We start from the raw sequence: 56713 nt of genomic DNA, 5'->3' as shown, positions 1-56713 counted from the left end.
ACGGCCGGGGATGTCGATCGCGACGAGGTCGCCGTCCTCGACGAGGGCGATGGTGCCGCCCTCGGCCGCTTCGGGGGAGGCATGGCCGATGGACAGCCCGCTCGTGCCGCCGGAGAAGCGGCCGTCGGTGACCAGCGCGCAGTCCTTGCCCAGCCCCTTGCCCTTGAGGAACGAGGTGGGGTAGAGCATCTCCTGCATGCCGGGCCCGCCCTTCGGCCCCTCGTAGCGGATCACCACGACGTCGCCGGCCTTGACCTTGTTGTTGAGGATGCCCTCGACCGCGTCGTCCTGCGACTCGAAGACCACGGCCGGGCCCTCGAACCTCCAGATCGACTCGTCGACCCCGGCGGTCTTGACGATGCAGCCCTCGGTGGCGATGTTGCCGTACAGGACGGCCAGGCCGCCGTCGCGGGTGTAGGCGTGCTCGGCGTCGCGCACGCAGCCCTCGGAGCGGTCGAGGTCCAGCTCCTCCCAGCGGGCGCCCTGGGAGAAGGGCTTGACGGTGCGGACGTTGCCGGGGGCCGCGTGCCACAGCTCCAGCGCCTCGGGCAGCACCTGCGGCGACCGGGGGTCCCAGCCGTCGAGGTAGTCGCCCAGGGTGCCGCCGTTGACGGTGTACGCGTCGCGGTGGAGCAGGCCCGCCCGGTCGAGCTCGCCGAGGATCGCCGGGATGCCGCCCGCGCGGTGCACGTCCTCGACGTGGTACTTCGCCGTGGCGGGGGCGACCTTGCACAGGCAGGGCACCCGCAGCGAGATCTCGTTGATCTCCTTCAGCCCGAAGTCGACCTGGGCCTCGCGGGCCGCGGCCAGGATGTGCAGGATTGTGTTGGTCGAGCCGCCCATCGCCACGTCCAGCGCCATGGCGTTCTCGAACGCGTCCTTGGTCGCGATGGCGCGCGGCAGGACCGTCTCGTCGTCCTGCTCGTAGTGGCGGCGGGTGATCTCCACCAGCTGGCGGCCGGCGTCCTCGAACAGCTTCCTGCGCGCCTTGTGGGTGGCCAGGATCGTGCCGTTGCCCGGCAGTGCGAGGCCGATGGCCTCGGCGAGGCAGTTCATCGAGTTGGCGGTGAACATCCCGCTGCACGAACCGCAGGTCGGGCAGGCGTTCTCCTCCATCTCCAGCAGCTCGGCGTCGGAGACGGCGTCGTTGGCGGCGGCGATCATCGGGTCGATCAGGTCGAGCTTGCCGTTGGGGGTCTTGCCCGCCTCCATCGGCCCGCCGGAGACGAAGACCGTGGGGATGTTGAGCCTGAAGGCGGCGAGCAGCATGCCCGGGGTGATCTTGTCACAGTTGGAGATGCAGATCAGGGCGTCGGCGCAGTGCGCGTTGACCATGTACTCGACCGCGTCCGCGATCAGCTCCCGGCTGGGCAGCGAGTAGAGCATGCCGCCGTGGCCCATCGCGATGCCGTCGTCGACCGCGATCGTGTTGAACTCGCGCGGGATCGCGCCCGCCTCGCGGATCGCGCCGGCGACGACGTCGCCGACCTCGCGGAGGTGGACGTGCCCGGGGACGAACTGGGTGAAGCTGTTGGCCACGGCGATGATCGGTTTCCCGAAGTCCTCGCCGGCTACGCCCGTCGCCCGGAGCAGGGCCCGGGCCCCGGCCATGTTCCTGCCGTGAGTGACCGTACGAGACCTGAGGGCGGGCATAAGGCTTCTCCCATCATCGAAACCGTGTCTACAAATGGTACGGCTATCGCCCGGTGCGTGAGACGCCTGTCCACGCCGCGAGACGTCCGGCCGGTGACCACATGCTCCGTCGACACCGCACGAGCATGATCGACGCACGAGACGGGGTGGACGGGGCCGGGGGCGGCGAGGCGCCGCGCCGGTGTCCGGGACGGTTCCGGAACGCCGACGGGGCACGGGGTGGGCACCGGGGCGGCGGCCGGTGGGCCCGACAGGCCCAGGGTGTTCCCCGACACTACCGAAGGTCTCCGCGCCCGGCGAACCCGGGACGAGCGGCGCCCGCGCCGAAGGGGCCTCGGTCACCCGCCACACGCCACGACGTCCGCGCAGGAAGGGCCTCGGTCACCCGTCACACGCCGCGACGCTTATGAGGGAAGGCCTCCGATCGCCCGCCGCGACGCCCGCGCGGGGAGGGGCCGGGCTCCCGGCGCGCCCGTGGGCACGGGAAGCACGCGAGGGCGCCGGAAGGAGGGGAGACGGGAGTCGCCTGGCCGGAGCGCCGTGGCGGGGCGGACTCCCGTCGGTCCCGACGGGGGAGGCGGTCGGTCGAGAACGGGCTCGCGGGACGGCCGGGATCAGTTCTCCGGGTAGCGCGCGGGCAGAACCTGCTCGGCGGCCTCGAAGATCCTGTCGATCTCGGCGTCGGTGAGTGAGCGTTCCCGCTTGGTGATCCATTTACGGACACGACTGCCGTCGAACACGTCGACCTCGCGGACGTTGAGGACCTTCCAGGGGATGGCCGGGCCGTAGATCGCCAGGGACGGCACGATCGTGACCTCGCGGCCCAGTTCGGCGCCGATCAGCTCTCCGGCCTGGGAGGCCTCCCAGCGGGCCTCGTCGAGGCGGGGCTTCTGGCTGAACGGGCCATGGAACAGCTTGCGGTGCGACTGGACGCGGACCGGCAGGCGCTTGTCCCACTTCTCGGAGTCGACCGCGTAGACGCCGGTGGGGCCCACGACCAGATGGTCGATCTGGGCCTCGCTGCCGGGGATCGCGCGGGCGTGCAGGGTGCGGTAACCCCCGCGCTCCAGCCGTTTCAGCTGCATCTCCGTGCGCCGCTCCGCGACCGAGGCGCGCCGCCAGGCGGGCACCGACGAGTTGGAGCGGGCGCGGAGCACCGTGTCGACGATCGCGGCCACCACGGCGGCGCTGAGGCCCAGCGGCCAGCTGGCCAGCAGGACGCCCGCGAGCACGCCCACGCCGACCGAGATGATCACGCGTCGGCGCAGGTGGCGGTACTTCGGGTGGTCGAGCAGGCTGCGCAGCGAGGCGCGCTCGACAGGTGCGTACGTAGACGCTGGCGCGGCGGGTCGAGACGTCGGCCGGTCCTCGGCCTGTCGGTCGCTGACCCAAATCGGTGACGTAGTGTTACCGTCTTCTGGTACCTGACCGGAATCCACGTAACTCACGGTAGCTGACGTCCTCGGGGGTGCCTAGTATTGCGTATCTCATACTTTTGTGACCGCCGTCACCCGCTTGGCACTGCTATGAACCGGGTACCTTAGGAACTTTTCGCTCCGGATGACCGCGTGCTCCGGGCCTGCCGCGCGGGGCGTGACCCACGTTCATGATCTTAACCCCCCGGAGCGGGCGGCGGCGGCCGCGCGGCGCGGGGAGATCTCACCCGGCGACACGCCGATCTCCGTGTCGTCGCAGATCGAGGCCGCCCGCGGGGGTTTACGGAGCGAGCGCGGACCCGCCGTCCGGTAGCTCTCGACGGGGGGTCGGCGCCGGGTTACTTTTGAGGTGTGGACAGTGCGATCGAGGTCTTCGGCTTTCTCGTCGGAGTCTCCGGCGGCCTGTTCCTGCTCATCGCCCTGCTCGTGACGATGCCCGGCAGGCTGCGTGACAAGGCCGCGAGGAGCACCTCGGCGGGTGCGGTCTGGCTGGGTGGCCCGCTCGGCAGCGAACGGGGGATCACCGGCTCCGTCCTCGTGCTGACCGGGCGGCGACCCACCGGGTCCCTGGAGCCGGAGGCCGACTGGGTCGCGCTCGCGGAGACCTCCGAGCCCGGACGGCACACCGGAGGGGCGTCGGCGGCCTGGTGAACCGGCCGACCGGCGAATCACCGGACCGGTGAAGGCACTGGTGAAGGCGAGGTGGCGGAGATGCTCACTCTGACCCCGACACAGGGGGACGACGTCCGCGGGGCCCTGCGCACCGCGGAGCGGAACACCGGGCTGCGTTTCGCCGCCTACCTCGGGCCGGCGATCGGGCCGCGCCGCCACTTCTCCGAGCGGCTGCACGCCGCGCTGGGCGCCGACGCCGACAGGGCCGTGCTCGTCTTCGTGGACCAGCGGGGGAGGGCACTGGAGATCGTCACGGGTTCGCTGGCCAGGGAGTGGCTGCCCGACGCCGAGTGCCGGGTGGCCGCGACGTCGATGGCCGCGGTGCTCGGCCTGGGCGATCTGGTGGGCGGGCTGGTCACCGGCGTTCTGCTGCTCGCCGACCAGGCGTCGCGGCGCAGGTGATCCCGTAGTCCCGCCAAGTGAATGATCTTCAGGACGGTCCGTCCGGGCGGAACGAGGATGATTTTCCCGGATAATCGGCTCGTGCTGAGGATCGTGTGGGACGCGCTGCCGGGTCGCTCTCGCAGGAGGTCCGCGGCGGAACGGGAGCCGGACAGGATTCTCGACTACGTCCAGGCGACCCTCGCGGACGCCCGCAGGAAGGTCCGCAGGGAGGATGAGACGGCGGCCATCCTGCTGTTCGCGACGGGGGCCGCCGCCGGTGCCGTCGCCGTCGGGCTGCTGAACGGCCACTGGAGGCCAGGCGAGCTGTCCAGCAAGATCGAGTGGCTCTGGTGGACGAGCATGTTCTTCTGGCTGATGGGAATGCTCGTGCTCGCCGGAGCCCTCTACCGCCGTACGGCCGGGCTCGCGGGCAGGGCCCTGGAGCGGCGCCGCTTCTACCCCGGGGGGTTCGCCGACGACCCGCCGCCGGCACCGGACCCCCGCCTGGGGTACCGGGTGGCACCGCCCGCGGGCGGCCTCGACGGCGAGGCCAGGGTCGACCTCGCCGTCCTGGAGATCAGGAGGCTCAACGCCGTCGGGGACGCCAAACAGCGCTACATCCGCCGGAGCGTCCTGCTCATGACGTTCTCCATCGCCTGTTGCGCGCTGTCACTGCTCATCGACAGCGCGCTCTGAGTCTCCGAACCTCGGGGCCGGGCCCGGCCGATCAGGACTGGAGCAGCTTCACCAGGTACGTGCTGATGTCCGTCAGCAGCGTCGAGGGCGTCACCGGGACGCCCGCCACGGCGGAGAACAGGGCGGGCAACCCCGGCAGCGGGAAGCCGTCGTCCTCGGACGCCTCGCCGCCCACGCCGTTCTTGGCCAGCGCGGTCCGGCTGCGCTCCCACGCCTCGGTGACCTCCTCGGGGGAGGGCACGCCGAACCCGTGGCCCACCGGGGCCGCGTGGCGCAACCGCACCAGCGGGGTGTCGGCGAAGGCCAGGGCCACCCGGGAACGCAGCGTGAGGTCGTCGCGGCGCTCCGGGTCCACCCAGTCCATCGCGGTGCAGGGGTTGCGGCAGTCGGCGACGCAGGTGGCCAGCGCCCCGGCCACCTGGCTGTGCTGGCGGTCGAAGTAGGCGCGCCACCCCTCGGCCGGCTCCCCGGCCACCCGCAGGGTCCGGTTCACGGCCGACTGCTCGGCCCTCGTGTGGTCGCAGTCGCGGTCGCCGATCACCCCGAACCTGCTGTCCGGCGCGGTGAGGCCCTCCGGCCAGCGCGCCGGGTCTCCGGCGCTGCCGAGCACCGGCTCGAAGGCGAGCAGCGGGAGGTACTCGCTGGCGATGTGCAGGGCGGCGACCATGGGACTCAGCTCGCGGCGGTGCCACCTGACCGCGATGACCTCCAGCAGCAGCCCGTACGCGGGCCGCAGCGACTCCAGCGCGCCGCGCGGCTGCTCGCGGGGCGTCTGCGGCATCGTGCAGGCCCGCGCCCGCCGCCGTAGATCGCTCGGCACGGCCCGTGCCTCGGCGGCGAAGTCCTCCGCGTCGAGCGAGAGCAGCCGCTGGCCGAACTCGCACGCCGCCTCGATGTTGCCGGCGTCCTTCACGACGCCCGAGGCGAGGGCCCCGACGTCACCGAAGGCGTATCTGCGGGCCAGGGAGACGAGCAGGTCACGCGCCGATTCCACGTGATTACCCTCTCACGACCCACGAACGACAGAGATGTTGTCTATGCAAAATGCCCCGCAGGGCACTTCCCCTGCTTGGTGATTATTTCTACCAGTATTTTCCGGGGGCCGGCCAAGGCTTCGCCCCGGGCCCCCGCGAGACCGGTCCGGCTTCTTCGCGACCGGGACCGGCCTCGCGGGGCGCGCCGGCCTCAGGCCGCCGAGGCGTCCTTGGCCTGGGCGCGCAGGGCACGGCCGATGCTGTCGGCCCCTTCGAGCAGCAGGCGCTTGAGCGCGTGCGGCGGCTGGGTGGACGAGATGAGGTCCTGGGTCCTGGCGACCGTCTCGGGGGAGATGTTCAGCGCCGGGTAGCAGCCGTTCGCGAAGTTCTGGGCGCTGTCGGAGCTCCAGGACGACCAGATCCTGCCGATCTCCTCGAAGTACTTCGCCCCGTACGGCTCCAGCAGGTCCGGGTGGCGCGGATCCATGAAACCGGCGATCGTCGAGCGGAGCAGCGCGCCGCTCAGCCTGCCCTCGGTGATCGCGGCCCAGGCGTTCGCCTTGCCCTGGGCCGTGGGGATCCCGGCGCGGCAGAGCGCGGCGGAGCGCTCGCCCGTCGCGGTGGCGTCGCGCAGCAGCTCCTGGGCGACGTCCTCCTCGCCGAGCAGGCCGCCGGAGACCAGGGCGCCGGTCAGCGTCCAGCGCAGGTCGGCGTCGACGGTGAGACCTTCGAGCACCGTCTCGCCGTCCAGCAGCCCCTTCAGGAACGCCAGGTCCTCGGTGGAGGCGGCCACGGCCGCCAGCGCGTTCAGGTAGGCGAGCTGGTGGTCGGAGCCGGGCGCGGCCGCGGTGACCAGGCCGCGCAGCGCGGAGGCCAGCCGGGCCAGGCCCTGGGCACGCCAGGCGGGGTCGGCGTACTGCTGGACGGCCAGCCGGGCCTGGCGGAGCACGGTCTGGGCGACCGTGATGTCGGTGACCGACTCGATGTTGGAGACGACCAGGGTGAGGTAGTCGCGGGTGGACATCTCGGCGTCGCGGGTCATGTCCCAGGCGGCCGACCAGCACAGCGCGCGGGGCAGGGACTCGGTGAAGGCGCCGATGCCGCCCTCCGTCACGGTCCGCAACGACCGCTCGTCGAGCCTGACCTTGGCGTACGTCAGGTCGTCGTCGTTGATCAGGACCAGGTCCGGCTGGACCTCGCCGACCAGCTCGGAAACCGCGGTGCGCGCGCCGACGACGTCCAGCTCGACCCGCTTGACGCGGACCAGCTCGCCGTCGCGCAGGGAGTACAGGCCGATGGCGACGCGGTGTGAGCGCAGCGTCGGGTAGTCGGCCGGGGCCTCCTGGAGCACGTCGAACTCCAGGAAACGGCCCTCGGAGTCGACGGTGAACGACGGGCGCAGCGTGTTGACCCAGGAGGTCTCCAGCCACTCCTTCGACCAGGACGACAGGTCGCGTCCCGAGGTGCGCTCCAGCGCGCCGAGCAGGTCCGCGAGCGTGGTGTTGCCCCAGGCGTGCTCGTTGAAGTAGTCGCGGACCCCGGCCAGGAAGTTGTCCAGCCCCACGTAGGCGACGAGCTGCTTGAGGACCGAGGCGCCCTTGGCGTACGTGATCCCGTCGAAGTTGACCTCGACCGCGTGCATGTCGACGATGTCGGCGGCGATCGGGTGGGTCGAGGGCAGCTGGTCCTGGCGGTAGGCCCAGGCCTTCTCGACGTTGGCGAAGGTCGTCCACGCGCCCTGGCCCCAGCGGGTGGCCTCGGCCTGGCAGAGCACCGAGGCGTAGGTGGCGAACGACTCGTTCAGCCACAGGTCGTCCCACCAGCGCATGGTGACCAGGTCGCCGAACCACATGTGCGCCATCTCGTGCAGGATCGTCTCGGCGCGGCGCTCGATCACCGCGTCCGTGACGCGCGAGCGGAAGACGTAGTCCTCCAGGAAGGTCACGCAGCCCGCGTTCTCCATCGCCCCGGCGTTGAACTCGGGCACGAAGAGCTGGTCGTACTTCCCGAACGGGTAGCGGACGCCGAAGACCTTGTGGAAGAAGTCGAAGCCCTGCCTGGTCACCTCGAAGAGGTTGTCCGCGTCGAGGTGCTCGGCGAGCGAGGCCCGGCAGTACAGGCCCAGCGGGATGCCGTCGTGCTCGGAGGTCACCTTGTGGTACGGCCCGGCGCACAGCGCGGTGATGTAGGTCGACATCACCGGGGAGGGCGGGAAGTGCCAGCGCTTGGCCGCCTGGAGCGCGCCGTGCTTGCCGCGGTGCTCCGGCAGCTCCTCGGCCGCGTCGGGCGCCGCGTTGGAGACGACCTCCCAGTGGGACGGCGCGAGCACCGTCAGCTCGAAGGAGGCCTTGAGGTCGGGCTGGTCGAAGCACGCGTACATCCGGTGCGCGTCGGCCGTCTCGAACTGGCTGTGCAGGTAGACGCTCTTGTCGACCGGATCGACGAAGCGGTGCAGGCCCTCGCCGGTGCGGCTGTAGGAGCAGTCGGCGTCCACCTGCAGCTCGTTGGTCTCGGCCAGGCCCGGCAGCGGCAGCCGCCCGGCCTCCGGGTCGTAGCCGCTCACGTCCAGCTCGACGCCGTTGAGGACGGCCTTGCGCACCTTGGCGCCGGCCAGATCGACGAACGTCTCCGCACCCGGCCGGGTGCTGGTGAAGCGGACCGTGGTGACGCTCTCGAAGCGCTCCTCACCCTCGGTCAGGTCGAGCTCCACCGCATAGGACTGCACGCTGAGCAGCCGTGCGCGCTCGCGCGCCTCGTCACGGGTCAGATTGCCTGCCACTACCGCTCCCTCTTCACAACTTCCCCCGCTCCATTGCTAAGGGGTGACTGAATCCTGCCATGTAAGGGCGCGGACCGCCGCTTCGCATCAGCCTGCGGACTGATACCCGGATTCGAGAATAAAGAGGCATGTCAAGGTATTAATAAGCCTGTGGAATAGGGGACTCCACCGTCCGGGTTGTCGCTACCGAAGCACCCTCACGACCAGGAAGCCGAAGAAAATGACTGAGCGCACCCCCGTGGATCTCTGGTTCGACCCCTTCTGCCCGTTCGCGTGGATGACCTCCCGCTGGTTGCTGGAGGTGGAGAAGGTGCGGTCGATCGAGCCGCGCTGGCACATCATGAGCCTCAACGTGCTGAACGAGGACAAGGACGTCCCCGACAGCTACCGCGAGATGATCGCCAGGGCCATCGGGCCGGTCCGGGTGGTCGCCGCCGTGCAGGAGAAGTACGACTCCGAGACGGTCGGCCGCCTTTACACCGAGCTCGGCACCCGTTTCCACAACCAGGGCAGGCTCCAGGAGCTCGACACGCTCCGCGAGACCGTCGAGGAGGCCCTGGAGGCCGCGGGGCTGGACCGCGCGTTCGCCGACGCGATGGACTCCACGGAGTTCGACGAGGTGGTGCGCGCCTCGCACAACGACGGCATCGACCGGGTCGGCCAGGAGGTCGGCACCCCCGTGATCTCCGTCGACGGTGTCGCCTTCTTCGGCCCGGTCATCTCGCCGGCCCCCAAGGGCGAGGAGGCGGGCAGGCTCTGGGACGGCGTGCGCCTGGTGGCGGGCACCGACGGTTTCTTCGAGCTCAAGCGCTCCAGGACTCGGCAGCCGATCTTCGACTGATCCGGTCCACTCGCCGCCCCCGCCCGCCCGTCCCGCGCGACCGCGGCCGGCGGCCCGGCCGGGCCGGCCGAGCCCCCGTACGACCCCGCTGTGCTCCCGTACAAAGATCATCGTTGTACGGGAGCCGCGCCCGGCTCGCTCTCGCATAACAACGGCACGCACGCCAGGATGAGGGACATGCGTCACCTTTATCTGAACGGAGCCTGGCAGTCGTCCGCGTCGGCCGAGAGCATCGACGTGATCAATCCCGCGACCGAGGAGCTGATCGACAGGGTTCCCGCGGGAGCGCCCGCCGACGTCGAGGCCGCCGTGGCCGCCGCGCGCGCGGCCTTCCCCTCCTGGGCGGCGACGGCCCCCGCCGAGCGAGGCGCGATCCTCGCCGCGGCCGCGGACCTGATACGAGAACGCTCCGACCAGATAGCCAGGATCATCGCCACGGACATGGGCGCCCCGTACGGCCTGGCGATGAGGGTGCAGACGCTGATGCCGGCCGGGGTGCTGGCCTCGTACGCCCAGCTGGCCGAGACCTACGACTTCGAGGGCGGGCAGGTCGGCAACTCCCGCGTCTTCAGGGAGCCGGTCGGGGTGGTCGCCGCCATCACCCCCTGGAACTACCCGCTCCACCAGGTCGTCTGCAAGGTGGGCGCCGCGCTCGCCGCGGGCTGCACGGTCGTGCTGAAGCCCAGCGAGGTGGCGCCGCTGGCCGCCTTCGCGCTCGCCGGGATCTTCGACGAGGTCGGGCTGCCCGCCGGGGTGTTCAACATGGTCAGCGGCTACGGCCCGGTGGTGGGCGAGGCCCTGGCCACCCATCCCGAGGTGGACATGGTGTCGTTCACCGGCTCCACCCGGGCCGGGCGCCGGGTGGCCGCGCTCGCGGCCGAGACGATCAAGCGGGTGGCCCTGGAACTCGGCGGCAAGTCCGCCAGCCTGGTCCTGCCGGACGCCGACCTGGAGACGGCCGTCAAGGCGACGGTGGCCAACGCCTTCATCAACTCCGGCCAGACCTGTTCGGCATGGACCCGCATGATCGTTCATCGCGACCGGTACGACGAGGCCGTCCGCCTCGCCGTCGAGGCCGCGGGGAGATACACCGTCGGCGACCCCTTCGACGAGGGGACCAGGCTCGGCCCTCTCGTGTCCGCGGCCCAGCGCGACCGGGTCGTCCGCTACATCAACCGGGGCCAGGAGGAAGGCGCCCGGCTGGTCGCCGGAGGCACCGACCGGCCCCTGCCGCGCGGCTTCTACGTCGAGCCCACGGTGTTCGCCGGGGTGGAGCCGGGGATGGTGATCGAGCAGGAGGAGATCTTCGGCCCGGTCCTCACGATCATCCCCTACCTCCGCGGTGAGGACGAGGCGGTCGCCATCGCCAACGGCACGCCGTACGGCCTGGCGGGCGCGGTGTGGGCGGGCAGCGAGCAGCGCGCGGTCGCGGTGGCCCGGCGGCTGCGCACCGGCCAGGTGGCGGTCAACGGCGGCCAGTTCAACCCGCGGGCGCCCTTCGGCGGCTACAAGCAGTCGGGCCTCGGCCGCGAGCTGGGCGAGTTCGGGCTCGAGGAGTATCTGGAGATCAAAGCCGTCCAGCTCTGACGACCACCGCGGGGGCCGCTCCGGCGGCCACCGGGATCAGGGGGCCTGGAGCAGGACCTTCCTGGCGGCGTCCCTGGCCAGCCTGTCCACGTAGAGCCTGCCGTCGAGGTGGTCGGTCTCGTGCTGGAAGCAGCGCGCCAGCATGCCGCGGGCCCTGATCCGGATCGGCCGTCCCAGCCGGTCCAGGCCGCTCACGGTGACCCCCGCGGCCCGGGGCGTCCTGGTGTAGATCGGGGCGCCGGTCCCGCGGTTGGGGACGGACAGGCAGCCCTCCTCGTCGAGGACCTCGGTGTCGTCGTCCACGGTCAGCTCCGGGTTGATCACGTGGCCCTTGCGGTTGCTGCAGTCGTAGACGAAGATCCGCTTCGACACGCCGATCTGCGGACCGGCCAGGCCGACGCCCTGCGCGGCGTACATCACGGCGAACATCTCGTCGATCATGCGCCGCAGGTCGCGGTCGAAGTCGATGATCGGCTCGGCGGGCGTGCGCAGGACAGGGTCACCGACCACTCGGATGTCACGCATGCGGGGGCTCTCTCTGTAAGGGTTCCATGAGCGTTATGGCTATTACTCTAGCCGGGGGCCGGGTGGAGTCGCCCGCGTACACCTGCGAAACTGTGCGGGTGCGCGTCTACATCGGTGCCGACCATGCCGGCTATGAGCTCAAGAACCACGTCGTCTCCTGGCTGAAGGAGCACGGCCACGAGGTCGAGGACTGCGGTCCCTTCGTCTACGACGCGGAGGACGACTACCCGCCGTTTGTGCTGCGCGCGGCCGAGGGCGTCGTGGGGGACCCGGGCAGCCTGGGCGTCGTCATCGGCGGCTCGGGCAACGGCGAGCAGATCGCGGCCAACAAGGTGCGCGGCGTCCGCGCCGCCCTGGCCTGGAGCGAGGAGACCGCCAGGCTCGCCCGCGAGCACAACAACGCCAACGTCGTCAGCGTCGGCTCGCGGATGCACGAGCCGGAGGAGGCGATCCGGTTCGTCGAGATCTTCCTCGGCACCTCCTACTCCGGGGCCGAGCGGCACAACCGCAGGATCGCGCAGCTCACCTCGTACGAGACCATCGGCCAGCTCCCGCCGCTGCCGTAGCCCTCAGTAGCCCTCAGTAGCCCTCGGTTGTCCGCAGGGCCCTCCCCGGGGCCCTCCGCCGTGGCCCTTCCTCAGCGGTGGCGCTCGCGGGGCGGAATCTCCCCGCGCGGCGGCTCCCTGCGTGCCCCGTTGCGCGCCGGCTCCTTGCGGGGCGTCTCGTCGCGCAGGGGGCGGCGGTCCGCGGCCTCCTGCTGCTCCCGTGACGGGCGTGAGACGTCTCGCGCCCGCATCGCGGTGATCGCGTTGATCTGCAAGCTCTGCAGTGCCATGCCGGCCACCATAACCCGCTCCGGCCCGCCCCGTCCCGAACGGCTCCGGACCGGCTCCGGCTGTCCGGAGCGGCCGGGGCCGTCGCCGTCGCCGGAAGACGTCCGAGGACCGGAAGAGCCGTCAGAAGACCAGCCCGCCCCAGGGGGCGGGGCCCCACGACATGGCGGTGGACAGCTCTCGCAGGGCCCCCGCGCGCGACTCGCGTACCACCCCCGCCGCCAGCAGCGCCGCCAGCGGCTGCCCTCCCAGGTAGGCGGCGCCCAGCACGGAGACGGGCAGGGTCAGGTCGGCGGGGTCGTCGGAGGGCGCGCAACGGGCGCCGGAGGTGTCGGCCGTCAGCCGCCAGCGGCGCGCGTTCCACGGGCACACGGTGTCCTCGACCTCCATCACCACGTCCACCGGCGCGCTGTAGCGGCGGGCGGGAAGGGCCCGCTCGACGTCCACCACGCGGACCCACAGGTCGTCCAGCCAGAGCGCGTGGAGCTGGCGCGGCTCGGCGAGCAAATGGATCAGCGGGTCGTCCGAGGGCCTGCTCTGGGCGAGGACGTGCGAGACCAGGTCGCGGTCCAGGACGTGCCGCCAGAGCAGCGCGTAGGCGGCGGGGTCGAGACCGAACAGCTCCTTGAGCCGCAGCTCGCCGGCGGGAAGGTCGTGGTCGTCGAAGGAGCCCTTGATCCGGAAGAGCGCGTAACCGCGCGGGCCGCCGTCGTCCTCGGCGACCACGGCGCGCAGCGGACCGGCGCCGCCCTGGTCGGACTCCTGGTCGGTCAGCACCGTGTCCCAGCGGGCGGGCGTGCGGGCGTACAGTCCCGGACGCTGCTCGAACGCCGACTCGTAGATCTTCTCGAAGGTGGACCTGGCCTCCGCGGGCCTGACGACGCGCAGCCGCAGGGCGGGATCGGCCGGGGCGTGCCTGGTGAAGGCCGCGCTCGCCGTGGGGATCCGGAAGACCATGCAGTCCGAGGCCCTGCCGTAGCCGTAGCGACCGTAGATCGCGGCCTCGGCCGCGTAGAGCGCGGCGACGGCCTCGCCCCGCTCGTGAAGGTCGGACAGCTGGCGGGTCATCAGCGAGGAGAGGATGCCCCGGCGGCGGTGCGAGGGCAGCACGCCGACCGCGGTGACGCCGCCGACCGGGATCGGCCCGCCGGGCACGGTCATGCTGAAGCTGTACACCGCGGTGGTGCCCACGAGCAGGTCGCCGTCGAACACGCCGAGCGAGCGGTCGAACTCGAGGTTGCGCTTGAAGATCTCCTGCCGGTGCTCCGGGGTGGCGGCGCCGAACGCCTCCTCGTCCACGGTGTTCCAAGCGGACCATTCGGCTTCGCTGATCGGACGTAGGCTGAGAGTCATCTTCCGAACGGTAGTAGGGGACAAACGGTTCCGGCCATCTAATATCCCTGCTTAATGATCAAGGCGTTGGTCAAGTGGGCTGCCCAAAGGGAGGGCGGCCAGATACAGTCGAGCGCATCATGAGTTCCCGTCCGGTGCCGCTGCTCCCTCCGGCGCTCCGCGCGTTCCTGGTCCGCGTCCCTCTTCTTGTTCCCGTCGTGCGCTTCCTGCGGCGCGGCCCCCTGGCGCGCGACCGGAACCTGCTCATCACCCTGATCCTGCTGACCCTGCTGATCGGCGGGCTGGCCGCCAGGGTGTCCATGGAGTGGTTCTCCCCGGCGCTGATGATCCCGGTCACCCTCGTGGCGGGGCTCCAGCTGAGGCTGAACAGTCTCGCCAAGCTGCTGTTCGCGGTCGCGGTCTCCCTGGTCTACGTGGCCGTGGTGCGCGGGGTGGGGCACATCGGTCCCGGCCTGCTGGTCACCTTCGGCTTCACCGCGGTGCTGGCCGCGCTGATGGCCCGCACCCGGGGCAAGCTCGGTGTGCAGGGTCTGCGCGGCGACGTGATGCTGCTGGAGTTGCGCGACCGTCTCAAGAGCCAGAGCGACCTGCCCCCGCTGCCCAAGGGGTGGGGCTCGAAGGTGGTTCTCAAGCAGGCCGGAGGCTCCTCCTTCGGCGGCGACTTCCTGGTCTCCATGCGCGAGGACGACACGCTGGAGCTCGCCCTGGTCGACGTGTCGGGCAAGGGCGTCGACGCGGGCACCCGGGCGCTGCTGCTGTCGGGCACCTTCGGCGGGCTGCTCGGCTCGGTCACCGACTTCCTGCCCGCCTGCAACACCTACCTGCACCGCCAGCGCGAGGCCGAGGGCTTCGTCACGGCGGTCCATCTCCGGCTCAACCTCGTGACGGGCGAGTACGTCATCACCTCGGCCGGTCACCCCCCGGTGGTCAAGTTCGAGTCGGGCACCGGGACGTGGCGGGTCTCCGCGGCCAAGGGGGTCGTCCTCGGTGTCGTGCCCGACCTGCACTGCGAGGCCGACCAGGGGATGCTGCGCAAGGGCGACGCCCTCATGCTCTACACCGACGGCCTGATCGAGCAGCCGGGGCGCGACATCGACGCCGGTCTCGACCGCCTGCTGGGAGAGGCCGAGCGCCTGGTGCCCTCGGGGTTCCGTGACGGTGCCCGCAACCTGGTGGCCTCCATGTCGTCGGGCCACAACGACGACTGCGCCCTCATCCTCATCTGGCGCCCCTGAGAAGGCGCCGGGAAAAGGGCCGGGGGCAAGCGCCGGGGAAGGCACGTCTCCCTGGGAGGCTCTCGGGAACGAGGGACGAGGGACGAGGGCGGGCTCAGAGCCACCCGGAGTCGCCGGCGATGCGTACGGCGTCGAGACGGTTGCGCGCCTGGGTCTTGCACATGATCCGCGACAGGTGGTTGCGGACCGTTCCCACGGAGAGGAACAGCTGGTCGGCGATCTCGCCGGACCTGGCCCCCTGCGCGACCAGCCGGAGCACGTCGAGCTCCCTGCGGGTCAGCGGGTTCTCCGCCGACCTCAGGGCCGCCACCGCGAGCTCGGAGTCGACCGCCCGCCGGCCGGCCGCCACCTGGCGGACGCCGTGAGCCAGCTGCTCGGGGCCGACCTCCAGGCTCATGAACCCGAGCGCGTGGGCGGCGAAGGCCTGGCGGACCTGGCCGGGGCTGGGGTCGCGCGACAGCAGGAGAACCCGGCAGCCGGGAGCCTCCTCGTGCAGCCGGAGGGCGGTGGTGAGACCGCCGACGTCCGGCAGGTCGAGATCGATGACCGCCGTCTCCGGCGCGTGCCGCAGCACGGCGGGAAGCACGTCCTCCCCGGCGGCCACGTCGGCCACCACCTTCATGTCGTTCTCGTTCTGCAGCGTCGCCACCAGCCCGCGCCGGACCAGGGGAAGATGCTCGGCAACCAGGATCCCGATCAAAACGCTCCTCTCTCCCGCCCTCACCCTCATCAAAGAGTGTTCGTGCGATCGCTGAATGTCAACGGAGTGTGTCCAATCGGCAAAGGGCACCGAACGGCCCGGCCGGGAGAGCGGCCGGGAACGCCGCTTTTCGCGGCGGCGTGGGGGCCGGATACTTGGGCTAACCTCTTATGGGGCATTGTCGGTGAAACCGCGATGGGGGTATGAACCTGTGAGCTGGCTCTCCGTGGTCGGGGTCATCGTCTTTCTCGTGGGACTGATGGTGTCGATCGGGCTGCACGAGATCGGCCACCTGGTGCCGGCCAAGCTGTTCGGTGTCAAGGTCACCCAGTACATGGTCGGGTTCGGCCCGACGATGTGGTCGCGCCGCAAGGGCGACACCGAGTACGGCATCAAGTGGCTCCCGCTCGGCGGCTACATCCGCATGATCGGCATGCTGCCGCCCCGGCCCACCGACGCCCCCGGCAAGGTGCGCTCGGTCTCCACCGGTCCCTGGCAGGGCCTGATCGAGAACGCCCGCGACGTCGCCCTGGAGGAGGTGCGGCCGGGCGACGAGAACCGGGTGTTCTACCGCAAGCCCTGGTGGCAGAAGGTCATCATCATGTCCGGCGGTCCGGCGATGAACTTCGTGCTGGCGTTCATCCTGTTCGGCGTTGTGCTCATGGGCTTCGGCATCCCCACGCAGAAGACCGAGATCGCCTCGATCCCGCAGTGCGTGAAGACCGCCGCCGAATACGAGAAGAACCCCGAGTGCACCGCGGCCGACAAGCCCAGCCCGGCCAGCGCGGCGGGGCTGAGGCCGGGAGACGTCATCGTGTCCGTGGCGGGCAAGCCCGCCACGAGCTGGGACGCCGCGACGCGGGCCATCCGTGACCACGGCGCGGGCCCGATCGCGATCGGCGTCAGGCGGGCCGGTCAGGATCTGACCGTCAACGCCAGCCTCATCGCCCAGGACCGCGAGTCGCTGGACGAGCCCGGAAAGATCGAAAAAGGTGTCGGATACCTCGGGGTGAGCCCGAAGATCGTCATCGAGCAGCAGAGCTTCGGCGCCGTGGCCGCGCACATGGGGGACCTCACCTCGGCCACCGCCGCCTCGCTGCTCAGGTTCCCCGAGAAGATGGTGGGCGTCTGGCACGCAGCCTTCTCCGGGGACGAGCGCGACAGGAACGGCCCGATCGGTGTCATCGGCGTCAGCCGCATCGGCGGTGAGATCGCCGCCGCCGCGATCCCGCTGGAAAACAAGATCGTCGTTTTCATCAACCTGCTGGCGGGCTTCAACCTGGCGATCGGCCTGTTCAACCTGATCCCGCTGCTTCCCCTGGACGGCGGCCACATCGCGGGCGGTCTGTGGGAGGGGCTCAAGCGCGGTTTCGCCCGCGTGGCCCGCCGCCCCACGCCCGGCCACGTCGACATCGCCAAGGCGCTTCCGCTCACCTACGCGATCGCCTTCCTGATGATCATCATGGCGGGCCTGCTGATGTACGCCGACCTGGTCAACCCGGTCCGCCTGTCCGGCTGATCCGGCTGACCGTTCCCCCATCCCCGCCCCGGTGTCCCGTACGGGCCGTCGTGCCGTACACGCCGATCTGCCCGCCACGGGTCCACGGGTGGCGGCCTCCGACGTGGCGCGGCCCGTGGGCCGGGGGCGGGGAGACACGGCACATCCGCCCGCAGAGGTTAGGGTGACGCCGTGAACGAGGGAACGCCTGGAGCGGTGATCGACGTGGCCCTGTTCCGGCTGCGCCGGATCTGGTCGCGGCCACTGCGCGCGCGCAGGGCCGGGGAGCCGCAGCGAGCGGTGCACATGTCGAACGTGATGGTCGTGCACGCCGTGCACAAGCTGAGCCTGGACGTACCGGAGGTGACCGTGGGCGCCGTCGCCGAGCAACTGGGCGTCGACCCCTCCACGGCCAGCAGGCTGGTCAACGACGCGGTCGGCGCGGGGTTCGTGGAGCGCGAGGAGTCGGCCGTGGACGCCAGGCGAGCCCGGCTCGTGCTGAGCGAGCGGGGCCGTCGCGTGCTGGAGGTGGTGATCCGCTACCGGCGCACCTACCTTGACGGCCTGATGGCCGACTGGGACGAGCCGGACCGCGAGGTCTTCGCCCGGCTTCTCGACCGTTTCGCCGAGGCCGCCGTCGCCCGCCCGGCGAACCTGGCCAACCTCGACCGGATGATCGCCGAAACGCTCGTGGAGACCTCCGCCCCGGGCTGATCCGGCCGTTGCCTCGACCGGCCCGTTCTCTGCGGGATCCGCCCGCTCTTCGTGCCCGTTCACGCGGGTGGGGGCGTACCTCGCCCGTCCGCTCCGGTGGAGGCGTGCGTCCCGCGGGTCGGCGCTACTCCCCGGCGACCCCGTCGATCCGCTGGCGGATGATGTCGGCGTGGCCGTTGTGCCGGGCGTACTCCTCGATCATGTGGACGAGGATCCAGCGCAGGGAGACGTCATGGTCATGGCGTCGCGTCTTTCCCACGGTGTCCATGGGAAGCCAGGCGGACAGCTCGCGCGCGTGCGCGATCTCGCCCCGCCAGCGGGCGAACGCCTGCTCCGCCGTGCTCGTCTCCAGGGTGTCGAAGTCGCCGTCGGGATCGTCGTCGGAATAGTAGAACGGGGCGACGCCCTCGCCGTTGAGGATGTTGCGGAACCAGTTACGCTCCACCTCGGCCATGTGGCGGACCAGACCCAGCAGGGAGAGCGTGGACGGCTCGGCGGAACGCAGGCGAAGCTGCTCGTCCGAGAGCCCGGCGCACTTCACGGCCAGGGTCTCCCGGTGCCAGTCCAGCCAGGAGTGCAGCATGGTGCTCTCGTCGGCGATGAAGGCGGGGTCAACGCGTGTGTCGGTCATGGCGCCCCATCCTGTCGGCACGCGGGCCCGCTGTCATACCTTTTTCCTCCCGGCTGATCACGAGGCGTCCGCGCGTCGCTGCGTGCCGGAGGACACCTGCGCACCGGTATACGCCAGTACCATCCGGCGTTCAGCCACCACGTTCTACAACAAGTGAGACTCGGCCGTCCACCTGCCCTCAACAATCCCACCGAGGGCATATAGGCGAGTCCGCAGAGCAAAGTAGGCAATTCAGCCCGCCATGACCCCGGCCGGCCCACCCTGGCGACCCGGGCTCGACTAAGGAGGTGTCAATATTCGCCCGGGTCGATCGGTGGATTGGTGATGAAAATCCGGCACGCGGCCAAAAATTTGTCATCGGAGGATTCAGGGCGAGTGCGGCTTTTCCCCGTTCAATCCAGATTGTTTCCTCGGTCGGTAATGGTTTCCCATCGGCCCGCGGCCGATCCTCTCCCGTTTCGTGTTCACCGCCATTCCGGGATTCACCGGCGCCCCCATTTACTGTGGAGGGGTTTCGGTGTTCGTCGTGACGGCCTCCCGCGGTCGGTCGCGCCGGAAAGTGATCGAGCTGGATGGATCCGGAAAGAAGGCGTTCCCAGGTGCGCGCGAATTCAGAGAAGATACTTGTCGTCGGGGCCGGGGTAAGCGGGTTGACCACTGCGTTGTGCCTGGCCAGGGAAGGGTTTCGCGTCACCGTCGTCGCGGAGAGATTCGCGCCCGACATCGTCTCGGTCGTCGCGGGCGCGCTGTGGGAGTGGCCACCGGCGGTGTGCGGTTACCACCACGACCAGATCTCCCTCGCTCGCTCCAAGAACTGGTGCGTCACCTCGTACGAGATGTTCGAGAAGCTGGCCCGGGCCAAGGTTCCCGGGGTGGCCATGCGAAGGTCCAACTTCTATTTCAAGCACCCCGTCGAGGAGAGTCCGCACGACCTCCACAAGATGCAGGAACTCGCGGGGAAGGTGCGCGGCTTCGTCCGCGACCGGTCGCTCGCCGAACGCAACGGCGTCAGTCCCGACTACGGCGTGGTCGACGCGTACTCGCACATGGCGCCCATGATCGACACCGATCAGTACATGGCGTGGCTGATGCGGCAGGTCAAGATCCACGGTGTGCGGGTCGAGCGGTACCGGGTCGAGGGGCTGCTGGCCGAGCGCAGGGCCGAGCTCCTCGACCGCTTCGGCGCCGAGGTGATCGTCTGCTGCGCCGGGCTCGGCACCGCCGGGCTCCGCGGCATCGGCATGTATCCGCTGCGCGGCGCGCTGGTGCGGGTCCGCAACGACGGGCTTCGCGGGCGCCGGATCCGCGAGGCCCACTGCGTCTCCCACGACGAGGAGAACAAGGACGAGCAGGACATCGTCTTCATCGTGCCGCGCAATCCGAGACTCCTCGTCCTCGGGGGACTGGCGGAAAAGGACGAGTGGGACACCGGGATCAACCTGGAGAACCACGGGCCCGTACGGGAGATGTACGAGCGGTGCCTGGCCTTCATGCCCGCGCTGCGACACGCCAGGCTGGATCCCGACGAGCCGGTACGGGCGGGGCTGCGGCCGTTCCGGAACGAGAACGTCTGTCTTGAGTGGGACGACGAGGAACAGGTCGTCTACAACTTCGCGCACGGCGGAGCAGGATTCAGTTTCTCCTGGGGCTGCGCCCAGGAAGCCGTCGGTCTGGTGCGTGCGGCGATAGAGGACCGCAAGTACTCGTATTCCTTCTAACGGATCTCGCCCGAGAGTGGATAGGCGTTTAAAAAATGCGGAGAACCATCACGTGCCTCCTGATCGCGAACTCGACCCTCGTGCTCACCGCGTGCCTGCCATTCGGTGTGGCGAACACCGGTGTTGTGTCGTCACGGCATTCCGGCGCGCCCATTCCCCATGAGCGCCCTCCCGTGCCTCGTGCCGAGCACACCCCGCTGTCACGGTTTCCCCTCCTTCGCCCCGGCGACAGGGGGACTCAGGTCCAGGAGGTCCACCGGCGCCTCGACCGGCTGGGATTCGGGCCGGGAGAGGCCGGCGACGAGTACCGTCCCGCGCTGCGCGCGGCCGTGTGGGCCTTCCAGAAGGCGAACGGGCTGCCTCCCACCGACGAGATCGACCCGCGGACCTGGCGGGCGCTCTCCCGCCCGGCGCGCCTCAAACCGCTGGTGTCGTACGGGGAGCCCACGAGGGTGGAGATCGACCTGCGCCGCCAGCTGCTCACCGCGTGGCAGGACGGCAAGCCCGCGCTGGTCTCCCACATCTCGACCGGCAACGGCGAGCACTACTGCAAGAAGGGCCACTGCGGGGTCGCCGTCACGCCCACCGGAGACTTCCGTGCCTGGTACCGGACGCCCGGATGGACCAGCGGGCCGCTGGGCGACCAGTTCTACACCATCTATTTCAACCAGGGCATCGGCTTCCACGGCTCGGAGCGGGTCCCGCGGCATCCCGCGTCCCACGGGTGCATCCGGGTGCCGCTCCACAACGCCAAGGCGCTCTACGACATGACCCCGACGGGAACCCCGGTCTACGTCCGCCGTCCCGCGGCTCCCGAGCCTCGGGACCGGGCCACGTCTCCCGACCGGGCCACTTCTCCCGAGCGCCCGAAGTCCTCCGGGCGGCCCGCGTCCCCCGCGTCCCCTGAGACTCAGGGGCTCCCCGGACAGGACGCTGACCGGCCGAAGGAGCGCTGAGCCCGGCGCCGACCGGCCGGCCGCCGACCGACCGGTCACCGGCGAACCCCGAGGTCGGCGCGGACAGGACGAGTGCAGGAGTCGCGGACGGGCGCGCGCGGGAATCGTGAAGGACGCCCGTCGACGCCGGCGCGGGTGAAGAACTTTCCGAATCCCCTTCCTGGAGTGGCGCGGGTCATCGACCCGCGCGGACGACGGGGCCACGCGCCGCCGTCGTTGTTCGTCATGCCCGCCGCCATCCTGGTGATCGCGGGTGGCTCGCAGCGGCCCGTGTACGCCGCCGTGGGATTCCTCGCGAAGGCCGCTGGCCCCCCGAGCTCCGCCGCCCGCACCTTGAGAGCGTCGCGGAGCACCGCACGGACACGGCGCGGCCTCCGGTGACGGCGACGCTCCTTCCCTCGCCCGTGATCCGGCCGGATCGCCGGAAAAAGATCGAAGCCCCGTTCACCAGGCAAGACAATCGTATTCAAGAACTGTCAGGGACGCCGTGACACCGGCGCGAAACCGACGCGAAACTGAACTCCGAAAAGCTGACTCCGGCAGCAAGGAACAACCCCAAAAGGAGGTGTTTCAGATGCGGAGTGAGGTCTACGCCCCGAGCGAGGTCTACGCGCCCAGCGAGGTCTACGCGCCGAGCGAGGTTTACGCGCCGAGCGAGGTCTACTAAGTCGGTGGATTAAACGCCGATATCTGGCGGGAGAGGATTCCAGAAGTCTTCTCCCGCCTTTTTGGCCAGGCAGTCGGCTTATCCAGAAAAGAGTGTGGCATTGGCGGGCTTGCATACCTATACGCGCGCGGACGATGTCGCGTGGGGGGATCTGGAATTCCCGCCCGTGGTCGAGTTGGACACCGTCGGGCTGCAGCGCAACTGGAGCGCCTGGTTCACGCTGACTCCCACGGTGGGCGGGCCGCTCTGCGCCGAGAGCACGCCGCTGCTGCTCGCCCTGCTGCGCGACGAGAACCAGGACGAACTGCTTCCGCACTGCTCCCTGATCCTGCAGGGAGACTCACGGTCCTGGCTGGCGAGGCAGGTCAGGCAGGACGTGTTCCTGGGGGATTCGCCGGCGGCCGTGGCGGCGAACACCGGACTGGAACCGTGGCTGTTCCTCAGCCGCCAGATCGCCGAATGGCCGCACCAGTCCGTTCCACGGCGTGCGGTGCTCGTCAGGATCCTCACGCAGCTCGGGTTCTACCGGCTCGCGGCGGAGCTGACCGCGGGCGATGCCGAAGACGCGATCGGCTCCCACGCCGCCGGCGACTACCTCGCGTACGAGACCGCCCGGGCGCTGCGCCAGCATCTGCGCGACTCCGCGGTGACGGATGCCTTCGCCAGGCTGGCCACCGAGGGAAAACTGCCGACACTGCGTGTGCTCTCGTGCACCCAGCTGATCTCGATCCTGCTGCGGGACCGGGGCGGCGAGCGCGGGAGCGACTACTGGATGGCGTACGGCCAAGAGCTGTTGCCCGCGCTGAGCGAGGTCGAACCCTGGTTGCGCGCGCTCACGGTGAGCAGGTTCTGGCGCGCCGCGGCCTTCCACCGGATCACGGAGAAGGACGCGGACGGGGCCCGGGCGGCCATGGACACGGCGTACGAGGCGGGCGCCGAGGCCGAGAGCCTCGCCGCCGATTCGCAGCAGTGGCACAGCGCCCGGGAGAACACCAGGCTGCTCCTCGACGTGACCGTGAAGGCGGGCACCATGCTCCACCCCGTCGACCACGTGGAACAGGCGGTCGAGCAGCTGCTGCGGGTGGACGGGAACGAGCCTTCCGCGCGCTATTTCGCGGGGGCCTGGTTCCGGGGCAACGGTGACGTCAAGCGGGCGGCCGTGGAGTTCGAGCGGGGTGCCCAGGCGGGTGCCCTCAGGGGCGCGGGCGCGGCGTACAAGGCGGTGCTCTGCCAGCGGGAGCTCGGAGACGCGGACGGAGTCGCGCGCACCACCCGCCTGCTCTTCGAACTCGATCCCGCCGCGCTGCTCCCCGAGGAGTCCACCCCGGAGGGCGGGGGGGCATGACGACGAGGGAGGCTCCGGGCGACGGGGGCCTGCGGACCACGGTGGAGCCGGAGGGCTCCGGCGCGCCGCCGGGTGGGCGGGGAGGGCGGCGCCTGGGCGCGAGGATCTCCAGCGGCCTCGGGCGCAACTTCTGGCTGCTCTGGGGAGGCTGGTCGGTTTCGAGCGTGGGAAACGGCCTGACCGTCACCGCGTTGCCGCTGCTGGCCGCCGACCTCACCAGTGATCCGGCGACGCTGTCCCTCGTCGGGATGGCGGACAAGCTTCCCTGGCTGCTGCTCGCCCTGATGGGGGGCGCGCTCGCCGACCGCTGGGATCGGCGCCGGGCGATGTGGGTGTCGGACGCCGTCCGGTGCGCGATCCTCGTCGTCCTGTTCGTCGCGGTTCTCGGTGGCTGGGCGTCGATCCCGCTCCTCATGGTGATCGCTTTCAGCATCACGTCGATCGAGACGGTCTACGACAGCTCGCGCTCGGCGATCCTCCCGATGGCGGTCTCGCAGGACCGGGAGGCTCTGGAGCGGGCCAACAGCAGGCTGATGACCGCCAACACGGTCGCCCTGAAGTTCCTTGGACCGGCGCTCGGCGGTGTGCTCTACACCGTGGGCAGGGCCGTACCGGTGGGCGTGGACGCCATCAGCTTCGCCGTGAGCTCCGTCTTCTCGTTCCTCATGCGCGGTGATTTCCGCGCCGACGGCGCTCGGGCGGCGACGGTTCCCGGGGCGAAACCCCGGCGCGCGATGCGCAAGGAGATCGGCGAAGGCGTGCGCTGGCTGGCCCGCCATCGCGTGCTGCGCGTGTTCACGCTGGTCGCGGGCCTCACCAACATGTGCACGGTCGGCCAGCTGGCGATGCTGGTGCTGTATGCCCGGCAGGTCATGGAGATCAGCGACGTGGCGTACGGCCTGCTGCTCGCCTCGGTCGCGGTCGGCAGCGTGACCGCGGGCTTCACCTGCCGGATGTTCACCCACCGGTTGGGACCGGCGAGGTCCGCGCTCGGCGGAGTGATGCTGGGCGCGCTGGGCTTCACGATCCTGGGGTTCACCAGCGAGGTCGCCTTCGTCGCCCTTGGCCTCGCCGTCACCGGCTACACGGCCATGACCTGGAACGTCACGACCGTGTCGATCCGGCAGGCCATCGTCCCGAAGGAGCTGACCGGACGGGTCAGCAGCGTGAACAGGCTGGTGGCCTTCGGGCTGATGCCGGTCGGCATACTTCTGGCCGGCCAGATCGCGACCCACGTCAGCCTGGAGGCCGTGTACCGGGTGGGCGGCCTGTTCGGGGCGGCCGTGTCACTCATCGGACTACTGACGCTTTCCAACGCCGCAGTCGAGAGGGCCCTGCACGAGGCGGGGGCCAAGTAGGCGATCGACCGGTGTACCGCTGACCCCGTGCCCTCGTCGGCGCGGATCCCAAGAATGGAGAACGGTGTCATGGCACTCGAAACATCGACGGCACGCGAGATCAAGGTGAGCCGGGACCGCGTCTGGCAGGCCTGGACCGACCCGAAGGAGGTCCGCGCCTGGCTCAACCTGCACGACGCGAGCATCCCGGTCGAGCCGGGCGACCCGCTTCGCTGGCACTTCAACCGGGGAGGGCGGGTCGACCTCGTCTTCTCGGCGACGCTGCGCGAGGTCGATCCCGGCGTTTCGTGCTCCTACGACTGGGACGTGCCGGGGAACGACGAGCCCACCCTCGTGGAGGTGGAGTTCGTCCAGGTCAACGAGGACAGCACCGAGGTGAAGGTGCGCCACTCGGGTTTCGGTGACTCGGTCCGCTCCCGGGTGGAGTTCGACGCGTACGACCACCACTGGTGGCACTACCTGGAGCGGCTCGCGGCCTACCTGGAGCACCGGCCGTTCCAGTTCCACAAGACGCTGACGCCGCCCAAGACGGGCATCATCCCCCTGGGGGTCACCCCGGAGACCGGGATGGTCGTGCAGGACGTGGCGATCAACTCTGCCGCCGAGTTCGTCGGCATCCAGCCCGGCGACGAGATCCACGCCATCGACGGCGTCACGCTGAAGGAGATGGAGGACTTCCACCGCTGGCTCGACGACGCGGTGCCCGGCCAGAAGGCGACGTTCACCCTTCAGGACCGCACGGTCGAACTGGTGCTGCGGCCGTTCACGGCATGACGTCCCGGTGATGATCACCGTGGACGGCTTCCGGGCCGCGCTCGCCCGGTTTCCCAGCGGCGTCACGGTCGTCACGGCACGAGGGGAGCGGGAAGGCTCGCACGGGCTGACCGTGAGTGCCTTCTGCTCCGTCTCCGCCGAACCTCCGCTGATCCTGGTGTGCCTCGCGCGGTCCGCGCGCACGCTGCCCGCCGTACACGAGTCGGGACGCTTCGCGGTGAGCATGCTCCGCCAGCACCACGACGTCGTGGCGCGCCTGTTCGCGACGACGGCCCTGGACAAGTTCCAGGGCACGTGGGGGGCACTCACCCCGGACGGCCCGCCGGTCGTCCCGGACGCGCTCTTCTCGCTGGAGTGCACCGTGCACAGCGTGCTTCCCGCGGGAGACCACGAGGTCGTCATCGGCGCGGTACAGGCGTACAGCGTGCGCGACGGTGCTCCGCTGATCTACTACCAGAGGGCCTTCCACCCGCTCGCCACCGCCTTCTCCGGAGGTCGTCCAGGCGATTCGCCTCTCCCTCGGGAGGATGCGCGCCCAGGCGAGGCGGGCGAGCACACGAACGGGAAGTCGCGCCGGAGCCGCGTGTCCTGACGTGCCGGTGGACCGGCGCCCGCGCGACCGATCCGCCTTGACGCCGCGTGCAGACCAGTATCGTGACCTTCATCGTGAAAGGAGGATCGGGAAAACGGGCTCCTCGAAGGAGAGCGCCGCATCCTGACTACCAATGGAACATCGCCACCTCGGGCAGAGCGGCCTGATGATCAGTGAAGTCACCTTCGGAAACTGGCTCACCCACGGCGAGCTGGTGGAACGGGACCAGGCCGTCGCGTGCATCCGGGCGGCACTCGACGCCGGCATCACCACCTTCGACACCGCCGACGTCTACGCGCAGGGGGCGGCCGAGGAGGTGCTGGGCGCCGCACTCGCCGGGGTGAGGCGGTCGTCACTGGTCCTCGCCTCGAAGGTCTGCCTGCCCACCGGCGACGGCCCGAACGACCGCGGCCTGAGCCGCAAGCACATCGCGGAGTCCTGCGAGGCGTCCCTGCGCCGGCTGCGTACCGACTACCTCGATCTCTACCAGGCGCACCGTTTCGACGAGACCACCCCTCTGGAAGAGACCCTGATCGCCTTCGACGACCTGGTGCGCCAGGGCAAGGTGCTCTATCTCGGTGTCTCCGAGTGGACGGCCCCGCAGATCGCGTCGGCGCTGGCCATCGCCCGCGACCTCGGGTTGCGCAGCCGCATCGTCTCCAACCAGCCGCAGTACAACATGTTGTGGCGGGTCGTCGAACCGGAGATCGTCCCGCTGTGCCTGCGCGAGGGCATCGGTCAGCTCGCCTTCCAGCCGCTCGCCCAGGGGGTGCTGACCGGCAAATACCGTCCCGGCCAGGAGCCGCCGGACGGATCGCGGGGAACGGCCGGCGGGCGGGCTCCCACGTTCATCCGCAGGGTGCTGGGTACGCCGCTGCTCGAACGTGTGCAGGAGCTGCGCCCCGTCGCCGAGGAGTGCGGTCTCTCGGCCGCTCAGCTCGCGATCGCCTGGGTGCTCCGGCAGCCGGGGGTCTCCTCGGTGGTCGCCGGTGCCACCAGGCCCGAGCAGGTGACCGAGAACGCCGCGGCGTCCGGCAGGACGATCGACGAGGCCGTCCTGAAGCGGGTGGACGAGGTGCTCGGGGATCTCGTCGACCGGGATCCCGCCAAGACCGCGCAGATGATGGCGGTCAAGCCGAGCTGGATGAAAACCGCACCGGCAAACGGTTAGCCGGGGGCCGGCACCCGTCCGCGGGGACGTCCCGGGGGCGGGTGCCCGTCCGCGGGGACGTCGCAAGGGGCTTCGCGCGGGTACCGGCCCACGCGGGGCCGGTACCCGTGAGCAGGACGGGTGCCCGCCGCCTGCCGGCCGGTGGGGAACCCGGTCGGCACACGGCCGAACCCGCCTTTGGCGCGGATGCCGGAACCGCCCTCTGGAACGGCCTGACGCGCGCCGGGACGTCCGGTGGCCGTCGGCCGGTCCCGCGCCCTGTCGAGGGTTCAGCTCATGGCGAAGCATTCGTGTCCTCGCCGGCTGTCACCGTGTGGCCGCGATCGTCCGCGTCCCGCCGTCCGATACCCGCTTACCGCGATTCACCTGCTCAGCGCGATTTTCCGTGGCGGTCCGCCATGCCGGGAATCCGTGCCCCGGCGCGATGCTCGCCGGGAGGCACCGTAACAGCATGACGTTATAAAGGTATACGGTCTGTTCCTAATTCGCTCAGCCATGTATTCGGTGTAAACCCAACTTTTTGGGTTGGGGTAAAACGAAGATCGAGACCGACGTTTACGTATAATGGCCGGAAGCAGACAAGAGGTATGGGGGCTACCGGATGGCTGTGCGTTTTCGTGTTCTCAAACAGATCGAAATTACCGCAGATAGGCACATGGCTGGCTTAGAGCGCCGCCGGTGCGAACTGCTCGTGTCAATGCCGCGGCGCGTCAACGAAGGAGACGCGGAAGGGCGATCGTACGGGATCGGGCCGGGGGGCCGCCGTGCCAAAGCCGGTCACGTCCCGCTCGTACGACCCCGGGCTGGAAGTCCGGCTCCGGAGCCGGCTCTCCACTGAACCGGCTCTGACAGGATCGCACTCGCCGGAGTGACGTCGCCTGAGCCGTGGCCGTCCCGCAGCCCGGTCACGGCGGTCCCACCGGGATCACAGGCGCCGTCGGTGCGCTCGCGGCGAGTTCTCGTCCGTCGTCCGCGACGCGGAGACGGGCGCCACCCCTTTGGCGGCATCGTCTTCCTCGGGTGCGTGGCCGGTGAGGTCCACCGGCTCCCGTTTCTGATCGAGTCGCAGGCCGCCCGTTCCGAGCGCGGTGGCACGACCCTGCCCTGATCGTGACAGGGCGCTTCGCCGAGCCGTCGTACGCGTCCGTCATCGGCCGGCGCGAGCGCGGCACCCGACGATCCCGGCTCGTGCAAGACCGCCGTTCCGTGACGGCCTACCACGGCGGAGGGAACGACCTTCACATGAAGAGGCTGACGTCCCTTTCTCATCCGCGAAGGACAACGCATGTCGCCTAACACCCTCCTGGAGGGCGAGGTACAGTTCCACGTTCTCGGGGATCTGGCGGTTATCGTGAACGGCGTCGAGGTGCCGGTACCGGCCCAGAAGCCGAGGAAGCTGTTGAGCATCCTGCTCAGCAGAGCGGGGCAGTCGGTACCCGTCGCCCTGCTGTCGGATATTTTGTGGACCGAACAGCCCAAGAATCCGCGGAAGGCGATGCAGGTCTATGTGTTCCGCCTACGGCACGTTCTCGGCTACGACCGGATCCAGCAGCGGGGTGAGGGCTACGCGGTGGTCACCTATCCCGACGAACTCGACGTCCACAGGTTCGAGGCGCTCGCCAAGCAGGCGCTGAACGCCAAGCACCGCCGTGACATGAAGGACCTGGCGCGCTATTCCGCGGAGGCGCTCGACATGTGGCGCGGCAGGCCGTACGTGGACCTGGCCGAGAGCGCCGTCGCGGCCCATGAGGTCAGCCGCCTGGAAGAGCTGCGAACCTCACTCCTGGAGCTTCGCATCGGCGCGGACATAGGTCTCGGAAACCACTTCGAGACCATACCCGAGCTGCGAAGCCTGATCATGCGTTTCCCGTTCCACGAACGCTTCCGCACCCTGTTGATGCTCGCCCTCTACCGGACCGGTCGCCAGGGGGAGGCGCTGGAGGTGTTCCGGGAGACCGTCGTGCTGCTCGACCGGGAACTGGGAATCCTGCCGGGCCAGGAAATGAGCACCATGCACACTCGGATCCTGCAGTCGGATCCGTTCCCGATGTCCGCCGACGCCGTACTGGAATGCCTGGGGGAGGCCCACCAGGCCGCTCATCGGTGAACCCGGTGTGAGAGCCCGCGCCGTCCACCGCGCACGGGGCGTGCCGGAAATCCCGGACGCGCCCCGGCGAGGTGGACACCCTGGAAGCCGCGGGCCGGCGCGGTGTGCCGGCATGGCCACCGCGCCGCGCCCCCGGTTCGGAGATCTTCGAGCCTTCGGCGATGAGATACCCACCTTCGCGATAGTTGCGCGTCGTCCTTCGCCCCGTATCGTCCCCACCAGTGATCCCGGCGGCGCGGGGAAGGATCGGCATGACCGACGACGCGGTGCGACGCGTTTTCCAGGCGGTCGACTCGTTCGACGCCGACGAGTTCGTACGGTTGCTGGCCGAGGACGCCACGCTGGTGTTCGGTAACGCCGAGCCGATGGCGGGACGTGAGGCCATCGCCGCCGGGTTGCGGGCGTTCTTCTCCACCATCGGCGGCCTGCGGCACCGGATCGTCAGGAACTGGCAGGTGGACGCCGACATCATCGCCGAGACCGAGGTGACCTACCGGCGGCTCGACGGCAAGGACGCCGGCGTCGTGGCCGTGTCGATCTGGCGCACCCGCGACGACGGCCTGATCTCGGACTACCGCATATTCGTCGACCTCGCACCCGTCTACGCGGTCTGAGGCTCCGGCGAGACCGTATCCGCGGCCAGCGCCCAGGCGCACTCCTGCGGGCCACGCCCGGCCGACAGGAGCAGGTGGACGCTCACGACCGGCCTCGCTTGCGGCGCTGGTCCCGCTGGGGCGTGGACCCGAGGTCGGGCGTCTTGTAGGTGACCAGAGGGACCGTGGTGGCCACGGGCGTGGCCAGCTCGTGGTCGACGAGGTCGGAGATCACCTGCTCGATGCGCTTGTAGGCCGTCGGCGCCTCCTCGAAGAGCAGCTGGCGGTCTCCGCACACCACCAGTGACCCCACCGGCGTGCGGCGCAACTCCTCGACCGTGTGCTTGGCCCTGCCCCGGCGCAGGGCGTCCGCACGCGACATCTTGCGGCCCGCGCCGTGCGCGACGGAATGGCCGGCGTCCGGTCCGGCGTGGGCGGCCACGAGGTAGGAAGGGGTGCCTCGCGTACCGGCGATGAGCACGTCGCGGCCGTCGCCCGGCGCCGCCCCCTTGCGGTGCAGGTAGGCCCCGTCGCGGATCTCGACCAGGTTGTGGCACTGGTCGACGAGCGGCTCGGCGGGCTCGGCCCCCAGGGCATGGGCGACCCGGGCGGCCATCAGCCGCCGGTTGAGCGATCCCCAGCGTACGGCGTCGTCGTGCATCGCCAGGTAGGCGCCGGGATCGGGGGCGGGGCCCGCTCCGTGGATTTCGGTGTGCGCCCGCAGGATCCGTTCGCCCAGCCCTCGGGAACCACTGTGGACGATGAGAACGAGGTCGCCGTCGGTGAGTCCGAGACGGCTCGCGTGGTCCGGCTCGAAGACGGTCCCGATCCGCGCCAGCTCGACGAAGTGATTGCCCCGGCCGACCGTCCCGAGGCCCTCGACGTGACCGGCGGGGATGTCGCCCTTCACCACGGCCCAGGCGGGGTCGTCGGCATCCCGCTCGGGATCCAGCGCGCGATCGAGGTCGGGGAAGCGGGCGGCGAGCTTCTCGGGTACGGCGCGCTTGAGCTTCATGGGGAACACGGCGATGCCGCACCCGATGTCGGAGCCCACCAGGAACGGGTACAGCACGGTCGAAGCCATGGCGGCGCCGATGGGGGCGCCCTTGCCGGGGTGCAGGTCCGGCATGGCGGCGACGTGCGTCATGCCGTCGAGGGCGGCCACCTGGTGGCACTGCGCGAGGGCGTCGGACTCGATCCAGCTCGTGGAGGAGGCGAACACGGTGACGGTGGCCGGACCCACGGCCGCGGTGGACGGCGGCGGAGACTCCTGCCGGGAGTGTCGCTGGGACAAGAAGGCTCTCTCAAAAGGGTATGGGCTGACAGCATTACGAAAAGCGTCGGCGCCGTGGCATCTCGAAGTAACGGGGTGCTGTCCGTCAGAGCGTCATGAACACCACGTTCCCCGAGCCCCACCCCCGAGGCAAGCGGTTTTCGGCCGTACGGACCCGTGTGCCTGCACTCACTGCCATCTCACGGCGTGTGCGTCGCCGCGGCCCTCATCTTCCGTCGCGCCCGCCGAAGATCGGCGAACGGGAAACCCGCCAGGTGCCCTGGATATGCCCTCGACACAGCATCACCGCAGGCCGGAGGCCCGGCTGCTCAGAACATCGAGATGTGCGGATGGTCGAAGTGGTTGGCCGTGATGCCGCCGCGATTCGACATGAAGCGCCAGCCGGAGCCGTGGTTGATGCGCTGGCGCCAGATCACGTACTTCACGCCGAGCTTGGTCCTGTTCTTGAGGGCCCAGGCGGCGATCTCGTCGCCCAGCGCGAGGTTGGCGGCCGAGGGCATCGTGCCGCCGGTGCTCATCATGAAGTCGCAGGCGCGGCCCAGGGGGTGCTCGCCGCCGTCGTTGGCGGCCCGGTAGCAGCCGACGGAGTACGGGAGGCTGAAGCGCCGCATGACGGCGTCGCGCATGATCCGGGTGCGGTCGGTGATGTTGTCGGCACCGGTGGGCAGCTGCGGGGCCCAGCTGCCGTCGGAGCGGCGGCCGGAACCGGTGGGGGCGAGCCGGTCGAGCTTGTCCTTGACGTCGCGGATCACGTCCTCGGCCTCCTCGCGCCGGCCCTCCACCTCCTTGGCCTCGTCGCGGATCTCGTCGGTGAGCCTGGACGCCGTCTCCGACGCCTTCTTCCTGCGTTCGAGGCTGCCGGCGAAGCCCTCCAGGTAGGCGCTCTGCTGGGCGGTGAGCTGTTCCATCACCGCGGCGGCGCCCATGTCGCCGGAGAACATCAGCGCGGGCAGCCCTCCGCTGCTGCTGGTCTGGTAGCGGAGCTGGACGATGGAGTCGACCTGCCTCTTGGCCTCGACATAGATCTCCTCGGCCTTGCCCAGGTTCTGCTTGGCGACGGCCTCGGCCTTCTGCGCCTTCTTGAGGGACTCGCGCTTGGCCGCGTAGGTCTCGATCAGCCCGTCGAGTTTCTTGCCGAGTTTGGCCAGGTCGGCACGGAGTTTGGCCTCGGTCGGCTTGGGTTCCGCGCTTCCCGCGGTGGGGGCACCGATGGTGAACGCCGCGATCGAGCTCAGACAGAGGACCACAGCGGCATGCCGACGGAACGTGGGGGACGAGGCCGCCACGAACTCTCCTCTCCTTCCGCCTACCGGGTTAGCTGACGGGTTCGGGCTGGAGGAAGCCCTTCCACCGAAGTGGTTTCACCCCAGGTGCGGTGGTTCCCCGGCTCCTGGGCGAGGCGCCCAGGATTAGGCAAATCAGCGTTTACAGCCGATGTGGGAAGGATAGTAGTGGTAAACAGCAGGTCATGCGACCTCAAGACGAGACCAAGCGGTAATCAGTTCGTGATGACAGAGCGCAGAAGCTGTGCTGTTCCCTCGGGGGACACGTCGTTCACGAAGGCGCCCATGGCCGACTCCGACCCGGCGAGGTATTTCAGCTTGTCCGGCGCGCGGCGGATGCTGAACAGCTCCATGTGCGCGTACGACAGATCGCGGCCGGTGGAGACCGGCGCCTGGTGCCAGGCCGCGATGTACGGCATGGGCACGCCGAACAGCCCGTCGAGGCGGCGGAGCACGTCGGTGTAGAGGGGGCCGAACGCCGCGCGCTCCTCGGCCTCCAGCGCGACCAGGTCGGGGACCTGGCGGTGCGGGTAGAGGTGAACCTCCACCGGCCAGCGCGCCGCGGCCGGGACGAAAGCCGTCCAGTGCTCGTTCGAGCCCACCACCCGGATACCGGCCTCCCGCTCCGCGGCCAGGACGTCGGCGAACAGGTTGCCTCCGGTCCGCTCCCGGTGGCGCTCGGCCGCCCCGAGGGTGAGCCTGGTACGCGGGGTCACGTAGGGGTAGGCGTAGATCTGGCCGTGCGGGTGGGCCAGGGTGATGCCGATCTCCGCTCCCCGGTTCTCGAAGCAGAACACCTGCTCCACGCCAGGCGTCGCCGACAGCTCCGCCGTACGGTCGACCCAGGCCTCCATGACCAGCTCGACCTGCTCGGGGGAGAGCCGCGAGAACGACGAGTCGTGCTCGGAGGTGAAGCAGACCACCTCGCACCTGCCGATCCCCGGACGGACCTCGCTCAGCCCGCCGATCTCCCGGTGCTCGCCCGGCTGGGCGGAGAACGAAGGGAACCGGTTCTCGAAGACCACCACGTCGTACTCGGAGGCGGGCACCTCGGTGAGGTTGCCGGGGGTGGAGGGGCAGAGCGGGCACTCGCTGGCCGGGGGCAGGAAGGTGCGTCCCTGGCGGTGCCCGGCCACCGCGATCCACTCCTCGGTGAGCGGGTCGTAGCGCAGCTCGGAGGCGGCGGGGCGGGGCGGCAGGTCGCGCCGGTCGACCGCTCCGCGGTCGGCGTCGTCGCGCCGGTCGAAGTAGATGAGCTCCCGGCCGTCGGCCAGGTGGGTGATCGTGCGTTTCATCGGCCGGCGATCTCGCTCTCTCGCTGGGGTTCCGTGATGATCAGTTCGCCCACCGAGGCGGCGATCTCCTCACGGGCCTCCTCGGTCAGGCCGGAGTCGGTGACCACGATGTGGGCCTCGGCCAGCTGGGCGATGGTGCTGATGCCGACCGTGCCCCACTTGGTGTGGTCGGCGAGCACCACCAGGCGGTGCGCGGAGGCGACCAGCTCGCGGTTGGTCTCGGCCTCCAGCAGGTTGGGGGTGGTGAACCCGGCGCGGGTGCTCATCCCGTGCACGCCGAGGAAGAGGGTGTCGACGTGGAGCCCGCGGATCGCCGAGACCGCGACCGGGCCGACCAGGGCGTCGGAGGGGGTGCGGATCCCGCCGGTGAGCACGACCGTGCGGTCGGCCCTGGGGGAGCGGTGGAAGACGTCGGCGATCCGGATCGAGTTGGTGATCACGGTCAGCTCGGGCACGTCGACCAGGTGGTGGGCGAGCGTCCAGGTCGTGGTCCCCGCGGAGAGCGCGATCGCCGTGGCGGGCCGGACGAGCCCGGCGGCGTGCTGGGCGATCGTCTCCTTCTCCGCCTGCTGGCGCGCCGACTTGGCGGCGAAGCCCGGTTCCTCGGTCGAGCCGGGCCCGGCGGCGGTGGCGCCGCCGTGGACCTTCTCCACCAGGCCGCGCTCGGAGAGCACCTCGAGGTCACGCCGGATCGTCATGTCGGACACGCCGAGCTCCCGGACGAGATCGGCGACCCTGACCCCGCCGCTACTGCGCACCCTCTCCAGGATCGCCTGCTGCCGCTGCTGGGCAAGCATGCTTCGCTCCCCTCGCTCCCCTTAATCCACCAGATTCCACCAAATTACCACGGCGAGAACACGAAACGTTGTTGAGTATTGGTGGCTAACCGCTCACAGTCGCTCAAGCTCCGCCTCGATGTTCGCTCTCGCCGCCCCCTCCAGATCGGCGACGCGGAAGATCGCCGGGAGGTCGAGCAGCGAGCGCAGCACGGCGGCCCGCCCGGCCCTGAAGGCGTCGTCGGGGACGAAGCCGTACTCCTCGCGCACGGCCGCCGCGTAGTCGGCGTAGACCTCCGGGGACGCGCCCAGGATCGCCAGGTCCGCGTCGGACAGCACGGCCCCGTCCGCGTCGCCGGGCGCGGGGTCGTGCGTGACGGTCAGCCTGACCAGCCGGGCGACCGTCGCCACGGCCTCCGCGGACAGTCCCATCTCCGGCAGCGCGCGCTCGGCCAGCCCCGCGCTCCGCTCCTCGTTGTCGCCGCGCCGGGGGTCGTAGACGGCGTCGTGGAACCAGGCCGCCAGCCGTACGAGGTCCGGATGCTCGGCGTGGCCGGCCAGGGCGTCGACGTGGTCGAGTACGGCCTCCAGGTGGGCGGTCGTGTGATATCTGCGGTGCGGCTCGTCGTACCGGGTGATCAGTTCGCTGCCGAGGGGGTCGGCCCCGAGGCCGGCCAGGGACCGCCAACGGGCCATCAGCTTCTCGCTCATGTGACGGAGCCTAGAACCCGGCCGGTGCCGTGCCGGAGGGACGGGGCGCGAAATCGATCACGTGACCGCGCGCCGGGGTGCGGAACGTCAGGACCGGGAAAAGGCCGAGGAAGCGCAGGGGAAACCCGGGGGAACCCGGGGAAACCCGGGGGAACGCGGTCCACCGGAGTCGGGCGGATCGTCGTTCGGGCCTTGTGCGACCGGCGTTCCGGGAGGAATGTGAAGGTCTGAGCCGGTGAGATCGAGCCCCGTACGGCCCCGAGCAGGGGCCGGACCTCGCGGGACTCGGCGGGACCTCGGAGAATCTCAGGGAAGGGGTGGTCGGCATGGGCAGACGGGCGCGTAAGGCCAAGGCCCGCAGGAAGCGCAAGGCCAATCACGGCAAGCGGCCGGCCTAGTGGCCACGGCCTCCCCGCGTGAGCCGGGTGCGAGCGCCCGGGGAACGGCCGGTCAGGCGCGACGGCCCCAGGAGGCCAGCAGCCGGGTCTGCGCGTCGGTGCCGGAGGGCACCTCCCGGTGCCCTCCGGGGGGCGCGGCCTGCCGGTAGCCGGGCTCCGCGTGGCTGAACCAGGCGGCGCAGGCCTCGACCAGCTCGGGATCGAGCCGTTCGTCGGCGCCGATGGCGCGGGCCAGGTCCCACGTGTGGATGAGCGCGTCGGCGAACAGCTCGGTGACGTACTCCCGGCCGGGCACGTCGCCGAACGGCAGGTGGACGAGGCGGTCGAGGGCGTGGACGTTCGTCGCCGCCTGGATGGCGGGCACGGCCGAGGTGTCGAACGCCTTGATGGGGTCGTCGCCGAGTAGGTCCCCCTCGAAGGCGTCGCCGACCTCCGCGGAGGTCCCCCCGGCGAGCAGCACGGGGGCCCACAGGTTCTCGCCGACCACATGGTTGACCAGGGCGTGCACGTTCCAGTCGACGCACGGCGTCGGGTTCTCCCACTGGTCGGGGCCGACCCGGTGGACGAGAGCGCCGAAGTCGTCGAGCGCGCGCTGGTAAGCCTCGGGTATGTCGATGGTCATCATGCCCCTCCCGATGCCCTCCCGGGTTTCCTCCCGGCTCTCATCTTGACCGTAACCCCTGAACAGCCAGTAGTCATCGCGTCAACGGACATGACCGGCATGCCCGGGGTTGCCTAGGGGATCGGTCCGGGCACACCTGACCGAGGGGCTTCATCCCGCGGTCATCTCGACGTCAGGTTGAAGTCACGATATTTCGTGAAAATTCGTCTCATGCGCACCACGACTTTCACCCGGGCGGCCGCCGCGGCGGTCACCGGCCTGCTCCTTATGCCCGTCTCCGCGGCCCCGGCCGCCGCCGAATCCGGCCCCGGGGGCGTCAAGCTGACCTTCCTCGGTCGTTACACCACCGGTACCGTCGCCGCCGGCGCCTCGGAGATCACCGCGTACGACGCCTCGACCCGCCGGGTCTTCGTGGTGAACGCGCAGGCCGGCACCGTCGACGTGCTCGACATCCGCGACCCGCGCAAGCCGCGCAAGGTCGCCACCCTGGCCACCCCGGGCGCCAACAGCGTCGCGGTGCGCCGCGGCCTGGTCGCCGTGGCCCAGCAGGCCGCGGTCAAGACCGACCCGGGCACCGTCGCCTTCTTCGACGCCCGGAGCGGGCGCAAGCTCAGGCAGGTGACCGTGGGCGCGCTGCCCGACATGCTGACCTTCACCCCGGACGGGCGCCGGGTGGTCGTGGCCAACGAGGGGGAGCCGTCCTCCTACTGCGAGGGCGAGGTGGCCGACCCCGAGGGTTCGGTGAGCGTCGTCGACCTGAGCCGCTGGACGGTGCGGACCGCGGGGTTCGCGAAGTTCGACGCGGAGCGGCTGCGGGCCAGGGGAGTGCGGATCACCGGCCCCGGCGCCACCGCCGCCCGGGACCTGGAGCCGGAGTACGTCACCGTCGAGGGCGACACCGCCTACGTGACCCTCCAGGAGAACAACGCGCTCGCGATCGTCGACCTGGACCGGGCGGCGGTCCGCGACGTCGTCCCGCTGGGGCTGAAGGACTGGTCGAAGACCGGGTTCGACGCCTCGGACAAGGACGGGAAGATCGACATCAGGCCCCGGCCGGTGAAGGGCATGTACCAGCCCGACGCGATCGCGCACTTCCGTGACCGCGGGCGGACCTACCTGGTCACCGCCAACGAGGGCGACGGGCGCGAATGGGACTGCCACGCCGACGAGGTCAGGGTCAAGTCGCTGGACCTCGCGCTGCCCGACGCCGAGAACCTCAAGAAGGACACCGAGCTCGGCCGGCTGAACGTGGCCGCCGACTCTCCCAGGAACGCGAGCGGCGCCTACACCGAGCTGCACGCGTTCGGCGCCCGCTCGATCTCGATCAGATCCACCTCGGGAGCGCTCGTCTGGGACTCCGGCGACCAGCTGGAGCGGCTCGTCGCCAAGGAGCTGCCCGACGCCTTCAACGCCGACAACGAGGAGGACGACTCCTTCGACAGCCGCAGCGACAACAAGGGCCCCGAGCCCGAGGGGGTCACGGTCGGCGAGGTGCGCGGCCGGACCTATGCCTTCGCCGGGCTGGAGCGGGTCGGCGGGATCGTCGCCTACGACCTGGGGGACCCGCGGGCGCCGCGCCTGGCCGGGTACGTCAACACCCGTGACCTCAGCGGCTCCATCGAGGACGGCACCGCCGGGGACGTCGGTCCCGAGGGCGTGCTGTTCGTCCCCGCCTCCGACAGCCCCACCCGCCGCCCGCTCCTGGTGGTCGGCAACGAGGTCAGCGGTACCACCGCCGTCTACGAGATCCGCTGAACCTCCGCCGGACCCCGCCCCGGCGACCGCGCCGGCACGCCCGCCCCACGCCGCGAGAATCCGCGCGGCGTGGGGCTTCGCCGCGTACGGGCTCCGACGAAGCGGGGACGTTCGATGACGCGTGAGGCGTGAGGCATGAGGCGTGAGGCGTGAGGCGTGAGGCCCTGGCCGTACGGCCGCGATGACGCGTGAGGCGGCATCGCGGCCCGTACGGGTGGCCCGGCAGGGCCGCCGGGTCAGGGCAGCCGCTGCTCGACCCAGACGATCTTGCCCTTCGGGGTGAGGCGGGACCCCCAGCGGTGGGCGAGCCAGTTGATGAGATGCAGGCCGCGGCCGGTGTCGCTGGTGGTGGACGCCTCCCGCATGACCGGCTCGGACGCGGAGCTGTCGGACACCTCGCAGACCAGCGTGGGCCCGCGCAGCAGCCGCAGCTCGACCTCGCCCTGACCGTGCTCGACCGCGTTGGCGACCAGCTCGCTGACCATGAGCTCGGTGTTGTCGCAGAGCGAGGACAGCTCCCACTTGTCGAGCGTGGCCCGGACGAAACGGCGGGCATGGGAGGCGGAGCGGCGGTCGGAGGGCAGCGACGTCTCGACGAACTCGTTCTCCGTCAGCTCCGACACCCTGGCCAGCAGGAGGGCGATGTCGTCACGCTCGTGCCCGGGCCGCTGGGCGCTGATCGTGAGGTCGCAGACCTCCTCCAGATCATGGTCGGGGCCGGAGAGCAGGCCGCGCAACGCGCCGATCCCCTCCTCGATGTCCCGGTCGCGGCTCTCCACCAGGCCGTCGGTGTAGAAGGCGAGCACGGTCCCGCCGGGAAGCGTGAACTCCCGCATCTCGGCCGGCTCGTTGCCGATGCCCAGGGGGAGCCCCGGCGGCAGCTCCAGCAGCTCGGTCTCGCCGCCGGGCCGCACCAGGATCGGCGGCACGTGCCCGGCGCAGGCCATCGCGCACCGCCGGGTGACCGGATCGTAGGTGGCGTACACGCACGTGGCGATCTGACTGGCGTCCAGATCCTGGCTCATCAGGTTGAGCCGGAACAGCACGTCGGCCGGGCTCAGGTCCAGGCTGGCCAGAGTGCGCGCGGCCGTGCGGAGCTGGCCCATGGTGGCGGCGGCCCTGATGCCGTGCCCCATCACGTCGCCGACGACGAGGGCGACCCGGCAGCCGGGCAGCGGGATCACGTCGTACCAGTCGCCGCCCACCCCGACCAGGTCGCTGGCCGGCAGGTAGCGGGAGGCGATCGTCGGGCCCAGCGGCTGGGAGAGGTCGACGGGCAGCAGGCTGCTCTGCAGGGTGAGCGCGGTGCGGCGCTCGCGGTTGTAGAGCCGCGCGTTGTCGAGGCAGACGCCGGTCCTGGCCGCCAGCTCCTCGGCCAGGTTGACGTCCTGCTCGTCGAAGGGCTGGCTGGTGGGCCTGCGGGTGAAGATGACGAAGCCCAGCACCCGGCCGCGCGCCTTGAGCGGCACCACCAGGAACGAGCTGTCCTCCAGCACCTTCGACACCGAGTCGCGCTTCCAGAACCGTCCGATCTCCTCGGCGGTCCTGCGTCCCAGGCGGGGGTAGAGGATCGGGTTGCCGGTGGCCATGCACCGGGCGTAGGGGGTCCAGGCCTCGTAGACGGCCACCTCGTCCACGGGGAACGCCTTGGCGTACTCGCCGGGGGAGGGGTCGGCCACGCCGACCGCGATCCGCCGCACCAGCGCCGAGCCGTCGGTGGTCTCCTGGGGGAACTCACCCTCGGTCACCAGCCGGTCCTGGACGAGGATGCCCGCCGCGTCCGCGAAGCGCGGCACGGCGACGTCCATCAGCTCCCTGCCGGTCTCGAACATGTCCAGCGTGCTGCCGATGCGCTTGCTGGCGGCGTTGAGCAGGGACAGCTGCTCGTGCATGGATGCGGGACTGCCCATCCTGAACCCTGGCGTCGCTGGATTCTTGGTGACGAAACGGGACTTCACTCGCTCCACCGGGGTGCGGGAACCGGCGTCCACCAGGTTTCCAGTTCGAGGTCTTCTGCGATGGCGTTGGCGCCGTTGTATCCGGGGGCCGCGGAGACCGAGCCGCCCGGGTGACTGCTGGCGCCGCAGAGGTAGAGGCCGTCGACGGGGGTGCGGTACTGGCCCATCTCGGGGACCGGCCGGTTGCCGCCCAGCTGGGACGGCTCGTAGGCCCCCACGTGGTGGCTGCCGCGCACCATGTTGACGCAGTGCCGCTCGATGTCGAGCGGTGTGAAGACCCGTTTCCCCAGGACGGCGCCACTCGCCAGGTTGGGGGCGTACTCGGCCCACTCGGCGAGCAGCCGCTCCCCGACCTCCTCGCGCCGCGCGTCCCAGCTCGCCGGGTCGCCGCCCAGGTCGTACGGGGCCCACGGCCACCAGAACGCCACGTGTTTGCCGTCCGGCGCGTACGAGGGGTCGAACAAAGAGGGGCACGCGCCGTTGCCGGCCAGCCGGTCGGGCAGCCGTCCCTGGTGGATCTGGTCGAAGGTGCGGCCGAGCTGCTCGCTGTCGTCGGCGCCGAGCACCACGAGGAAGGCCCGGTCGACGTCGGGCTCGAACTCGGCGGCCCGGTAGCGCGGCGCCTCGTCGAGCGCCAGGTGGAGGGTGACGAGACTGTGCCCGGCCCACTTGTAGCCCTCGACCTTGGCCGCGATCTCCGCGCCGAAGTTCTCCGGGCCCGCCAGCCGCACGGTCTGGGGGGCGTCCACCGCGCTGGCCACGAACCGGCGGGCGGTGAGCACGTCGCCGGTGGCGAGCCGCACCCCGGTGGCCCGCCCGTCGTCGACCAGGATCCGCTCGACGTGGGCGCTGGTGACCACGGTGCCGCCGTGCTCCTCGATGACGGCGCGCAGCGCGCTCGCGACGTTGCCCGCGCCACCCACGGGCACCCCGAGCCTGGCGATGCGCGACAGCAGCCGGGGGAAGAAACCGCCGGTGCCGGGCACGTTCTCGATGGAGATCGCGTGCAGGAAGGACTTGAACAGCACCCTGACCTGGTCGCTCTCGAAGTTCCTGTCGACTGCCTCGTACAGCGACAGCGGCATGTAGCTCATCATGTCGCGGCCGAGGTCGCCCCCGACGCGCTCGGCGAGCACCGGCGGCGGCAGCGGCCTGGAGTACAGGAAGCCGTTCATCAGGCCCCTGGCGGCCTCGGCGTAGCGCTCGTACAGCTCCAGCCAGCGCGCGGCGTCGGCCCTGGAGAACCGGGCGAAGGACTCGGCGGTGCGCTTGGGATCGGTGTAGACCGTGATCGCCCGGCCGTCCCTGAAGACCGTGGCGTGCTGGGTCTCGGGGTAGATGTAGCGCAGGCCGTAACGCTGGAGCTCCAGGTCGGCGGGGACCGGGCCCTCCTCCAGGAAGTGATAGCTGCTGTGGGTGTTGTGCCGGAACCCGGGCAGCGTGAGCTCCTGGGTACTGCAACCGCCGCCCGCGACATCGTTGCGCTCGACGACCGCGACCGACAACCCCGCCTTCGCGAGGTAGGCGGCACACGTGAGGCCGTTATGGCCCCCGCCCACGATGACGCCGTCGAACTCCGACACTTTCCCTCCAGGGGGCACTCTGACTGCTGGTATGGAGGATTGTAAAGAATGATCTATATACGAACCTTGTGTTTAACAGAGATTTGTAGATATTTCCAGACGAACTAGGACTTCGCGGCGCCGAGATGGCCGAGCAACCGCGCCAGTTGCTCCCCGTACCGCTCGCCGAACTCCTCGGACGCCGGGTCCTGCCCGCAGAGCGCGCGGACCAGTTGGGGGAATATCGCCCCGGCGCCGGCCGCGGCGAAGAGCATCAGGAGCAGGCAGGCGGGGTCCAGGTCGCCGGGGAACTCCCCCTCCGCCTGTCGCCTGCGCAGGCCCTCGACGTCGCTCCGCATTCGCTGGATCAGCGAGGGGTCCTCCTCGCCGTCGTCCTGCAGTCCGCCCCAGATGAGGATCCTGGTGAGGTCGCGCTCGCGCACGGTCCCGGTGACGTAGCCGCGGATCAGTTCGGGCAGCGACGGCGACGGTGACGTCCCGGCGAAGACGCCCTCCTTGCTCTGCCACTCCGCCGTGAGCGCTTTGAGCAGCCCTTCCTTCCCGCCGAAGTAGTAGGAGATGAGCTGCTTGTTCACCCCGGCCTTGGCGGCTATCTCGCTCACCCTCGTCCCGGCGAATCCCTTGGCGGAGAACTCGGCCCTGGCCGCCTCGACGATGCGCCTCCTGGTGCGCTCGGGATCGCGCCTGCGCTCCACGGGGGCGCGGCGAGGGGTTTTGTCCATGCCTCACGGTAACACCGGCCAACCAACGGGATGAATCTATCATCCGTGTGGTTGATAAGTTCATCCATCTGGGTGATAGTGATGCCATGACCAATTCGAGAATCGCCGTCGTGGGAGGCGGGATCGGCGGCCTCTGCCTGGCGCAGGGGCTGCGCGGCGCGGGCGTCGACGTGACCGTCTACGAGCGCGACCGCACCCCCTCCGACCGGCTCCAGGGCTACCGCGTCCACATCGATCCCGACGGCTCCCGGGCCCTGCGCGACTGCCTGCCGCCCGAGCTGTGGGAGGCGTTCCTGGCGACCTCCGGCCGTGACGCCCAGGACTTCCGCTTCCTCAGCCACCGGATGCGGCCGCTGCTGACCCTGGAGAGCCGGCCCGTGGCCGACCCGGTGAACGCCCACCACTCGGTCAGCCGGATCACCCTGCGGCAGGTCCTGCTGTCCGGGCTCGACGGGCCCTCCGGCGTCGTCCGGTTCGGCAAGACCTTCGAGAGCTACAGCTGCGCCCCCGCCGACCCCGGCGGCACCGTCACCCTGCGCTTCGCCGACGGCACCACCGAGACCGCCGACATCGTGGTCGCCGCCGACGGCGGCAACTCCCGCGTCAGGCACCTGTACCTGCCGCACGCGCGGCGCGTCGACACCGGCATCGTCACGGTCGCGGGCAAGTTCCCGCTCACCGCCGCCGCCCGGGCCCTGGTCGATCCTGCCCTGTACGAGGCCGTCAACATGATCATCCCGCCGAGGGGCCTCGGCATGTTCACCGCGCCGCACGACCTCGGAGGCGCCGGAAACGCCGGAAACGCCGGAAGCACGGTCCTGCCGTCGGGGATCGGCAGGACCGAGCGGGAGGGCGCCCTGTTCGACAACACCGGCGCCTACGTCATGTGGGCCTTCGGCGCCGCGACCGGCCGCTTTCCCGGCGACCTCGCCGTGATGGACGGTGAGCGGCTCAGGGACACCGTGGCCCGGATGATCACCGGCTGGCACCCGGACCTGCGCGCGCTGGTCACCACCTCCGACCCCGCCACCGTCTCGCTGCTGCCGATCCGCACCTCGGTGCCGATCGGCCCCTGGCCCGCCACGAACATCACCCTGCTCGGCGACGCGATCCACAGCATGACCCCGATGCGGGGCATCGGTGCCAACGTCGCCCTGCGCGACGCCCGATCACTCTGCCGGGCCCTCACCGGCGCCCTCGGCGGCGGAGGCGACCCCGTCGCGGCCATCGCCGCCTACGAGGCGGAGATGCGCGAGTACGGTTTCGCGGCCGTGCGCGACTCCCTCAGGGCGGCACGGCAGTTCGTGGACGAGAACCCGGTGGCCCGGGTCGGCTTCAGGACCTTCCTGCGCACCGCCCAGCGCCTCCCGGCCCTGAGGCACAGGGCCTTCTCGTGAGACGGGACGGCCTTCGCCCGGCCCGTTCCGCCCCCGTTCACGCCATGGCCGGACCGCGGCTCGCGACCGCCCCGCGTCCGCGGGCAGGACGCCACCGGCCAGGCCCGGCCGGTCACGCCGGTGCCGGCTGCCGCTGACGGCCGGACCGGCGGACCTCACCGGTCACGGCGCTAGGCCTTCAGCTGGGTGAAGCGGAGGTGGTTGCCGAAGGGGTCACGGAGGCCGCAGTCGATTCCGTACGGGCGCTCGGTGGGCTCCTCGGTGAACTCGACGCCCCGGCCCCGCAGCGTCTCGTACGTCTTGTGGCAGTCGTCCGTGCTGAAGATGAGATGGCCGCCCATCGCGCCCTTGGTCACCAGCTCGCGAACCTGCTGCGCCGTCTCCGCGGACATCGTCGGGCCCCCCGGCTTCTCCAGCAGGATCTGGCGCTCCGGGTGGCCGGGGACGCTGACGGTCAGCCAGCGCATGAAGCCCATGTCGACGTCGGCGTTGACCTCCAGGCCAAACTTGCCCACATAGAAGTCGAGGGCCTCGTCCTGGTCGAGGACGTATATCTGCGAGTGCGTGATGGCGTTGAACATGCGAATCACGCTACTGGGCAGGCCGGAGGGAAACTTATCCGAAACTGCTGAGTTGGCGGAGGGCACGGGCAGGGCGGGCGGTCAGCCGTTCGGCCGCGTCCACGCCATCGTGAAGCACGTCGGCACGCCCACGGCCGTCGCCTCCTTGCGGTACGTCCTCGGCGACCGGCCGACGATGTCGCGGAACGTGCGGCTGAAGGTTCCCGGGCTGCCGAAGCCGACCTGGAAGCAGATGTCCGTCACGCTGCGGTCGGTGTCCCGCAGCAGGGACATCGCACGCTCGACCCGGCGGCGCTGCAGGTAGCGGTGCGGCGTCTCGCCGAACGTGGCCCGGAAGGTGCGCGTGAAGTGCGCCTCCGACACATGGGCGATCCGGGCCAGGGCCGGAACGTCCAGCGGCTGCGCGTAGGCGCGGTCCATCGCGTCCCGTGCCCGGAGCATGCGGCGGTTGGTCTCTTCGACGGCGCGGCTCACGACGCCATCACATCACGGTTCCCACCGTCGGTGACGGCTCCGGTGCCCGGTCCGCCCGCCCGGTGCTCGGGCGGGAACGTGACCGGGTCATCGCGTGGGCACTCGGGAAGGAATTCAAGGAAGCCCGCGAAAACGGATCCAAAAAACCATCGGGCACGCAACGGGCACGGAAGTTCCTGAAGTCTTGGCGAAAGATGAAAGGCCAGGTCGCCGTATGTGGGCTGACCTGGCCTTTCACCATCTGAGCGGACGACGGGAATCGAACCCGCGTAGCCGGTTCGGAAGATCTCGGTTCGCAACCCTCTGACCTGCTGCGTTCCAGGTCAGAGGCGGTCTCGCCTTGCCTGTCCCAGCCACTTACGACCTCCGCCCTTGCCCTGGCGATCATCCCGGAGTCGGAAGCCCCCGCCGGAGGCAAATAGCGCCCACGACCATAGAACCCGGGAGCGGGGTGATTGTCGGAACTGCTCGTTACTGTGGCGGCACATCCAAGAGAACGGCGGGAAGCGTGCAGCATGAAGATCACTCGTGACGATGTCGCCTGGCTTGCCCGCGACTATGCGCTCCTTGGCATATGGTGTCTGACCTTTGTTCGGGGGCTCGACGAGGCCGAGGCGTTTCGGCGTGTGGGCGTCGAGGAGGGGAGCATCCGGTCACTCACCCATGAGGAGCTGATGAATGCGTGGCCCTTCCCCCCCACCCCCAACAAGATTCTGGCGGGGCACCTGGATGGCTGGACCGTGCTCGTCGAGGTGTTCGGCAGGAAGTCGCTGGACGCCTTGCAAGCGCTGTCGGTGGGGACGGAGGCGGTGTCGGTGCAGCGGCATGATGACGCGGCCGGCTGCTTTGCCTATGCCGTTGACGGAGAACACGTAACCGCCTTCGATCCGATAGATCCCACAGAGCGGTCCGGGAGTGATCCGGATCGTCTGGTCGACCTGATGAGGGACGTGGGCTTTGATCCTGCGTACGAACTGAGCATTGAAGACGATGAGGAGAACGAGGAAGGGAGGTTCGATCGCCCGGCAGTGGACGGGGCTCTGATGCTCGCGGCGCGGTTGACTGGTGTCGTATTGACTCCGGACGTCTTGAACGGGCCGTTGCTGGGAGCCGATGTTACGGTTCATCGATCTCAGAGCTGATGTGGCGGCGCGCTGCGCCGCCGCCTTGATGGCGGCGAGCTCCTCCACGACACGCCCAAGTCGCGAGCGGGCCGCCGGGTGGTCTCCACCCCCGAAGAGATCATTCCGGAGCTGCGGGCGCACCTGAACGAGTTCGCGGAGCCGGGGGAGAACGGGCATGTCTTCATCGGGCCGAAGGGGAGATCGCTGCGGCGTTCGGGATTCCGCCGGATCTGGAACAAGATCCGCAAGGATGTCGGGCTCCCCGTCCTCCGCTTTCACGGCCTCCGGCACGTTGGTAACACTTTGGCTGCGGCCGGCGGAGCGAGCCTCGAAGAGCTGATGTCCCGCATGGGGCACGCCTCCGCGCGGGCGGCGCTCATCTACCAAGCGGCGCTCATCTACCAACACGCGAGCCGAGACCGGGACAAAGTCATCGCTGCGGCCCTGGGCAAGGCGCTGACGGTGGCACAGGAAAAAGAAAAAAAGAAAGTTAGTGGCACGCAGGTGGCACGGAAGCTCGATACGAGCGTGTGAAATCCAAAAGGCCAGGTCAACCATGTGCTGGTTGACCTGGCCTTTCGCCATTCTGAGCGGACGACGGGAATCGAACCCGCGTAGCCAGTTTGGAAGACTGGGGCTCTACCATTGAGCTACGTCCGCGCGAGCCGGCGTCAGTCTGGTCTAGACTTCATCCGTTCGTCAGGGCGTAAGCGTACCGGAGTTCCGGAGCATGCGCGCACTCGACGTACCGGGGTGTGGCGCAGTTTGGTAGCGCACCTGCTTTGGGAGCAGGGGGCCGCAGGTTCAAATCCTGTCACCCCGACGTGTGCCGGGCATCGGTTCCGACCGATGCCCGGTTCTTCGTGTACGAGGTCAAGAACTCTTCGCCGCGTGGGACGCACGGGCGGCGGGGGCGGAGGAAGGTCAGCGACGGGGGCTGAAGAAGGCCCAGACGGCCTTGCCGCCGCAGTTGAGGTGGTCCCAGCCCCACCCCTGGCTGTAGGTCTCCACGATGTAGAGGCCCCGGCCGTTCTCCGAGACGAAGTCCGGCTCCTTGGGGGTCGGAATCTCGTCGCTCGGGTCGGTCACGGCCAGGAGCACATGGGGGGAGAGGTGCACCAGGACGAGCGTGATCGGAGCGATCTCCGTCTGGGTGGGCGGACACAGCGCGTAACGGACCGCGTTGGTGACCAGTTCCGAAACCACTAGCGCTGCGTCATCGCTGAGCTCCGCCAGTCCCCAGTCGTGGAGCGTCGAGCGTGTCACGTCCCGGGCGGTCTTCACCGAGTCGGCCTGGCTGGGCAGGGGGCACGCGGTCGCGCCGGAGTGGTTGGCCCCCAGTAGCTCGTCAAAGCTCACCTGGCGGGTCGCCTGCAGGTAGTCGGCAGCCGATTTTGGCTCCTCCACCATCCTGCCGGTACCTCCCGCTGTCATCGTGAGTCTCCGTACCACTTGAGAGTTTTCAGAGCTTGTGCACCATAAGCCCAATATGCACTAGGCCATCATGGGTCACCGGAACGTCTGCTGCAAGACCCAAATGCACGTGCAGTTGCAGTGTGCAGCCGCATGGGCGGTTAAGGGGGCGACTTGGCGAATCGGGCAGGGAGTTGAGACCTTGTCATAGCGGCCGGAAGTAGTGACACTGTGTGCGCTGGCCCAAGTACACAGAGGGAGGCGAAGTGACGCAGGTTCAACCGGGATCGGGTCCCACAGCTCTGCGTATCCTCTTAGGCTCCCAACTGCGTCGCCTGCGCGAGGCCAAGGGGCTCTCGCGCGAGGAGGCGGGCCATCTGATCCGCGGATCCGAGTCCAAGATCAGCAGGATGGAGCTCGGCCGGGTAGGCCTGAGGGAACGCGACGTGGCGGACCTGCTCACCTTCTACGGGGTGGAGGACGAGCACGCCCGGTCGGCGATCATGGACCTGCTGCTGCGGGCCAACGAGCCCGGCTGGTGGCACCGCTTCAACGACCTGCTGCCCTCGTGGTTCCAGACGTACGTCGGCCTCGAGGAGGCGGCCTCCCGGATCCGCACCTACGAGGTGCAGTTCGTGCCCGGCCTGCTGCAGACCAAGGAGTACGCCAGGGCGGTCATCACCGCGGGGAGCGCCGGCATCGCGCCGGAGGAGATCGCCCGCCGCGTCGACCTGCGGATGCAGCGCCAGCAGGTGCTCGGGCGGCCCGACGGCCCGTTCTTCTGGGCCGTCATCGACGAGGCCGCGCTACGGCGCCCCATCGGAGGCGCGGATGTCATGCGAGCCCAGCTGGAGCACCTGCTCGACCTCATGCGGCAGCCGAACATCACCATCCAGGTCATGCCCTTCAGCTTCGGCGGCCACAGCGCGGAGGGCGGGGCCTTCAGCGTGCTCCGCTTCAACGACCGCGAGCTCCCCGACGTCGTCTACGTCGAGCAACTGGCCAGTGCCCTCTACCTGGACAAGCGCGAGGACGTCGACCGCTACAGCGAGGTCATGGAGCGGTTGTGCGCGGTCAGCACCACGCCCGGGGAGACGAATGACATCCTGAGGCGGATCATCAAGGAGGACTGAGCGGCCATTGGTCGCTCGATGGTGCCGCTCTGCCCTAGACTGGCCAGCGGCGCTGAACACCCGCCGCTGTGGAGCATGCCCTGATCTCGTGTGTCTCGACGGCTGTGCCAGGTGCCGCTCATGTGGGCGCGGCGCGCGAGCTTGCCGCGGTAGCCGTTACGACTTGACGCGCCCGCGATCACTCAAAGCTTGATCAAGGAGACGACCCCGTGAAGACCGCTGTGGAGGAGCTCAGCCCGACCCGGGTGAGGCTTACCGTCGAGGTGCCGTTCGAGGAGCTCGGCGAGAGCCTGCAGGCGGCGTACAAGAAGGTCGCGCAGCAGGTGCGCGTCCCCGGGTTCCGCCCCGGCAAGGTTCCGGCCCGCATCATCGAGCAGCGGTTCGGCCGCGCCGTGGTGCTGGAGGAGACCCTCAACGACGCGGTGCCCAAGCTGTACGGCCGGGCCGTCGACGAGAGCGAGATCTTCCCGGTGAGCCAGCCGGAGATCGAGGTCACCAAGATCGAGGACGGCCAGCAGGTCGAGTTCACCGCCGAGGTGGACGTCCGCCCCGGCTTCGACGTCCCCGACTACCAGGGCATCGAGGTGACCGTCCCGGTCTCCGAGGTCTCCGACAAGGACATCGACGAGCAGCTGGACGGCCTGCGCCAGCGCTTCGCCACCCTGACCGGCGTCGAGCGCCCCGCGGCCTCCGGCGACTTCGTCGTCATGGACCTGGCCGCCGCGATCGACGGCGTCAACATCGAGGAGCAGCAGGCCAACGACGTCTCGTACGAGGTCGGCGCCGGCTCGGTGCTGCAGGGCCTGGACGACGCCCTGGTCGGCCTGTCCGCGGGTGAGACCAAGGAGTTCACCACCAACCTGGTCGGCGGCGAGAACGCCGGCGAGGAGGCCGTGGTCACCATCACCGTCAAGAGTGTCAAGGAGAAGGTCCTCCCCGAGCTGGACGACGAGTTCGCCCAGCTCGCCAGCGAGTTCGACACCCTTGACGAGCTCAAGGCGAGCATCAGCGAGACGGCCCGCCGCAACAAGCTGATCGACCAGGTCGTCCAGGCTCGCGAGAACGCCCTCGACGCCCTGCTCGACAAGATCGACATCCCGCTGCCCGAGAGCGCGCTCAAGGCCGAGGTCGACAACCGCAAGCACAACCTCGAGCACCAGATCGCCGACAGTGGCCTGAGCAAGGAGGCGTACTTCCGCCTCTACCAGACCACCGAGGAGGAGCGCCTCGCGGAGTTCGACGAGAGCGCCGCCAAGGCCCTCAAGACGGGCTTCGTCCTTGACAAGATCGTCAAGAGCGAGGACCTCGGCGTCAGCGAGCAGGAGCTGACCAACTTCGTGGTGCGCCGCGCCATGCAGATGAACGTCGCGCCCAACACGCTCGCCCAGCACCTTGCCGACAACGACCAGCTCACGCTGGCCATGGTCGAGATCGTCCGTGACAAGGCCAAGAGCGTCATCGGCGACGCCGCCAAGGTGGTCGACGAGGCCGGCAACGAGGTCGACCTCAAGGCCATCTACACCGAGATCAACGGCGAGGAGGCCTCCGACACCGACGAGGCCGCCCAGGCCGACGAGGTCGAGGCCGCCAAGTAGTTCCCTGCGGAGTGGAGGTGCCGGGCCCGCCCGGCGCCTCCACCGCCCGATGCCCCCGCCGCGTTCCGCGCGACGGGGGCGTCTTCGTGTGAGGGGTGATTAGAGCGCCCTCGTCTTCCGCGTGGTGAGCGTGCCCTCGGTCTCCGGGTGGTGAGCGTGCCGCAGAGCGGTACCTGGGGGTCTCCGGCCTTCCTCCCGGCCTCCCGCCCCCTGAGGGGCCTCGCGGGCTCCTGGGCCCTCTGAGAGCCGTCGGCCCCCCTCTCCGGAGGCGGTGCCGCCGTACGGCTCTCCTCCGCGGCCCCCGCTTCCGCCCCCCTGCGGACGCGACACGCCGTACGGGCTCTGGCTTCGGAGCCTCCACCCGGGTACGCGGCAGGGGGTTCCGGACGTGGTGGGAAGGCGGCGGGCAGCATGCGCCGTCAGCGAACAGTGCGTTGAGGAGGCATGTCCGGTAGGTGACGCGCGTTAAGGTCACAAGCAAAGCCAATCGATTACGACGCATCGGAAGGTGACGCTGTGACCAGCCCGCCGACCTTCTACCAGCCGACCGGCTCCGGGCCCGAGTCGATGAGCCAGCCGAACGGCTCGTTCAGGCTCGAAGACCAGCTCTACCAGCGGCTGCTGCGTGAGCGCATCATCGTGCTGGGCACCCAGGTCAACGACGAGATCGCCAACCGGATCTGCGCCGAGCTGCTGCTGCTCGCCGCGGACGACTCGGAGCGCGATATCTGGCTCTACATCAACTCGCCAGGCGGTTCCGTAACCGCTGGTATGGCGATTTACGACATGATGGAATATGTCCCTAACGATGTGTGCACCGTCGCGATGGGTCTGGCCGCTTCCATGGGCCAGTTCCTCCTCTGCGCCGGCGAGCGGGGCAAGCGATACGCCCTGCCGCACGCCCGCATCATGATGCACCAGCCTTCCGGTGGCATCGGCGGCACCGCCGCCGACATCGCCATCCAGGCGGAGCAGATGCTCTACGTCAAGAAGACCCTCGCCGAGCGCATCGCGTTCCACACCGGTCAGAACATCGAGCAGATCGAGGCCGACTCCGACCGGGACCGCTGGTTCACGGCCGAGGAGGCCAAGAACTACGGCTTCATCGACCAGGTCGTGCGCAGCGCTCGACAGGTGCCCTCCACGGGCGCCGTCTCCTGAAGGGGCACAAGGTGAGTGAGTTGATCCGGCCGGGAGATATCAACGGCCGCTACGTTCTTCCGTCCTTCACCGAGCGCACGTCCTACGGCATGCGGGAGATGAACCCGTACGCCAAGCTCTTCGAGGACCGCATCATCTTCCTCGGCGTGCAGGTGGACGACGCGTCAGCCAACGACGTCATGGCACAGTTGCTGACTCTGGAGTCGCTCGACCCCGACCGCGACATCAGCATCTACATCAACTCGCCGGGCGGTTCCTTCACCGCCATGACGGCGATCTACGACACGATGCAGTTCGTCCGGCCGGAGATCCAGACGGTCTGCCTGGGCCAGGCGGCCTCGGCGGCGGCGGTCCTGCTGGCCGGCGGCACGCCGGGCAAGCGCTTCGCCCTGCCGAACGCCCGCATGCTGATCCACCAGCCGTCCACCGAGGGTGGCGGCCAGGGAAGCGACATCGAGATCCAGGCGCGCGAGATCCTCAGGATGCGCGCGCAGATGGAGACGATCATCGCTCAGCACTCGGGCAGGGCACCGGAGGCGGTCCGCAAGGACATCGAGCGGGACAAGATCCTTGACGCCGTCGAGGCCAAGGAGTACGGACTGATCGACGACATCATTCCGTCCCGCAAGAAACTCGCGAAGGCCGTAGCCTCCTAACGAGGCATATCGCACCGGAACCGTGCCGAATCAGGCACGTTCCGGTGCGACTCGCCGCTAGGGGGCTCACTGAGGGCTCAGAAGACGGTAACGTCGAAACCTAAGCGGGATGACTTTTCGATCGGGTATCGGGCCGGTCGGAAGAAACGGACCGCGGCAGCCAGGGCGGTCCCACGCAAAGGAGTATCTGGGGTGGCACGCATCGGCGACGGGGGAGACCTGCTGAAGTGTTCTTTCTGTGGAAAGAGCCAGAAGCAAGTCAAGAAGCTCATCGCCGGACCCGGCGTATACATCTGCGACGAGTGCATCGACCTCTGCAACGAGATCATCGAGGAGGAGCTCAGCGAGTCCTCTGAGCTCAAATGGGACAGCCTTCCCAAGCCGAGGGAGATCTACGAATTCCTCGACGCCTACGTCATCGGTCAGGACCAGGCGAAGAAGGCTCTCTCCGTGGCGGTCTACAACCACTACAAGCGGGTGCAGTCCGGCGAGCGCGGACGTGACGACGGCATCGAGCTGTCCAAGTCCAACATCCTGCTCCTGGGCCCCACCGGTTCCGGCAAGACACTGCTCGCCCAGACGTTGGCGAAGATGCTGAACGTTCCGTTCGCCATCGCTGACGCCACCGCCCTGACGGAGGCGGGCTACGTGGGCGAGGACGTCGAGAACATACTGCTCAAGCTGATCCAGGCCGCCGACTACGACGTCAAGAAGGCCGAGACCGGCATTATCTACATCGACGAGGTCGACAAGATCGCCCGCAAGAGCGAGAACCCGTCGATCACCAGGGACGTCTCCGGCGAGGGCGTGCAGCAGGCCCTGCTGAAGATCCTGGAGGGCACGACCGCGAGCGTGCCGCCGCAAGGGGGCCGCAAGCACCCGCACCAGGAGTTCATCCAGATCGACACCACCAACGTGCTGTTCATCTGCGGTGGGGCCTTCGCCGGTCTCGAGAAGATCATCGAGTCCCGGGTCGGCCGCAAGGGGATCGGTTTCAACGCGATCATCCGCTCCAAGGAAGACATCGACGGCGCTGACATCTTCGAGAACGTCATGCCCGAGGACCTGCTGAAGTTCGGCATGATCCCCGAGTTCGTCGGCCGGCTCCCGGTCATCACGAGCGTCCACAACCTCGACCGTGAGGCGCTCATCCAGATCCTCACCGAGCCGCGCAACGCCCTCGTCAAGCAGTACCGCCGTCTGTTCGAGCTGGACAACGTCGAACTCGAGTTCACCGACGACGCGCTGGAGGCCATCGCCGACCAGGCGATCCTGCGCGGCACCGGCGCCCGCGGCCTGCGGGCGATCCTGGAGGAGGTCCTCCTCTCGGTGATGTACGAGGTGCCGTCGCGGCAGGACGTGGCACGTGTGGTCATCACCCGCGAGTCGGTTCTGGAGCACGTCAATCCCACGCTCGTCCCGCGCGACCAGCTCAACAAGCAGCAGCGGCCGCCGCGCGAGAAGTCGGCCTAGAAAGCCCGCGCGAACCCTCCTGGTTCGCACGATCGGCGCCCCCCGCGGGTTCTCCCGCGGGGGGCGCCGCCGTTTTCGGCTGTCTCCGGTTCCTGCCGGTGGCATACCCGCGGCCGGCCGGTGCCCTCGCCGCCCCCCCGCCCGGCGTCCGCCGGTATCCATCCGTGTCCATCCGTGTCCATCCGTGTTCGCCAGTACTCGCCGGTGTTCGGCGTGTTCGGCGTGTTCGGCGTGTTCGGCGGTGTTCGGCGGCGAGGATCATCTCGCTCATCGGTAGAAGCCGGGGGAGAAACGGTCCGTATGGCGGTCCGTGGGACAGGGGGCACGCGGACATCCCTAGACTTGGGCATCGTGACGACGCCAGAGCTGCCTACCCAGTACGCACCCGCCGACGTGGAGACCCGGAGCTACGAGCGCTGGGTATCGGAGGGACACTTCACCGCCGACCCGAGCAGCGAGCGCGAGCCGTACAGCATCGTCCTGCCCCCGCCGAACGTGACCGGTGTCCTGCACATCGGCCACGCCCTCGACCACTCCATCCAGGACGCGCTGACCCGCCGTGCCCGCATGCGCGGCCAGGAGACGCTCTGGCTGCCCGGTATGGACCACGCCGGCATAGCCACCCAGAACGTCGTCGAGCGCGAGATCGCCAAGGACGGCCTGTCCCGGCACGACCTTGGCCGCGAGGCGTTCGTCGAGCGCGTCTGGCAGTGGAAGGAGGAGTCCGGAGGCCGGATCCTCGGCCAGATGAAGAAGCTCGGCGACGGTGTCGACTGGTCGCGGGAGCGCTTCACCATGGACCCGGGCCTCTCCCGGGCCGTCCAGACGATCTTCAAGAAGCTCTTCGACGACGGGCTCATCTACCGCGCCGAGCGCATCATCAACTGGTGCCCGCGCTGCCTGACCGCGCTGTCGGACATCGAGGTCGAGCACAGCGAGGACGAGGGTGAGCTCGTCTCGATCCGCTACGGCGACGGCGACGACTCCATCGTGGTCGCGACCACCCGGGCCGAGACGATGCTCGGCGACACCGCCGTGGCCGTGCACCCCTCCGACGAGCGCTACGCGCACCTGATCGGCCGCGAGGTGGAGCTGCCGCTCACCGGGCGCCGCATCCCGATCGTCGCCGACGAGCACGTCGACCCCTCCTTCGGCACCGGGGCGGTCAAGGTCACCCCGGCGCACGATCCGAACGACTTCGAGATCGGGCGGCGCCACTCGCTGCCGTCCATGACGATCATGGATGAGCGGGGAGTGGTCACCGCGCACGGCCCGTTCCAGGGTCTCGACCGTTTCGAGGCCAGGCCCGCTGTGGTGGCCGCGCTCCGCGCGGAGGGCCGGATCGTCACGGAGAAGCGTCCCTACCTCCACTCGGTCGGGCACTGCTCGCGCTGCAAGACCGTGGTCGAGCCCCGGCTCTCCCTCCAGTGGTTCGTCAACGTCTCTCCCCTGGCGAAGGCGGCGGGCGACGCGGTCCGCGACGGCCGGACGAAGATCCACCCGCCGGAGCTGGCCAAGCGCTACTTCGACTGGGTCGACGACATGCACGACTGGTGCATCTCCCGGCAGCTGTGGTGGGGACACCGCATTCCTGTCTGGTACGGCCCCGACGGAGAGGTCGTCTGCGTCGGCCCCGACGAGCAGGCGCCCGAGGGCTACGTTCAGGACCCCGACGTCCTCGACACCTGGTTCTCCTCCGGGCTCTGGCCGTTCTCCACCCTCGGCTGGCCGGACAAGACGCCGGAGCTGGCCAAGTTCTACCCGACCTCCGTCCTGGTGACCGGCTACGACATCCTGTTCTTCTGGGTGGCCCGGATGATGATGTTCGGCATCTACGCCATGGACGGTGAGCCGCCGTTCAGGACCGTGGCGCTGCACGGCATGGTCCGTGACCAGTACGGCAAGAAGATGTCGAAGTCGTTCGGTAACGTCGTCGACCCGCTCGACTGGGTCGAGCGCTTCGGTGCCGACGCCACCCGCTTCACGCTGCTGCGCGGCGCCAACCCCGGCTCCGATGTGGCGATCAGCGAGGAATGGGCCGGAGGCTCACGCAACTTCTGCAACAAGATCTGGAACGCCACCCGCTTCGCGCTGATGAACGGCGCCGTGACGGGCGAGCTCCCCACCGAGGAGCTGACCGCCGCGGACCGCTGGATCCTCTCCCGGCTCCAGGAGATCGTCGCGTCGGTGGACACCGCGTTCGAAAGCTTCGAGTTCGCCAAGATCTCGGACCTGCTCTACCACTTCGCCTGGGACGAGGTCTGCGACTGGTACGTGGAACTCGCCAAGATCCAGATCGCTTCGGGCCAGGAGCACACCCGGCTCGTGCTGGGCCACGTCTTCGACTCGCTGCTTCGCCTGCTCCACCCCCTGGTGCCGTTCGTCACCGAGGAACTATGGCGTGCGGTCACCGGGCGCGAGTCGATCGTGGTCGCCCCCTGGCCGACGGTCCAGGAGTCGCTGCGCGATCCCTCGGCGGAGGAGGAAGTCCTCGCCATGCAGGGGCTGATCACAGAGGTGCGCAGGTTCCGTTCCGACCAGGGCCTCAAGCCGGGCCAGCGGGTCGCCGCACGGCTTTCACTCGCCGGTACGGCACTCGCCTCCCACGAAGGGGCGATCCGGTCGCTGCTCCGGCTCGACCAGCCGTCCGAGTCGTTCGCCGCGACCGCCAGCCTTGACGTGGGCGGCATCGCCGTGGAGATCGACACGGCCGGGACGATCGACGTGGCCGCCGAGCGCAAGCGCCTGGAGAAGGATCTCGCGGTGGCGCGCAAGGAGGCGGCCCAGGTCGCGGCCAAGCTCGGCAACGAGCAGTTCATGGCCAAGGCGCCCGACGACGTGGTGACCAAGGTGCGCTCCCGGGCGGCACAGGCTGACCAGGACATCGAACGGTTGCTCGCCCAGCTGGAGTCGCTGCCGGCCGGCTGACTTCTGGCCTGACCGACTCCCGGCAGCGCGAGCCGGCGACAGGGCTTGTCCCGACAGGTCGTGAGCCGGGCGGGGACTTTGCCCGTGCAGGCAGGGACCTGGTCTGAGCAGCGGGAAGGGGACGGCTCCGGACTGGTGGCCGCTTTGACGAGAACCCAGGGTTTCTTGACCCTGGGTTCTCGTGTTTGAGGGCTGGCGTCCCAGGGAAGACCTAGTTCTTACCGGGAAGTTGGTCATCGCAGCCCTGGGGGACTGCTAGAGTTCTTTATGCAGGGCGGTGTCCTGCACCTCCCTTCCAAAAATCCCGACAAATCGGGCGTGTCCACACGATTGGACAACGACCGGATGTTGGAGTAAGTTAGAGGGGTTGCCCTGGAAACGGGGCAGTCGCAATCCTAGCGGGTTCGGCGGGATCGAGTCGAGAGTCGGAAATCCGACAGTTTGACACGAAACCGGCACTTCCGATAAGATAGTGACACGAAATGGAACGCCCCGGAGTTCTGCCGGACCGGTTGGTCGGGTCAGGGTGATGGTGTACGCGTCCGTTTCTTGAGAACTCAACAGTGTGTTAAAAGCCAGTGCATGAAGC

Annotated in this window: 49 protein-coding genes, 2 tRNA genes and 1 riboswitch (1 of these 52 cut by a window edge); of the genes, 29 read left to right on the top strand and 22 right to left on the bottom strand. The window is 69.6% G+C overall.

Annotation, left to right across the window (positions count from 1 at the left end; all coding sequences use genetic code 11):
* Together ilvD and ACTOQ2_RS03205 are read right to left on the bottom strand one after the other, a co-directional pair.
* A protein-coding gene (ilvD, locus tag ACTOQ2_RS03210; RefSeq protein WP_440098148.1) for a dihydroxy-acid dehydratase crosses the window boundary here: on the bottom strand, positions 1-1653 show its 5' portion. 186 nt of this gene lie to the left of the window's left edge; 1653 of the gene's 1839 nt are visible here — the first part of the coding sequence; the start codon lies at positions 1651-1653; its stop codon lies beyond the left edge, outside the window.
* 614 nt (positions 1654-2267) lie between these two features.
* Entirely contained in the window at positions 2268-2909 is a 642-nt protein-coding gene (locus ACTOQ2_RS03205) for a nuclease-related domain-containing protein (protein WP_440098146.1), read from the bottom strand.
* Between the two features lie 531 nt (positions 2910-3440).
* Between ACTOQ2_RS03205 and ACTOQ2_RS03200 the strand changes: the two genes are divergently transcribed.
* The 3 genes from ACTOQ2_RS03200 (at position 3441) to ACTOQ2_RS03190 (ending at position 4841) form a co-directional block, all read left to right on the top strand.
* Positions 3441-3740 carry a hypothetical protein gene (locus ACTOQ2_RS03200; protein ID WP_440098144.1) on the top strand — a complete coding sequence of 100 codons (300 nt, stop codon included), beginning with the start codon at positions 3441-3443 and terminating at the stop codon, positions 3738-3740.
* A gap of 60 nt (positions 3741-3800) precedes the next feature.
* The gene (locus tag ACTOQ2_RS03195; protein WP_362686880.1) at positions 3801-4163 is read left to right on the top strand and encodes a DUF5130 family protein; all 363 of its coding nucleotides are present in this window, start codon (positions 3801-3803) and stop codon (positions 4161-4163) included.
* An 81-nt stretch (positions 4164-4244) separates the two neighbouring features.
* Positions 4245-4841: a hypothetical protein gene (locus tag ACTOQ2_RS03190; RefSeq protein ID WP_440098142.1), complete on the top strand. Its 597-nt coding sequence runs from the start codon at positions 4245-4247 to the stop codon at positions 4839-4841.
* Positions 4842-4872: 31 nt separating this feature from the next.
* Here ACTOQ2_RS03190 and ACTOQ2_RS03185 read toward each other — a convergent pair whose 3' ends face one another.
* Both ACTOQ2_RS03185 and pepN read right to left on the bottom strand, forming a co-directional pair.
* Complete coding sequence (locus tag ACTOQ2_RS03185) at positions 4873-5835, bottom strand: hypothetical protein (protein WP_440098141.1); 963 nt, start codon at positions 5833-5835, stop codon at positions 4873-4875.
* A 191-nt stretch (positions 5836-6026) separates the two neighbouring features.
* The gene (gene pepN, locus ACTOQ2_RS03180) at positions 6027-8594 is read right to left on the bottom strand and encodes an aminopeptidase N (RefSeq protein ID WP_440098139.1); all 2568 of its coding nucleotides are present in this window, start codon (positions 8592-8594) and stop codon (positions 6027-6029) included.
* A 220-nt stretch (positions 8595-8814) separates the two neighbouring features.
* On the opposite strand from pepN, the gene ACTOQ2_RS03175 reads away from it, so the two are divergent.
* Complete coding sequence (locus ACTOQ2_RS03175; RefSeq protein ID WP_440098138.1) at positions 8815-9435, top strand: DsbA family protein; 621 nt, start codon at positions 8815-8817, stop codon at positions 9433-9435.
* Between the two features lie 177 nt (positions 9436-9612).
* Positions 9613-11022, top strand: a complete 1410-nt coding sequence (locus ACTOQ2_RS03170; protein WP_440098136.1) for an aldehyde dehydrogenase family protein — start codon at positions 9613-9615, stop codon at positions 11020-11022.
* A 36-nt stretch (positions 11023-11058) separates the two neighbouring features.
* Here the strand turns inward: ACTOQ2_RS03170 and def are convergent, their stop codons facing one another.
* Positions 11059-11547: a peptide deformylase gene (gene def / locus ACTOQ2_RS03165; RefSeq protein ID WP_440098135.1), complete on the bottom strand. Its 489-nt coding sequence runs from the start codon at positions 11545-11547 to the stop codon at positions 11059-11061.
* 98 nt (positions 11548-11645) lie between these two features.
* Between def and ACTOQ2_RS03160 the strand changes: the two genes are divergently transcribed.
* Positions 11646-12113, top strand: a complete 468-nt coding sequence (locus ACTOQ2_RS03160) for a ribose-5-phosphate isomerase (protein ID WP_362849643.1) — start codon at positions 11646-11648, stop codon at positions 12111-12113.
* 71 nt (positions 12114-12184) lie between these two features.
* Here ACTOQ2_RS03160 and ACTOQ2_RS03155 read toward each other — a convergent pair whose 3' ends face one another.
* The gene (locus ACTOQ2_RS03155; RefSeq protein ID WP_440098133.1) at positions 12185-12382 is read right to left on the bottom strand and encodes a hypothetical protein; all 198 of its coding nucleotides are present in this window, start codon (positions 12380-12382) and stop codon (positions 12185-12187) included.
* Between the two features lie 121 nt (positions 12383-12503).
* Entirely contained in the window at positions 12504-13733 is a 1230-nt protein-coding gene (locus tag ACTOQ2_RS03150) for a GNAT family N-acetyltransferase (protein WP_440098131.1), read from the bottom strand.
* A 119-nt stretch (positions 13734-13852) separates the two neighbouring features.
* Between ACTOQ2_RS03150 and ACTOQ2_RS03145 the strand changes: the two genes are divergently transcribed.
* Positions 13853-14968: a PP2C family protein-serine/threonine phosphatase gene (locus ACTOQ2_RS03145; RefSeq protein WP_440098130.1), complete on the top strand. Its 1116-nt coding sequence runs from the start codon at positions 13853-13855 to the stop codon at positions 14966-14968.
* A gap of 94 nt (positions 14969-15062) precedes the next feature.
* Here ACTOQ2_RS03145 and ACTOQ2_RS03140 read toward each other — a convergent pair whose 3' ends face one another.
* Positions 15063-15668, bottom strand: a complete 606-nt coding sequence (locus ACTOQ2_RS03140; RefSeq protein WP_440065946.1) for a response regulator transcription factor — start codon at positions 15666-15668, stop codon at positions 15063-15065.
* Positions 15669-15879: 211 nt separating this feature from the next.
* On the opposite strand from ACTOQ2_RS03140, the gene ACTOQ2_RS03135 reads away from it, so the two are divergent.
* Entirely contained in the window at positions 15880-17187 is a 1308-nt protein-coding gene (locus tag ACTOQ2_RS03135; protein WP_440098128.1) for a M50 family metallopeptidase, read from the top strand.
* 171 nt (positions 17188-17358) lie between these two features.
* On the top strand, positions 17359-17880 hold the full coding sequence (locus ACTOQ2_RS03130) for a MarR family winged helix-turn-helix transcriptional regulator (RefSeq protein ID WP_440098126.1): 522 nt from the start codon (positions 17359-17361) through the stop codon (positions 17878-17880).
* A 124-nt stretch (positions 17881-18004) separates the two neighbouring features.
* Here the strand turns inward: ACTOQ2_RS03130 and ACTOQ2_RS03125 are convergent, their stop codons facing one another.
* A complete protein-coding gene (locus tag ACTOQ2_RS03125) occupies positions 18005-18511 on the bottom strand; it encodes a DinB family protein (RefSeq protein WP_440098125.1) in 507 nt (168 codons plus the stop codon).
* A 572-nt stretch (positions 18512-19083) separates the two neighbouring features.
* Here ACTOQ2_RS03125 and ACTOQ2_RS03120 point away from each other — a divergent pair.
* The 9 genes from ACTOQ2_RS03120 to ACTOQ2_RS03080 all read left to right on the top strand — a co-directional run bounded on the left by ACTOQ2_RS03120 (position 19084) and on the right by ACTOQ2_RS03080 (position 29813).
* On the top strand, positions 19084-20229 hold the full coding sequence (locus ACTOQ2_RS03120) for an FAD-dependent oxidoreductase (RefSeq protein ID WP_440098123.1): 1146 nt from the start codon (positions 19084-19086) through the stop codon (positions 20227-20229).
* Between the two features lie 173 nt (positions 20230-20402).
* Complete coding sequence (locus ACTOQ2_RS03115) at positions 20403-21185, top strand: L,D-transpeptidase family protein (protein WP_440098121.1); 783 nt, start codon at positions 20403-20405, stop codon at positions 21183-21185.
* 833 nt (positions 21186-22018) lie between these two features.
* Positions 22019-23197 (top strand): hypothetical protein, encoded by a 1179-nt coding sequence (locus tag ACTOQ2_RS03110; protein ID WP_440098119.1) that lies wholly within the window; start codon positions 22019-22021, stop codon positions 23195-23197.
* The gene (locus tag ACTOQ2_RS03105; RefSeq protein WP_440098117.1) at positions 23194-24555 is read left to right on the top strand and encodes an MFS transporter; all 1362 of its coding nucleotides are present in this window, start codon (positions 23194-23196) and stop codon (positions 24553-24555) included. Before ACTOQ2_RS03110 ends, ACTOQ2_RS03105 begins: the two co-directional genes overlap by 4 nt.
* A gap of 69 nt (positions 24556-24624) precedes the next feature.
* On the top strand, positions 24625-25329 hold the full coding sequence (locus tag ACTOQ2_RS03100; RefSeq protein WP_440065954.1) for an SRPBCC domain-containing protein: 705 nt from the start codon (positions 24625-24627) through the stop codon (positions 25327-25329).
* A 10-nt stretch (positions 25330-25339) separates the two neighbouring features.
* On the top strand, positions 25340-25921 hold the full coding sequence (locus ACTOQ2_RS03095; protein ID WP_440098115.1) for a flavin reductase family protein: 582 nt from the start codon (positions 25340-25342) through the stop codon (positions 25919-25921).
* Between the two features lie 133 nt (positions 25922-26054).
* A complete protein-coding gene (locus ACTOQ2_RS03090; protein WP_440098113.1) occupies positions 26055-27092 on the top strand; it encodes an aldo/keto reductase family protein in 1038 nt (345 codons plus the stop codon).
* Positions 27093-28377: 1285 nt separating this feature from the next.
* Positions 28378-29199: an AfsR/SARP family transcriptional regulator gene (locus ACTOQ2_RS03085; protein WP_440098112.1), complete on the top strand. Its 822-nt coding sequence runs from the start codon at positions 28378-28380 to the stop codon at positions 29197-29199.
* A gap of 251 nt (positions 29200-29450) precedes the next feature.
* Positions 29451-29813, top strand: coding sequence for a nuclear transport factor 2 family protein (locus tag ACTOQ2_RS03080; RefSeq protein ID WP_440098111.1), 363 nt, complete (start codon positions 29451-29453; stop codon positions 29811-29813).
* An 82-nt stretch (positions 29814-29895) separates the two neighbouring features.
* Here the strand turns inward: ACTOQ2_RS03080 and ACTOQ2_RS03075 are convergent, their stop codons facing one another.
* The 6 genes from ACTOQ2_RS03075 to ACTOQ2_RS03050 form a co-directional block, all read right to left on the bottom strand.
* On the bottom strand, positions 29896-31086 hold the full coding sequence (locus tag ACTOQ2_RS03075) for an RNA ligase RtcB family protein (protein ID WP_440098109.1): 1191 nt from the start codon (positions 31084-31086) through the stop codon (positions 29896-29898).
* 308 nt (positions 31087-31394) lie between these two features.
* Entirely contained in the window at positions 31395-32333 is a 939-nt protein-coding gene (locus ACTOQ2_RS03070) for a coiled-coil domain-containing protein (protein WP_440098108.1), read from the bottom strand.
* Positions 32334-32375: 42 nt separating this feature from the next.
* Positions 32376-32512, bottom strand: a riboswitch (cyclic di-AMP (ydaO/yuaA leader).
* Between the two features lie 72 nt (positions 32513-32584).
* On the bottom strand, positions 32585-33664 hold the full coding sequence (gene galT, locus ACTOQ2_RS03065) for a galactose-1-phosphate uridylyltransferase (RefSeq protein WP_440098106.1): 1080 nt from the start codon (positions 33662-33664) through the stop codon (positions 32585-32587).
* Positions 33661-34461 carry a DeoR/GlpR family DNA-binding transcription regulator gene (locus ACTOQ2_RS03060; protein WP_440098104.1) on the bottom strand — a complete coding sequence of 267 codons (801 nt, stop codon included), beginning with the start codon at positions 34459-34461 and terminating at the stop codon, positions 33661-33663. Before ACTOQ2_RS03060 ends, galT begins: the two co-directional genes overlap by 4 nt.
* A 93-nt stretch (positions 34462-34554) precedes the next feature.
* Positions 34555-35151, bottom strand: coding sequence for an HD domain-containing protein (locus ACTOQ2_RS03055; RefSeq protein WP_440098102.1), 597 nt, complete (start codon positions 35149-35151; stop codon positions 34555-34557).
* 450 nt (positions 35152-35601) lie between these two features.
* Positions 35602-36171: a TIGR03086 family metal-binding protein gene (locus ACTOQ2_RS03050; protein ID WP_440065965.1), complete on the bottom strand. Its 570-nt coding sequence runs from the start codon at positions 36169-36171 to the stop codon at positions 35602-35604.
* Positions 36172-36381: 210 nt separating this feature from the next.
* Between ACTOQ2_RS03050 and ACTOQ2_RS03045 the strand changes: the two genes are divergently transcribed.
* Positions 36382-37926, top strand: a complete 1545-nt coding sequence (locus ACTOQ2_RS03045; RefSeq protein WP_440098100.1) for a choice-of-anchor I family protein — start codon at positions 36382-36384, stop codon at positions 37924-37926.
* Positions 37927-38162: 236 nt separating this feature from the next.
* Here ACTOQ2_RS03045 and ACTOQ2_RS03040 read toward each other — a convergent pair whose 3' ends face one another.
* The 3 genes from ACTOQ2_RS03040 to ACTOQ2_RS03030 all read right to left on the bottom strand — a co-directional run bounded on the left by ACTOQ2_RS03040 (position 38163) and on the right by ACTOQ2_RS03030 (position 42189).
* Positions 38163-39836 carry an ATP-binding SpoIIE family protein phosphatase gene (locus ACTOQ2_RS03040; protein ID WP_440098099.1) on the bottom strand — a complete coding sequence of 558 codons (1674 nt, stop codon included), beginning with the start codon at positions 39834-39836 and terminating at the stop codon, positions 38163-38165.
* Between the two features lie 44 nt (positions 39837-39880).
* Positions 39881-41467 carry a phytoene desaturase family protein gene (locus ACTOQ2_RS03035; RefSeq protein WP_440098097.1) on the bottom strand — a complete coding sequence of 529 codons (1587 nt, stop codon included), beginning with the start codon at positions 41465-41467 and terminating at the stop codon, positions 39881-39883.
* Positions 41468-41571: 104 nt separating this feature from the next.
* The gene (locus tag ACTOQ2_RS03030) at positions 41572-42189 is read right to left on the bottom strand and encodes a TetR/AcrR family transcriptional regulator (protein ID WP_440098095.1); all 618 of its coding nucleotides are present in this window, start codon (positions 42187-42189) and stop codon (positions 41572-41574) included.
* Positions 42190-42275: 86 nt separating this feature from the next.
* On the opposite strand from ACTOQ2_RS03030, the gene ACTOQ2_RS03025 reads away from it, so the two are divergent.
* Entirely contained in the window at positions 42276-43586 is a 1311-nt protein-coding gene (locus ACTOQ2_RS03025) for an FAD-dependent oxidoreductase (RefSeq protein ID WP_440098093.1), read from the top strand.
* Positions 43587-43756: 170 nt separating this feature from the next.
* Here the strand turns inward: ACTOQ2_RS03025 and ACTOQ2_RS03020 are convergent, their stop codons facing one another.
* Both ACTOQ2_RS03020 and ACTOQ2_RS03015 read right to left on the bottom strand, forming a co-directional pair.
* A complete protein-coding gene (locus ACTOQ2_RS03020) occupies positions 43757-44167 on the bottom strand; it encodes a VOC family protein (RefSeq protein ID WP_440098092.1) in 411 nt (136 codons plus the stop codon).
* Positions 44168-44248: 81 nt separating this feature from the next.
* A complete protein-coding gene (locus ACTOQ2_RS03015; RefSeq protein WP_362686783.1) occupies positions 44249-44641 on the bottom strand; it encodes an AraC family transcriptional regulator in 393 nt (130 codons plus the stop codon).
* Between the two features lie 515 nt (positions 44642-45156).
* On the opposite strand from ACTOQ2_RS03015, the gene ACTOQ2_RS03010 reads away from it, so the two are divergent.
* Both ACTOQ2_RS03010 and ACTOQ2_RS03005 read left to right on the top strand, forming a co-directional pair.
* The gene (locus tag ACTOQ2_RS03010; protein WP_440098091.1) at positions 45157-45783 is read left to right on the top strand and encodes a DUF6461 domain-containing protein; all 627 of its coding nucleotides are present in this window, start codon (positions 45157-45159) and stop codon (positions 45781-45783) included.
* Positions 45784-45861: 78 nt separating this feature from the next.
* The gene (locus ACTOQ2_RS03005; RefSeq protein ID WP_440098090.1) at positions 45862-46299 is read left to right on the top strand and encodes a tyrosine-type recombinase/integrase; all 438 of its coding nucleotides are present in this window, start codon (positions 45862-45864) and stop codon (positions 46297-46299) included.
* Positions 46300-46354: 55 nt separating this feature from the next.
* Here the strand turns inward: ACTOQ2_RS03005 and ACTOQ2_RS03000 are convergent.
* Positions 46355-46425, bottom strand: a tRNA-Gly gene (locus tag ACTOQ2_RS03000).
* An 89-nt stretch (positions 46426-46514) separates the two neighbouring features.
* Between ACTOQ2_RS03000 and ACTOQ2_RS02995 the strand changes: the two genes are divergently transcribed.
* Positions 46515-46588 (top strand) — tRNA-Pro (locus ACTOQ2_RS02995).
* Between the two features lie 101 nt (positions 46589-46689).
* Here ACTOQ2_RS02995 and ACTOQ2_RS02990 read toward each other — a convergent pair.
* Positions 46690-47199, bottom strand: coding sequence for an ATP-binding protein (locus tag ACTOQ2_RS02990; RefSeq protein ID WP_440098089.1), 510 nt, complete (start codon positions 47197-47199; stop codon positions 46690-46692).
* 245 nt (positions 47200-47444) lie between these two features.
* On the opposite strand from ACTOQ2_RS02990, the gene ACTOQ2_RS02985 reads away from it, so the two are divergent.
* The 6 genes from ACTOQ2_RS02985 to ACTOQ2_RS02960 all read left to right on the top strand — a co-directional run bounded on the left by ACTOQ2_RS02985 (position 47445) and on the right by ACTOQ2_RS02960 (position 56124).
* Complete coding sequence (locus ACTOQ2_RS02985; protein WP_440065975.1) at positions 47445-48311, top strand: helix-turn-helix domain-containing protein; 867 nt, start codon at positions 47445-47447, stop codon at positions 48309-48311.
* 209 nt (positions 48312-48520) lie between these two features.
* Complete coding sequence (gene tig / locus ACTOQ2_RS02980) at positions 48521-49906, top strand: trigger factor (protein ID WP_440065976.1); 1386 nt, start codon at positions 48521-48523, stop codon at positions 49904-49906.
* 516 nt (positions 49907-50422) lie between these two features.
* A complete protein-coding gene (locus tag ACTOQ2_RS02975) occupies positions 50423-51067 on the top strand; it encodes a ClpP family protease (RefSeq protein WP_386161284.1) in 645 nt (214 codons plus the stop codon).
* 11 nt (positions 51068-51078) lie between these two features.
* Positions 51079-51723: an ATP-dependent Clp protease proteolytic subunit gene (locus tag ACTOQ2_RS02970; protein ID WP_326642780.1), complete on the top strand. Its 645-nt coding sequence runs from the start codon at positions 51079-51081 to the stop codon at positions 51721-51723.
* Between the two features lie 192 nt (positions 51724-51915).
* On the top strand, positions 51916-53196 hold the full coding sequence (gene clpX, locus ACTOQ2_RS02965) for an ATP-dependent Clp protease ATP-binding subunit ClpX (protein ID WP_329084422.1): 1281 nt from the start codon (positions 51916-51918) through the stop codon (positions 53194-53196).
* 300 nt (positions 53197-53496) lie between these two features.
* Entirely contained in the window at positions 53497-56124 is a 2628-nt protein-coding gene (locus ACTOQ2_RS02960; protein WP_440098087.1) for a valine--tRNA ligase, read from the top strand.
* The last annotated feature ends 589 nt before the right edge of the window (positions 56125-56713 follow it).

Origin of the sequence: Streptosporangium sp. H16 (assembly GCF_051918855.1) — a bacterium.
In the GTDB taxonomy this organism is placed as follows: Bacteria; Actinomycetota; Actinomycetes; order Streptosporangiales; family Streptosporangiaceae; genus Streptosporangium.
Note: the sequence above shows the minus strand (reverse complement) of the source record. Positions and strands in the feature narration are given on the sequence as shown.

What these genes read in the sequence shown, in the direction of transcription:
- ACTOQ2_RS02990 (WP_440098089.1), bottom strand. Translation starts at nt 47,199, where the DNA reads ATGACAGCGGGAGGTACCGGCAGGATGGTGGAGGAGCCAAAATCGGCT.
- ACTOQ2_RS02960 (WP_440098087.1), top strand. Translation starts at nt 53,497, where the DNA reads ATGGCGGTCCGTGGGACAGGGGGCACGCGGACATCCCTAGACTTGGGC.
- ACTOQ2_RS03155 (WP_440098133.1), bottom strand. Translation starts at nt 12,382, where the DNA reads ATGGCACTGCAGAGCTTGCAGATCAACGCGATCACCGCGATGCGGGCG.
- ACTOQ2_RS03030 (WP_440098095.1), bottom strand. Translation starts at nt 42,189, where the DNA reads ATGGACAAAACCCCTCGCCGCGCCCCCGTGGAGCGCAGGCGCGATCCC.
- galT (WP_440098106.1), bottom strand. Translation starts at nt 33,664, where the DNA reads ATGAAACGCACGATCACCCACCTGGCCGACGGCCGGGAGCTCATCTAC.
- ACTOQ2_RS03120 (WP_440098123.1), top strand. Translation starts at nt 19,084, where the DNA reads ATGGATCCGGAAAGAAGGCGTTCCCAGGTGCGCGCGAATTCAGAGAAG.
- ACTOQ2_RS03195 (WP_362686880.1), top strand. Translation starts at nt 3,801, where the DNA reads ATGCTCACTCTGACCCCGACACAGGGGGACGACGTCCGCGGGGCCCTG.
- ACTOQ2_RS03175 (WP_440098138.1), top strand. Translation starts at nt 8,815, where the DNA reads ATGACTGAGCGCACCCCCGTGGATCTCTGGTTCGACCCCTTCTGCCCG.
- ACTOQ2_RS03010 (WP_440098091.1), top strand. Translation starts at nt 45,157, where the DNA reads ATGAAGATCACTCGTGACGATGTCGCCTGGCTTGCCCGCGACTATGCG.
- ACTOQ2_RS03090 (WP_440098113.1), top strand. Translation starts at nt 26,055, where the DNA reads ATGGAACATCGCCACCTCGGGCAGAGCGGCCTGATGATCAGTGAAGTC.
- ACTOQ2_RS03170 (WP_440098136.1), top strand. Translation starts at nt 9,613, where the DNA reads ATGCGTCACCTTTATCTGAACGGAGCCTGGCAGTCGTCCGCGTCGGCC.
- ACTOQ2_RS03085 (WP_440098112.1), top strand. Translation starts at nt 28,378, where the DNA reads ATGTCGCCTAACACCCTCCTGGAGGGCGAGGTACAGTTCCACGTTCTC.
- ACTOQ2_RS03020 (WP_440098092.1), bottom strand. Translation starts at nt 44,167, where the DNA reads ATGTTCAACGCCATCACGCACTCGCAGATATACGTCCTCGACCAGGAC.
- ACTOQ2_RS03105 (WP_440098117.1), top strand. Translation starts at nt 23,194, where the DNA reads ATGACGACGAGGGAGGCTCCGGGCGACGGGGGCCTGCGGACCACGGTG.
- def (WP_440098135.1), bottom strand. Translation starts at nt 11,547, where the DNA reads ATGCGTGACATCCGAGTGGTCGGTGACCCTGTCCTGCGCACGCCCGCC.
- ACTOQ2_RS03125 (WP_440098125.1), bottom strand. Translation starts at nt 18,511, where the DNA reads ATGACCGACACACGCGTTGACCCCGCCTTCATCGCCGACGAGAGCACC.
- ACTOQ2_RS03060 (WP_440098104.1), bottom strand. Translation starts at nt 34,461, where the DNA reads ATGCTTGCCCAGCAGCGGCAGCAGGCGATCCTGGAGAGGGTGCGCAGT.
- ACTOQ2_RS03055 (WP_440098102.1), bottom strand. Translation starts at nt 35,151, where the DNA reads ATGAGCGAGAAGCTGATGGCCCGTTGGCGGTCCCTGGCCGGCCTCGGG.
- ACTOQ2_RS03100 (WP_440065954.1), top strand. Translation starts at nt 24,625, where the DNA reads ATGGCACTCGAAACATCGACGGCACGCGAGATCAAGGTGAGCCGGGAC.
- ACTOQ2_RS03095 (WP_440098115.1), top strand. Translation starts at nt 25,340, where the DNA reads ATGATCACCGTGGACGGCTTCCGGGCCGCGCTCGCCCGGTTTCCCAGC.
- ACTOQ2_RS03045 (WP_440098100.1), top strand. Translation starts at nt 36,382, where the DNA reads ATGCGCACCACGACTTTCACCCGGGCGGCCGCCGCGGCGGTCACCGGC.
- ACTOQ2_RS03025 (WP_440098093.1), top strand. Translation starts at nt 42,276, where the DNA reads ATGACCAATTCGAGAATCGCCGTCGTGGGAGGCGGGATCGGCGGCCTC.
- ACTOQ2_RS03050 (WP_440065965.1), bottom strand. Translation starts at nt 36,171, where the DNA reads ATGACCATCGACATACCCGAGGCTTACCAGCGCGCGCTCGACGACTTC.
- ACTOQ2_RS03150 (WP_440098131.1), bottom strand. Translation starts at nt 13,733, where the DNA reads ATGACTCTCAGCCTACGTCCGATCAGCGAAGCCGAATGGTCCGCTTGG.
- ACTOQ2_RS03040 (WP_440098099.1), bottom strand. Translation starts at nt 39,836, where the DNA reads ATGGGCAGTCCCGCATCCATGCACGAGCAGCTGTCCCTGCTCAACGCC.
- ACTOQ2_RS03145 (WP_440098130.1), top strand. Translation starts at nt 13,853, where the DNA reads ATGAGTTCCCGTCCGGTGCCGCTGCTCCCTCCGGCGCTCCGCGCGTTC.
- ACTOQ2_RS03080 (WP_440098111.1), top strand. Translation starts at nt 29,451, where the DNA reads ATGACCGACGACGCGGTGCGACGCGTTTTCCAGGCGGTCGACTCGTTC.